The sequence below is a fragment of the Arthrobacter sp. M2012083 genome, from assembly GCF_000281065.1.
Classification (GTDB): Bacteria; Actinomycetota; Actinomycetes; order Actinomycetales; family Micrococcaceae; genus Arthrobacter.
On sequence record NZ_AKKK01000006.1, the window covers coordinates 1 to 57,671 of the forward strand.

The 57,671-nt window shown below is 62.5% G+C and carries 53 protein-coding genes, 1 tRNA gene and 2 riboswitches (1 of these 56 running past the window's edge); of the genes, 30 read left to right on the forward strand and 24 right to left on the reverse strand.

Annotation, left to right across the window (positions count from 1 at the left end; all coding sequences use genetic code 11):
- The 5 genes from A477_RS0103360 to A477_RS0103380 all read left to right on the forward strand — a co-directional run.
- The coding region (locus A477_RS0103360) for an L-serine ammonia-lyase (protein WP_026005325.1) at positions 1 to 831 on the forward strand (831 nt) is incomplete at its 5' end.
- A gap of 80 nt (positions 832 to 911) precedes the next feature.
- On the forward strand, positions 912 to 1,733 hold the full coding sequence (locus tag A477_RS0103365) for a DNA/RNA non-specific endonuclease (RefSeq protein WP_017197613.1): 822 nt from the start codon (positions 912 to 914) through the stop codon (positions 1,731 to 1,733).
- A 107-nt stretch (positions 1,734 to 1,840) separates the two neighbouring features.
- A complete protein-coding gene (locus tag A477_RS0103370; protein WP_017197614.1) occupies positions 1,841 to 2,929 on the forward strand; it encodes a lipid II:glycine glycyltransferase FemX in 1,089 nt (362 codons plus the stop codon).
- A gap of 111 nt (positions 2,930 to 3,040) precedes the next feature.
- The gene (locus A477_RS0103375) at positions 3,041 to 4,357 is read left to right on the forward strand and encodes a peptidoglycan bridge formation glycyltransferase FemA/FemB family protein (protein WP_017197615.1); all 1,317 of its coding nucleotides are present in this window, start codon (positions 3,041 to 3,043) and stop codon (positions 4,355 to 4,357) included.
- A 27-nt stretch (positions 4,358 to 4,384) separates the two neighbouring features.
- Positions 4,385 to 5,872: a threonine/serine exporter family protein gene (locus A477_RS0103380; RefSeq protein WP_017197616.1), complete on the forward strand. Its 1,488-nt coding sequence runs from the start codon at positions 4,385 to 4,387 to the stop codon at positions 5,870 to 5,872.
- 56 nt (positions 5,873 to 5,928) lie between these two features.
- On the opposite strand, the gene A477_RS0103385 is transcribed toward A477_RS0103380, so the two are convergent.
- Both A477_RS0103385 and A477_RS0103390 read right to left on the reverse strand, forming a co-directional pair.
- On the reverse strand, positions 5,929 to 6,768 hold the full coding sequence (locus A477_RS0103385) for a siderophore-interacting protein (protein ID WP_017197617.1): 840 nt from the start codon (positions 6,766 to 6,768) through the stop codon (positions 5,929 to 5,931).
- 74 nt (positions 6,769 to 6,842) lie between these two features.
- On the reverse strand, positions 6,843 to 7,613 hold the full coding sequence (locus tag A477_RS0103390) for a uracil-DNA glycosylase (RefSeq protein ID WP_017197618.1): 771 nt from the start codon (positions 7,611 to 7,613) through the stop codon (positions 6,843 to 6,845).
- 105 nt (positions 7,614 to 7,718) lie between these two features.
- Here A477_RS0103390 and A477_RS0103395 point away from each other — a divergent pair, with 105 nt between their 5' ends.
- From A477_RS0103395 to A477_RS0103415, 5 genes are all read left to right on the forward strand, one after another.
- On the forward strand, positions 7,719 to 8,054 hold the full coding sequence (locus A477_RS0103395) for a DUF3263 domain-containing protein (RefSeq protein ID WP_017197619.1): 336 nt from the start codon (positions 7,719 to 7,721) through the stop codon (positions 8,052 to 8,054).
- Between the two features lie 49 nt (positions 8,055 to 8,103).
- A complete protein-coding gene (locus A477_RS0103400) occupies positions 8,104 to 8,724 on the forward strand; it encodes a LytR C-terminal domain-containing protein (protein ID WP_017197620.1) in 621 nt (206 codons plus the stop codon).
- Between the two features lie 173 nt (positions 8,725 to 8,897).
- On the forward strand, positions 8,898 to 9,101 hold the full coding sequence (locus tag A477_RS0103405) for a cold-shock protein (protein WP_011773737.1): 204 nt from the start codon (positions 8,898 to 8,900) through the stop codon (positions 9,099 to 9,101).
- Positions 9,102 to 9,425: 324 nt separating this feature from the next.
- Positions 9,426 to 11,051 (forward strand): chaperonin GroEL, encoded by a 1,626-nt coding sequence (groL, locus tag A477_RS0103410; protein ID WP_011773738.1) that lies wholly within the window; start codon positions 9,426 to 9,428, stop codon positions 11,049 to 11,051.
- A gap of 238 nt (positions 11,052 to 11,289) precedes the next feature.
- Complete coding sequence (locus tag A477_RS0103415) at positions 11,290 to 12,336, forward strand: ribonuclease HI family protein (RefSeq protein ID WP_017197621.1); 1,047 nt, start codon at positions 11,290 to 11,292, stop codon at positions 12,334 to 12,336.
- A 103-nt stretch (positions 12,337 to 12,439) separates the two neighbouring features.
- On the opposite strand, the gene A477_RS0103420 is transcribed toward A477_RS0103415, so the two are convergent.
- The 4 genes from A477_RS0103420 to A477_RS0103435 form a co-directional block, all read right to left on the reverse strand.
- Entirely contained in the window at positions 12,440 to 12,730 is a 291-nt protein-coding gene (locus A477_RS0103420; RefSeq protein WP_017197622.1) for a WXG100 family type VII secretion target, read from the reverse strand.
- A gap of 139 nt (positions 12,731 to 12,869) precedes the next feature.
- Positions 12,870 to 14,333 carry a sensor histidine kinase gene (locus A477_RS0103425; RefSeq protein ID WP_017197623.1) on the reverse strand — a complete coding sequence of 488 codons (1,464 nt, stop codon included), beginning with the start codon at positions 14,331 to 14,333 and terminating at the stop codon, positions 12,870 to 12,872.
- A gap of 3 nt (positions 14,334 to 14,336) precedes the next feature.
- Positions 14,337 to 15,047 (reverse strand): response regulator transcription factor, encoded by a 711-nt coding sequence (locus A477_RS0103430; protein WP_024819794.1) that lies wholly within the window; start codon positions 15,045 to 15,047, stop codon positions 14,337 to 14,339.
- 89 nt (positions 15,048 to 15,136) lie between these two features.
- Positions 15,137 to 15,769, reverse strand: a complete 633-nt coding sequence (locus tag A477_RS0103435; RefSeq protein WP_017197625.1) for a LysE/ArgO family amino acid transporter — start codon at positions 15,767 to 15,769, stop codon at positions 15,137 to 15,139.
- Positions 15,770 to 15,837: 68 nt separating this feature from the next.
- Between A477_RS0103435 and A477_RS0103440 the strand changes: the two genes are divergently transcribed.
- Positions 15,838 to 16,779 (forward strand): LysR family transcriptional regulator ArgP, encoded by a 942-nt coding sequence (locus A477_RS0103440; protein WP_017197626.1) that lies wholly within the window; start codon positions 15,838 to 15,840, stop codon positions 16,777 to 16,779.
- A gap of 85 nt (positions 16,780 to 16,864) precedes the next feature.
- Complete coding sequence (locus tag A477_RS0103445) at positions 16,865 to 17,080, forward strand: hypothetical protein (RefSeq protein WP_017197627.1); 216 nt, start codon at positions 16,865 to 16,867, stop codon at positions 17,078 to 17,080.
- Positions 17,081 to 17,119: 39 nt separating this feature from the next.
- On the opposite strand, the gene A477_RS0103450 is transcribed toward A477_RS0103445, so the two are convergent.
- The 5 genes from A477_RS0103450 to A477_RS0103470 all read right to left on the reverse strand — a co-directional run bounded on the left by A477_RS0103450 (position 17,120) and on the right by A477_RS0103470 (position 24,415).
- Positions 17,120 to 19,243, reverse strand: coding sequence for a multicopper oxidase family protein (locus A477_RS0103450; RefSeq protein ID WP_017197628.1), 2,124 nt, complete (start codon positions 19,241 to 19,243; stop codon positions 17,120 to 17,122).
- 12 nt (positions 19,244 to 19,255) lie between these two features.
- Entirely contained in the window at positions 19,256 to 19,729 is a 474-nt protein-coding gene (locus tag A477_RS0103455; RefSeq protein ID WP_017197629.1) for a hypothetical protein, read from the reverse strand.
- Positions 19,730 to 19,949: 220 nt separating this feature from the next.
- Positions 19,950 to 21,608, reverse strand: a complete 1,659-nt coding sequence (locus A477_RS0103460; protein WP_017197630.1) for a DNA repair helicase XPB — start codon at positions 21,606 to 21,608, stop codon at positions 19,950 to 19,952.
- A 72-nt stretch (positions 21,609 to 21,680) separates the two neighbouring features.
- Entirely contained in the window at positions 21,681 to 24,146 is a 2,466-nt protein-coding gene (locus tag A477_RS0103465; protein ID WP_017197631.1) for a helicase-associated domain-containing protein, read from the reverse strand.
- Positions 24,147 to 24,199: 53 nt separating this feature from the next.
- A complete protein-coding gene (locus A477_RS0103470; RefSeq protein WP_026005327.1) occupies positions 24,200 to 24,415 on the reverse strand; it encodes a hypothetical protein in 216 nt (71 codons plus the stop codon).
- A 227-nt stretch (positions 24,416 to 24,642) separates the two neighbouring features.
- Between A477_RS0103470 and A477_RS0103475 the strand changes: the two genes are divergently transcribed.
- The 3 genes from A477_RS0103475 to A477_RS0103485 are packed head-to-tail and all read left to right on the forward strand — an operon-like array spanning position 24,643 to position 26,960.
- The gene (locus tag A477_RS0103475; protein WP_011773749.1) at positions 24,643 to 25,026 is read left to right on the forward strand and encodes a cold-shock protein; all 384 of its coding nucleotides are present in this window, start codon (positions 24,643 to 24,645) and stop codon (positions 25,024 to 25,026) included.
- A gap of 4 nt (positions 25,027 to 25,030) precedes the next feature.
- Positions 25,031 to 25,609 (forward strand): DUF3027 domain-containing protein, encoded by a 579-nt coding sequence (locus A477_RS0103480; RefSeq protein WP_017197633.1) that lies wholly within the window; start codon positions 25,031 to 25,033, stop codon positions 25,607 to 25,609.
- A 43-nt stretch (positions 25,610 to 25,652) separates the two neighbouring features.
- Positions 25,653 to 26,960: an MFS transporter gene (locus A477_RS0103485; RefSeq protein ID WP_017197634.1), complete on the forward strand. Its 1,308-nt coding sequence runs from the start codon at positions 25,653 to 25,655 to the stop codon at positions 26,958 to 26,960.
- A 65-nt stretch (positions 26,961 to 27,025) separates the two neighbouring features.
- On the opposite strand, the gene serC is transcribed toward A477_RS0103485, so the two are convergent.
- On the reverse strand, positions 27,026 to 28,156 hold the full coding sequence (gene serC / locus A477_RS0103490) for a phosphoserine transaminase (protein WP_017197635.1): 1,131 nt from the start codon (positions 28,154 to 28,156) through the stop codon (positions 27,026 to 27,028).
- Between the two features lie 293 nt (positions 28,157 to 28,449).
- Here serC and A477_RS0103495 point away from each other — a divergent pair, with 293 nt between their 5' ends.
- From A477_RS0103495 to A477_RS0103540, 10 genes are all read left to right on the forward strand, one after another.
- The gene (locus tag A477_RS0103495) at positions 28,450 to 29,145 is read left to right on the forward strand and encodes an iron-dependent transcriptional repressor DtxR (RefSeq protein WP_017197636.1); all 696 of its coding nucleotides are present in this window, start codon (positions 28,450 to 28,452) and stop codon (positions 29,143 to 29,145) included.
- Between the two features lie 213 nt (positions 29,146 to 29,358).
- Positions 29,359 to 29,570: riboswitch (cyclic di-AMP (ydaO/yuaA leader) on the forward strand.
- A 4-nt stretch (positions 29,571 to 29,574) separates the two neighbouring features.
- Positions 29,575 to 30,411 (forward strand): M23 family metallopeptidase, encoded by an 837-nt coding sequence (locus A477_RS0103500; protein WP_017197637.1) that lies wholly within the window; start codon positions 29,575 to 29,577, stop codon positions 30,409 to 30,411.
- A 144-nt stretch (positions 30,412 to 30,555) separates the two neighbouring features.
- Positions 30,556 to 30,718: riboswitch (cyclic di-AMP (ydaO/yuaA leader) on the forward strand.
- A 4-nt stretch (positions 30,719 to 30,722) separates the two neighbouring features.
- Positions 30,723 to 31,466 (forward strand): C40 family peptidase, encoded by a 744-nt coding sequence (locus A477_RS0103505; protein ID WP_237715708.1) that lies wholly within the window; start codon positions 30,723 to 30,725, stop codon positions 31,464 to 31,466.
- Between the two features lie 94 nt (positions 31,467 to 31,560).
- Complete coding sequence (locus A477_RS0103510; protein ID WP_017197639.1) at positions 31,561 to 32,358, forward strand: NlpC/P60 family protein; 798 nt, start codon at positions 31,561 to 31,563, stop codon at positions 32,356 to 32,358.
- A gap of 388 nt (positions 32,359 to 32,746) precedes the next feature.
- Complete coding sequence (locus A477_RS0103515) at positions 32,747 to 33,247, forward strand: HNH endonuclease (protein WP_011773756.1); 501 nt, start codon at positions 32,747 to 32,749, stop codon at positions 33,245 to 33,247.
- Positions 33,248 to 33,290: 43 nt separating this feature from the next.
- A complete protein-coding gene (locus tag A477_RS0103520; RefSeq protein WP_026005328.1) occupies positions 33,291 to 34,199 on the forward strand; it encodes an NTP transferase domain-containing protein in 909 nt (302 codons plus the stop codon).
- Complete coding sequence (locus A477_RS0103525; RefSeq protein ID WP_017197641.1) at positions 34,196 to 35,554, forward strand: molybdopterin molybdotransferase MoeA; 1,359 nt, start codon at positions 34,196 to 34,198, stop codon at positions 35,552 to 35,554. Before A477_RS0103520 ends, A477_RS0103525 begins: the two co-directional genes overlap by 4 nt.
- A 51-nt stretch (positions 35,555 to 35,605) precedes the next feature.
- Entirely contained in the window at positions 35,606 to 37,912 is a 2,307-nt protein-coding gene (locus tag A477_RS0103530; RefSeq protein ID WP_017197642.1) for an FdhF/YdeP family oxidoreductase, read from the forward strand.
- 1 nt (position 37,913) lies between these two features.
- Positions 37,914 to 38,825: a formate dehydrogenase accessory sulfurtransferase FdhD gene (gene fdhD, locus A477_RS0103535; protein WP_017197643.1), complete on the forward strand. Its 912-nt coding sequence runs from the start codon at positions 37,914 to 37,916 to the stop codon at positions 38,823 to 38,825.
- Positions 38,826 to 38,953: 128 nt separating this feature from the next.
- On the forward strand, positions 38,954 to 41,983 hold the full coding sequence (locus A477_RS0103540; protein WP_017197644.1) for an alpha-mannosidase: 3,030 nt from the start codon (positions 38,954 to 38,956) through the stop codon (positions 41,981 to 41,983).
- A gap of 32 nt (positions 41,984 to 42,015) precedes the next feature.
- Here the strand turns inward: A477_RS0103540 and A477_RS0103545 are convergent, their stop codons facing one another.
- The 7 genes from A477_RS0103545 to A477_RS0103575 all read right to left on the reverse strand — a co-directional run bounded on the left by A477_RS0103545 (position 42,016) and on the right by A477_RS0103575 (position 47,878).
- Entirely contained in the window at positions 42,016 to 43,023 is a 1,008-nt protein-coding gene (locus tag A477_RS0103545; RefSeq protein WP_017197645.1) for a hypothetical protein, read from the reverse strand.
- A gap of 2 nt (positions 43,024 to 43,025) precedes the next feature.
- Positions 43,026 to 43,922: a hypothetical protein gene (locus A477_RS0103550; protein ID WP_237715709.1), complete on the reverse strand. Its 897-nt coding sequence runs from the start codon at positions 43,920 to 43,922 to the stop codon at positions 43,026 to 43,028.
- 29 nt (positions 43,923 to 43,951) lie between these two features.
- Positions 43,952 to 44,758, reverse strand: a complete 807-nt coding sequence (locus A477_RS0103555; RefSeq protein WP_017197647.1) for an amino acid ABC transporter ATP-binding protein — start codon at positions 44,756 to 44,758, stop codon at positions 43,952 to 43,954.
- A complete protein-coding gene (locus A477_RS0103560) occupies positions 44,745 to 45,404 on the reverse strand; it encodes an amino acid ABC transporter permease (RefSeq protein WP_017197648.1) in 660 nt (219 codons plus the stop codon). The genes A477_RS0103555 and A477_RS0103560 overlap by 14 nt, the downstream gene beginning before the upstream one ends.
- On the reverse strand, positions 45,405 to 46,220 hold the full coding sequence (locus tag A477_RS0103565; protein ID WP_017197649.1) for an amino acid ABC transporter substrate-binding protein: 816 nt from the start codon (positions 46,218 to 46,220) through the stop codon (positions 45,405 to 45,407). It lies immediately after the preceding gene.
- A gap of 231 nt (positions 46,221 to 46,451) precedes the next feature.
- Complete coding sequence (locus A477_RS0103570; RefSeq protein ID WP_017197650.1) at positions 46,452 to 47,159, reverse strand: hypothetical protein; 708 nt, start codon at positions 47,157 to 47,159, stop codon at positions 46,452 to 46,454.
- Positions 47,156 to 47,878, reverse strand: a complete 723-nt coding sequence (locus A477_RS0103575) for a hypothetical protein (protein ID WP_017197651.1) — start codon at positions 47,876 to 47,878, stop codon at positions 47,156 to 47,158. Before A477_RS0103575 ends, A477_RS0103570 begins: the two co-directional genes overlap by 4 nt.
- A 208-nt stretch (positions 47,879 to 48,086) precedes the next feature.
- On the opposite strand from A477_RS0103575, the gene A477_RS0103580 reads away from it, so the two are divergent.
- Positions 48,087 to 49,748, forward strand: a complete 1,662-nt coding sequence (locus A477_RS0103580; protein ID WP_017197652.1) for an ABC-F family ATP-binding cassette domain-containing protein — start codon at positions 48,087 to 48,089, stop codon at positions 49,746 to 49,748.
- A 3-nt stretch (positions 49,749 to 49,751) separates the two neighbouring features.
- Positions 49,752 to 51,665, forward strand: coding sequence for an ABC transporter ATP-binding protein (locus A477_RS0103585; RefSeq protein ID WP_017197653.1), 1,914 nt, complete (start codon positions 49,752 to 49,754; stop codon positions 51,663 to 51,665).
- On the opposite strand, the gene A477_RS0103590 is transcribed toward A477_RS0103585, so the two are convergent.
- The 3 genes from A477_RS0103590 to A477_RS0103600 all read right to left on the reverse strand — a co-directional run bounded on the left by A477_RS0103590 (position 51,660) and on the right by A477_RS0103600 (position 52,605).
- Complete coding sequence (locus A477_RS0103590; protein WP_017197654.1) at positions 51,660 to 52,076, reverse strand: NUDIX hydrolase; 417 nt, start codon at positions 52,074 to 52,076, stop codon at positions 51,660 to 51,662. The two genes, A477_RS0103585 and A477_RS0103590, sit on opposite strands and share 6 nt — an antisense overlap.
- Positions 52,073 to 52,531, reverse strand: a complete 459-nt coding sequence (locus A477_RS0103595) for a DUF6314 family protein (protein WP_017197655.1) — start codon at positions 52,529 to 52,531, stop codon at positions 52,073 to 52,075. Before A477_RS0103595 ends, A477_RS0103590 begins: the two co-directional genes overlap by 4 nt.
- Before the next feature lies 1 nt (position 52,532).
- A tRNA-Arg gene (locus A477_RS0103600) sits at positions 52,533 to 52,605 on the reverse strand.
- Between the two features lie 108 nt (positions 52,606 to 52,713).
- Between A477_RS0103600 and A477_RS0103605 the strand changes: the two genes are divergently transcribed.
- A complete protein-coding gene (locus A477_RS0103605; protein ID WP_026005329.1) occupies positions 52,714 to 53,499 on the forward strand; it encodes a DUF998 domain-containing protein in 786 nt (261 codons plus the stop codon).
- On the opposite strand, the gene A477_RS0103610 is transcribed toward A477_RS0103605, so the two are convergent.
- Together A477_RS0103610 and A477_RS0103615 are read right to left on the reverse strand one after the other, a co-directional pair.
- Complete coding sequence (locus tag A477_RS0103610) at positions 53,486 to 53,866, reverse strand: hypothetical protein (RefSeq protein WP_237715710.1); 381 nt, start codon at positions 53,864 to 53,866, stop codon at positions 53,486 to 53,488. The two genes, A477_RS0103605 and A477_RS0103610, sit on opposite strands and share 14 nt — an antisense overlap.
- A gap of 41 nt (positions 53,867 to 53,907) precedes the next feature.
- Positions 53,908 to 54,531: a hypothetical protein gene (locus tag A477_RS0103615; RefSeq protein ID WP_026005330.1), complete on the reverse strand. Its 624-nt coding sequence runs from the start codon at positions 54,529 to 54,531 to the stop codon at positions 53,908 to 53,910.
- Between the two features lie 33 nt (positions 54,532 to 54,564).
- Here A477_RS0103615 and A477_RS0103620 point away from each other — a divergent pair, with 33 nt between their 5' ends.
- Positions 54,565 to 55,410 carry an inositol monophosphatase family protein gene (locus tag A477_RS0103620; protein ID WP_017197658.1) on the forward strand — a complete coding sequence of 282 codons (846 nt, stop codon included), beginning with the start codon at positions 54,565 to 54,567 and terminating at the stop codon, positions 55,408 to 55,410.
- A 65-nt stretch (positions 55,411 to 55,475) separates the two neighbouring features.
- On the forward strand, positions 55,476 to 57,671 hold the 5' portion of the coding sequence (gene pcrA, locus A477_RS0103625) for a DNA helicase PcrA (RefSeq protein WP_017197659.1). The gene runs 351 nt beyond the window's last position; only the first 2,196 of its 2,547 coding nucleotides appear in the window; the start codon lies at positions 55,476 to 55,478; its stop codon lies off the right edge, out of view.

Genomic DNA, 57,671 nt, shown 5'->3' on the forward strand with positions numbered 1-57,671 from the left:
TTGGGTATCAGCGACATCATGTTCATTAATGAGCGTGCGTCCCGGAGTGAGGAGGAGATCCGGGAGGGGTTGTTGCATATCTGGTCGGTGATGGAGGCCTGTGTTGAAACGAGTTTGAAGCGTGAGGGTGTGTTGCCTGGGGGGTTGAAGGTTCGTCGTCGTTCTCCTGATTGGTTGGAGCGGTTGCTGAAGGAGGACAAGGACCGGAACGATCCGAAGTATTGGCAGGAGTGGGTGAACTTGATCGCGTTGGCGGTCAATGAGGAGAACGCTTCTGGCGGCAGGGTGGTGACGGCGCCGACGAATGGTGCTGCGGGGATCATTCCGGCGGTGTTGTATTACGCGTTGAATTATGCGCCTGGGATGGACAAGGCCACGCAGGCCGATAAGGACGATGTGGTGGTGAAGTTCCTGCTCGCTGCCGGTGCGGTGGGTGTGTTGTATAAGGAGCAGGCGTCCATTTCGGGGGCTGAGGTTGGTTGTCAGGGTGAGGTGGGGTCGGCGTCGTCGATGGCTGCTGCGGGGTTGGCTGAGGTGATGGGTGGTACGCCGGGTCAGGTGGAGAACGCGGCGGAGATTGCGATGGAGCACAATCTGGGGTTGACGTGTGATCCGATCGGGGGGTTGGTGCAGATTCCGTGTATTGAGCGGAACGCGATTGCTGCGGCGAAGGCGATCAACGCGGCGAAGATGGCGTTGTGGGGTGATGGGACGCACCGGGTGTCGTTGGATGAGGTGATCGTGACCATGCGCGAGACGGGCAAGGACATGTCCTCCAAGTACAAGGAAACCGCGATGGGCGGCCTCGCCGTCAACGTCGTCGAATGCTGACGGACATTGTGTTGGCACTCCTTGAGCGGCGAAAGGCCCGACGCCTTAATTCTGTCAGTCCCTGATGCCATGCTGTATCCATGAGCGGGGGATACAGCAGGGACTTTTTGCGGACACGGCTTGAACTGCCCAGTCCGTCGGCTACTACGACACTTTTGGACTACATCCACTTTTCTGTTCGCTTCCGGGCTGCCCGGAAGCTCGCAGCGATTGTGGGTGTGAACATCAACGGCAAGGAACTGATACCCCTGGCCCGCGAGGGTTCGTGGCATTTCGATGACAGGATCCCCCGGGAGCAGCAGGCCGGCCAGGATCTGTACAAGAGCAACGCCTTTGATCGCGGGCACTTGGTCCGGCGCCTGGATCCCGTGTGGGGCGACGCCGCAACAGCCAAAAAGGCCAACCAGGACACCTTTAGCTACACCAACGCGGCACCACAGATTGATGACTTCAACCAAGGCAAAGAGCTCTGGGTGGGGCTCGAAGACCACGTTTTGGGCCACGCCGACGCGTATGAGGCAAAGCTGAGCGTGTTCACGGGGCCGGTGTTCCTCGATGACGATCCTGTGTATAGGGGAGTTCAGATCCCTCGAAAGTTCTGGAAGATCGCGGCATGGACCAACGATGCCAAGCTGGCCGCTGTCGGCTTTGTCCTGGATCAGTCGCCGATGCTGGGGAAAGTGGAGCTAAAGAAGGCCATCAGCCAACGGCTCCTTGAAGGTGAGCCACCGCCGCTTGGACCATTCCGGACGTTCCAAGTACCCATCGGTCAGATCGCGGACCTCACCGGGCTCAGCCTCGGCAGACTCATCAATGCTGACCGCCTTGTCAGGGGTCAACGGGAATCCGGCATTGAACCGCGGGCGATCAGGCTGGAGAAGGCAGAACAGATCAGGCTCTGAGCCCTTGGTAACCAGCAGAATCGGGGGATATCCACATACCCCGATAGACTTGGGGCTGCATGTCCGCATGCGCACTACGCTTTTGAACACTGCACCAAACCCTGAGATTGGACACGGCCACCTTGCGAGAATTTACCGCCCGCTTTGCCACCGCCGAGGAAATCGATAACTGGGACAAGCACGTCACGGCGAATCCGAATGGCGGCAACATGCTGCAGTCGGACGCTTACGCGGCAGTCAAGGACGGCAACGGCTGGCTGGTCCGCCGGCTCGTCATCGAGACCCAGGGGTACAGCAGCTACAACCTGCTCCTGGAGAAGAAGTTCCCTGTGATGGGGCGGCTCTGGTACCTCATCAAGGGACCGGACGTCGTAGATGTCAGCGACGTCCAGCCCGCCCTGAAAGCAGTAGCCGCCTTGGCCCGTGAGAAGAAGATGAACGTCTTCACCATCAAGATCGAGCCTGACATTGTGGACTCGGCTGAGGCCGTGGCAGAACTTCAAGCCGCCGGCTTGGTGAAGGCTCCCAACATTCAGTCCAATGACTCAACGGCCTTGCTGGACATTTCAGCGCCCGCAAATGAAGTCTTGCGCAGCATTTCCTCACGTGCCCGCAACGCAGTTCGCAGGGCTGAACGCGAGGGCTGCGAGGTGATTCAGGCTGAGCCGGGCGAAGACAGCTACCGCAAGCTCTACGCCCTCATGCAAAACACCGTAAACGCCAAGGGCGCCATGCCGCTGCGCAGCTACGAGTACTACTCCAAGTTCTGGGAAGAGTTCTGCAGCCGAGGCCAGGGACACTTCTTCTTCATCCATGAGGACGGTGCACCGAGTGTGGGGGCTTTCGTCATCAACTACGGATCCAAAGCTACGTACAAGGACGGCGGCTCCACCCAGAACCGCAAACAGTACGGTGACTCCCATCTGGCCCAGTGGGCGGCGATCCGACGCATGCAGGAACTCGGATGCGTGGAGTACGACTTCTGTGGCACGCCCCCCGCTGCGAGGATCAAGGACAAGACCCACCCCCTGTACGGCATGGGATTGTTCAAGACGAGCTTCACCAAGACCGTCACGGATTTTGTGGGTTGTTATGACCTTGTCCTGGGACCTGTCCGCCACAAGCTGTGGCTCAAGGGCGCTGAACGCATCTTCCGTAGGCTCGAAACCATGCGTACCGGGGGCCAGTTCTACTGACGGCCACCCGCAGCCAGCAAACCAACTTCAGGCCCGCCCCGGCCACCAACGGGTGCAATCTACTTTTTAGGTGAGGTAATTTCTTTGACTCCGATCGAGGCTGGAACCGACATGGAATTCGTGATTCTCAGTGACGCTGATTTCGAGACATTCGCCAAGGGACACCCTCAGGGCAGCTTCATCCAGTCCATGGAACTCACGCGCTTCCAGCGTGCCCGTGGCCAGGAGGTTGAGCTTTTTGGTGTGACGCGCGGCGACAGCCTCATTGCTGCGGGGAAGCTCGTCTACTCGTCCAACCGCTTGGGCTACAAAACCGCGGACTGCGCCAAGGGGCCGCTGATGGACTACAGCGACCCCGCAGTGGTGCGCTTCGTCGTCGAACAATTGAAAAAGCATGCGGCCTCGAAGAAGGCCGCCGAGCTGCGTATCTCGCCCAACATCCGTTACATTGCGCGGGACGAAGAAGGCGCCGAACACCCCGAAGTTGAGGACAACCGTCCGCTGCTGAAGGAGTTCGAAGGCCTGGGCTTCAAGCACCAGGGCTTCGACATGAATTTCGCCAACATCAACTGGATGTTCATCAAGCAGCTGGACGGGATCGCTGATTCCGAGGAGCTCATCATGGGCATGAACTACCGCACCCGCAAGGCCATCCGTAAAGCCGAGAAGAACGGCGTCTACCTGGAACAGGCCACACTGGAAACGCTGGATGAGTTCTACAACGCCCTCAGCACTGCGGGCGATGAGAAAGGCTTCACGTACCGCGAACGCGAGTATTACGAGCAGCTCCTCCGGAATACCTCCGATGAGTTCACCAAGCTCATGATGGCCAAGATCAACATTCCCGAATACCGGGCCTCCATCACGGAGCGGCTGGATGCCGAATCCAAGACCTTGGCAGACCTCAAGCGTGAGGTCGAGGAGACCGGCAGCAAGAAGAAGGCCAACCGCGTCAAGGTGGTCCAGGACCTTGTGGACAGCTACGAGCGAAGCCTCAAGGACATCGAACGTTTCCCCGATTCCGTCGGTGTCGCTACGGTGGCTGCCATCCATTTTGCATGCTCCGGTGATGAACTGGTGTGCGTCATTGGCGGCACGGTTCAGGACTACATCTACTTCAACGGCGCCACGTCCTTGTACTGGGGCATGATGCTGCACGCCCTGAACAATGGCTACTCGCGCTACAACTTTTACGGCACGTTCGGCATCCAAGGCCAGGATGAAACCGGGCACGGCGGGTACGAATTCAAGAAGGGCTTCGGAGGCGAGGTGGTCCAATTGGTGGGCGATTTCGTAGCGCCCGTGAACCCGCTTGTCTTCCACGGCTACCGTGCGGTCAGGAAGCTTGCAGGCGCCGCCCAGACAGCACTGGGACGATTGCCACTGGAGAAATTGCCTGTTGTTGGAAAGTTTCGGAGGAACCGCTAATCACACAAGCCAAGGGAGGATCACCGCGTGACTGAACGCCCCGACGGGTCCGCCAACAGGCCCCAAACTGATGGGTTGCCCAAGACCCAGCCGTTGCGGCCGTCCCAGGTACGGCAGAATGTCAACGCCAAGCGCATGCTGATGCGCTTGGTGCAAGGCGATAGCCCGCCAACAGCGCCCATGAACATCGTGGACCGGTTGGCCGGAAGTCCTTACGCCAACCCCACCATTCAAGTTGTAGGTGTGGACGCTTCGGCCCGCAAGACCATCGACTTCGCCCTTCATCTTGCTGAAGTCATGTTCCGCTACGGTGCGGGTGCCCTTGAGGTGGAGACCAGCATGATTGCGGTCACTGCCGCCCTTGGCCTGAAGAACGTTGAAGTGGACATCACCAACCAATCGGTGGCCATCAACTACGCGCCTAAGGACCAGACACCCATCACGCTGCTCCGTGTAGTGCGCTCGTGGACCAACAATTACGCCGGCCTTGCCCAGGTTCACCAGTTGGTCACGGACATCGTGGCTGGAGGAGTGGGCCGCGACGAAGCCGTGCGCAGGTTGAATGAAATCATCCGCAGTGCCAAACCTTTCCCACGGTGGATGGTCACCATGGCCTTCGGCATCTTCGCCGCCGTATTCGTGGGTGTCCTCGGTGGTGGCATCGGTGCGTCAGCGGTCGCTTTTGGTTCCAACATCCTGATCAGCCTGCTCTCCCGGCAACTTGCCAGATGGCGGACGGCTGACTTCTTCAACACCATGGCATGCGCGTTCCTGGTCACCTTCATCGCGCTCATGCTGCGTTGGGCAGGTGTGGAAATCGCGCCATCCATTGTAGTGGCAGGCGGAATCCTGCTGCTGCTCCCAACGGGCCGTCTCGTCTCATCGGTACAAGACGCCATCAACGGTTTTCCGGTAACGGCCGCGGGTCGTTTCCTCTCCACGTTGCTCACATTCGGCGCAATCGTTGCGGGAATTGGCGTCGCAGTTGTGGTTGGAACGCTGATGGGCAGCGCGGTCCTGGACGTAACCCAGACATTCCCCGACGCGTATCCCTTGTGGATTCAAGCAGTCCTTATTGCTATTGCGGTGGTTGCCATCGGCGTCACCGAGCAGACGCAAATGCGGCTGTTATTCCCGACGGCGGCAGTCGGCATAGTGGGTTTCTTCGTCTTGTGGGGTGTCGGCGAAGCCGGCCTCGGTGACCGTTTGTCGCCGGCCGTCGCTGCGGTGGTCATCGGCTTGCTGGGCCGTGTTGTGGCGCTCAAGCTGGGTGCTCCGCAACTTGTAGTGGCTGTCCCGGCCGCGTTGATCCTGCTGCCCGGTCTGACGATCTTCCGTTCCATGTACGCCCTGACTGTTGAAGGCGGCAATATCCTTCTCGGTGCGGGTGGGATGCTCAACGCCGGCGCCATTGTGTTGGGCGTTGCGGCGGGCATCGTGCTCGGTGACAACCTGGCCAGGCCTCTGACGAAGGGCCTGTCCAGCAACGAACGGCGCAGGGTACGCAGGCGCTGATGACAAAACGAACGGCGCCGCCAGGAGGCGGCGCCGTTCGGCTTTAAGCACTGAGGCTAGATCTGTCCCACTGGGAGCTTCTTCTCTGCTTGGAAGACTTCCTCCACACGCCCCTGCGCCCAATAGCCGGACAGCGACACCTGCGAACGCTCCAAGCCGCGCTGCACGAAGAAGATCTCGCGGAGTCCCTTCATATAGCCCCGCTCGCCGTGGGCGAAGACATCCACGCGTCCGGGCAACCATTCGGTAGTGCGGAGGGCGTCAAGCAGCAGCTCGCTGGACCCCGCTTGGACGCCCTTGCGGAGGAGCCAGTGCAACTCCATTCCGGCAGGGGCGGAAATCGGAAGAATGTCGGCCTCGCTATCCACCTCAAGGAACACGGTTCCGCGGGCGTCAGGAGCAAGGGCCTCGACGCATGCCGCGATGGCCGGTATCGCGGCGTCATCGCCGGCGAACAGATACCAGTCGGCCTCGGGAGCTGGGTTATACCCGCCGCCTGGACCGGTAAAGATCAGCGAATCGCCGGGCTTGGCAGCGGCAGCCCAAGGACCGGCCAGTCCTTCATCACCGTGCACCACAAAGTCGATGGCCAGTTCCTGTGCTTCAACGTCCACCCGGCGGATGGTGTACGTGCGGGTGTGCGGCCACTGCTCACGGGGCATGGTGTCGCGGATGGCCCACAAGTCCAGCGGGACTTCGTACTCGACGCCCGGCTGCGGAAACACGATTTTGATATAGCGGTCCACATAACCGTTGTTCGCGTAGTCGCTGAAACCAGGTCCGCCCGCCACAATCCGCACCATATGGGGCGAGAGGCGTTCATTTCGCAGGACAGTCAGGTTGACCTGCGGACGGGTTTTGCGTGAGGCGGACGAAGTGACGGGGAGAGCAGTCATGAAGGTAAGCCTAAGCTAATTTCCTGCGCATAGGTTGAGTATGAGTCGTAGGTTACGGACCCGGCGGAGAAGCCTCACAGAACAGGCAATTCCCAATCGATGGGCTCAGCCCCCAGGCCTATCAGCAGCTCATTGGTCCGGCTGAAGGGCTTGGAGCCGAAGAATCCTCGTGATGCAGAGAGTGGACTCGGATGGACCGAGACGATGGAAGGCGCCCCGCCAAGCAGGGGGACCACGGCCTCGGCATCTTTGCCCCACAGTATCGCCACCAGCGGGCTTTGCCGCCCCGCGCCGTCGGTGCGGTGGGCGACGGCGGTGACCGCCGCCGTCGTGACTGCTTCCCAACCTTTGCCGCGGTGGGAGCCTGCGTTTCCCGCTTCGACACTGAGGACGCGGTTCAGGAGCAGGACCCCTTGCTCCGTCCAGGCGCTGAGGTCCCCGTGGACGCGGGGCGGGAGGCCGAGGTCCTCGTGGAGCTCGCGGTAGATGTTGGCGAGGCTTCGAGGGATGGGTCTGGTAGGGCGGGATACAGCGAAGGACAGCCCGACGGCGTGGCCCGGGGTTGGGTACGGATCCTGGCCGAGAATCAGGACTTTGACGTCGGCCAGCGGCTGTTTGAAGGCGCGCAACACGTTTTTTGCCGCAGGGAGAACGTGGGCTCCATTGGCCGATTGTCCCGCTACGTAGTCCAAGGCTTCACGGAGCTGGCCTTCAACTGGGCGCAATGCATCGGCCCAATCGGGAGCCATCAGCTCTTCCAGCGGCTGTTTGAGCAGGGCAGCGAAACCCGGGTCAGCAGTATCAGCAGGTTCAAGATCAAAGAGTGCATCCTCGCGAGTCACCACGCCATTGTCTCCCGCGCGGCGCACGGCCTGCGAATGACACCGTTGTTATTCGCCCGTAACATGGGGGTAGGACATTTTCCCCAACAAGCGTCGAAGGAGTGTGCCGTGGCAGAACCAGCACCGGAACCGATGGCGTCGCAGGCAACAGGCTTTGCCCTTGAGGACCTCGCAGCCGAGACCCGCAGTGACTCGCCGTTGAGCGAGCGGGACCAGCAGATGCTGGCGCTGGAGCGGCAATGGTGGAAGTACGCCGGAGCGAAGGAACAGGCTATCCGCGAGCTGTTCGATCTCTCGGCCACACACTACTACCAGATCCTGAACGCGCTCATAGATACCGAGGACGCATTGGCCCACGATCCCTTGCTCGTCAAGAGACTGCGTAGACTACGTACGTCCCGCCAGCGTGCGAGGACTGCACGTCGCTTGGGGTCCGACGCGTAAATCGCCAGGCTGATCTGTCAGCAGCAACCAGCAAGGACACCGCTTCACCATGACCAAATATGCCAAGGACGAATTCGACCAGGTTCCGCAGAACACGTCCCGCCAAGGCGTTCACCGCGACGCCCAAGAGACTGCACGCCCCACCCTGTGGCCGGTCCTCACCGTTGGGGCAGTGGCCCTGGTGCTCGGGCTGGTGGCCTTCCTGATCCTTCCCAACCTTGGGCTGGTAGCACCCAGCGCTTCGTCCAACACCACGACGCCGGCACCCCTGCAGACTTCCGCGGCACCGTCCGCTGCCCCCACTGAATCCAGCAGCGCGCCCCCCGCTTCCAGCGAGCCCAGCAGCGAACCGACGCCGTCGGGATCTCCTTCCGCCACTCCCTCCTCGGCTCCCGTGGATAAGTCCACTCCGGTGGCTGTCTACAACGGCGCCGGGACGGCAGGGTTGGCCGGTCGGGTGGCGGGCCTCGTCCAGGGCGACGGTTGGGCGCTGAGCACCGTAGGGAACTGGGGCGGACTGCCGCAGCAGACATCCGTGATCTTCTACAACGCTCCGGAGCAGAAGGCCAACGCGGAGGCGCTGGGTACTTTGCTGGGCATCCAGACCATCGTGGAAACGCCCGAGGTTCAACAGCCGCTGGTGGTTGTGGCCGGGCCCGGTTACCAGTAGGCATCGGGCCCCGTTCCTGAGCTGGAAAGCCCCAACTCGGTTAAGCCTCAATAACAAAAGTGGCGCCCTGCCCCTCCACGGCAGCGCGGCGCTAGTGACAGTGGTTACAGTGGATTAATTCCGGTACGGAGATCCCGGCTACCGGTCTTGGCTACTGCGAAAGTGTGGGCATCATGGCTTTGGGAACCGTCAAATGGTTCAACGCCGAAAAAGGCTACGGATTTATCACTGTGGATGAATCCGGCGACGACGTCTTTGTACACTGGTCCGCCATCCAGATGGATGGCTTCCGCGCCCTCGAAGAAGGCCAGAGGGTTGAGTTTGAACTAGGGGAGGGCCAGAAGGGTCCGCAAGCCGAAGGCGTCCGCGTCGCGTAGGTCGATCGCGGCGTCCAAGCCACTTCCCGTCAGCCCACGGCTGAAAGCCCTTTGTTTATAGAGCAAAGTGGCATCCCTGCTTGCACTCTCACCGGTCGAGTGCTAATTATTGATTTAGCACTCCTATGGTTCGACTGCTAAGTCCGGCCCGGTTCACCCCGGCGGCGGACAGGCATCGGACCGGCGGAGGATCAAGAAACACCTTGGTGGGGTGAGGTCCGGAGCGCGGGGCATACAGAGGCCGCAAGCGAAAGACCGTCCGTCGCGGGCACCCCATCTGACAGGTACCTTCTTAACGACTGTCCCGAAAGGACTACCGCCGTTATGGCCAAGATCATTGCATTTGATGAAGAGGCACGCCGCGGCCTCGAGCGGGGCCTGAACATCCTCGCAGACGCCGTCAAGGTCACCCTCGGCCCGCGTGGACGCAACGTCGTCCTCGAAAAGAAGTGGGGCGCCCCCACGATCACCAACGATGGTGTTTCCATCGCCAAGGAGATCGAGCTGGACGATCCTTACGAGAAGATCGGTGCAGAACTGGTCAAGGAAGTTGCCAAGAAGACGGATGACGTCGCTGGCGACGGTACCACCACTGCAACCGTTCTCGCCCAGGCACTGGTGAAGGAAGGCCTGCGCAACGTTGCCGCCGGCGCCGACCCGCTGTCCCTTAAGCGCGGTATCGAGAAGGCTGTTGAGGCAGTCATCAGCGAACTGCTGGCCTCCGCCAAGGAAATCGAGACCAAGGAAGAGATCGCAGCCACGGCTTCCATCTCCGCCGGTGACCCGGAAATCGGCAGCCTCATCGCCGAAGCCCTGGACAAGGTGGGCAAGGAAGGCGTCATCACGGTCGAGGAATCCAACACCTTCGGCCTTGAGCTCGAACTCACCGAAGGCATGCGCTTCGACAAGGGTTACATCTCCGCTTACTTCGTCACCGACGCAGAGCGCCAGGAAACGGTCCTCGAAGACCCGTACATCCTGATCGTCAACTCCAAGATCTCCAACGTGAAGGAACTCGTCACGGTTCTGGAGAAGGTCATGCAGTCCAACAAGCCGCTGCTGATCATCGCCGAAGACATCGAGGGCGAGGCCTTGGCCACCCTGATCGTCAACAAGATCCGTGGCACCTTCAAGTCCGTTGCCGTCAAGGCTCCGGGCTTTGGTGACCGTCGCAAGGCTCAGCTGGCCGACATCGCCATCCTCACCGGTGGCCAGGTCATCTCCGAAGAAGTTGGCCTCAAGCTCGAAAACGCTGGCCTGGAACTCCTCGGCACCGCCCGCAAGGTTGTTGTCACCAAGGACGAGACCACCATCGTTGAAGGTGCCGGCGACGCCGAGCAGATCGCGGGCCGCGTGGCCCAGATCCGTGCCGAAATCGAGAACTCCGACTCCGACTACGACCGCGAGAAGCTGCAGGAACGCCTGGCCAAGCTGGCCGGCGGCGTTGCAGTCATCAAGGCCGGTGCCGCAACCGAAGTCGAGCTCAAGGAACGCAAGCACCGCATTGAGGACGCAGTCCGCAACGCAAAGGCTGCTGTTGAAGAAGGCATCGTTGCCGGTGGTGGCGTTGCCCTCATCCAGGCCGGCGCCAAGGCATTCGCCAACCTCACCCTGCAGGGCGACGAGGCAACCGGTGCCAACATCGTCAAGGTTGCCATCGATGCACCCCTGAAGCAGATCGCCTTCAACGCCGGCCTCGAGCCGGGCGTTGTGGTGGACAAGGTTCGCGGCCTGCCTTCCGGCCACGGCCTGAACGCTGCCACGGGTGTCTACGAAGACCTTCTGGCTGCCGGCGTCAACGACCCCGTAAAGGTCACCCGCTCGGCTCTCCAGAACGCTGCTTCCATCGCTGGTCTCTTCCTGACCACCGAGGCCGTAGTTGCCGACAAGCCCGAGAAGAACGCTCCGGCTCCCGGCGGCGACGACATGGGCGGCATGGGCGGCTTCTAAGCTCCCCTGCTGTAGCGATACAGCACCCAGCATTACGCTGAACAGCATCACGACGGCGGTCCTCACCTTTTGGTGGGGGCCGCCGTTTTGTCGCCTGTCCAAGCTGGAACGGCAGGGCTGCGTACCCAAGCAGACAGCGGATCAGGCCCTTTTGAGCCCGGTCATAACGAGCTGTACTGCGACCTCCTTGGGTGCTACCACGGTTTCAGTGTCGGTGGGGTCTGGCAGGATTAACGTTATGACGATTATTGCTGCCGCCGATGGGTCCGCCCTCGGTAATCCTGGGCCGGCCGGTTGGGCTTGGTATGTTGACGACTCCTGTTGGCGAGCAGGAGGTTGGCCGCACGGAACCAACAACCAGGGTGAATTGATGGCCGTCCTTGACCTGTTTCGGTCGACGGCCCACGTGCCTCACGAAGAATTGCTGATCCTTTGCGACAGCCAGTACGTTATCAACTGCATCACCAAGTGGATGCCGGGCTGGAAGCGGAAGGGCTGGCGGAAGGCCGACGGCAAGCCCGTGCTGAATGTGGACCTTCTCAAGGACATCGACCAAGCGATCATCGGCCGCAAATATACCTTCGAATGGGTTAAAGGCCACGCCGGTCACGACCTCAACGAGGCTGCAGATGAGCGCGCACGCGCCGTTGCCACGGCCTTCCAGCAGGGCGTAGCGCATCGGGCGGGCCCTGGTTTCCCTGGCACTCAGGAACAGGTTGAGTCTCATTCCCCAACGGAAGCCCGCGCAGTGCAAACCCGTTCTTCCGAGCCGGTCCCTGCAAGTGCTGCCGCCGGGGTCTCCTCGGCAAGCGTTGGTTCTCCGCCCGCAAAGACTGATCGCACCCAGCGGCCGCACTTTGAGCCGACCCTCTTTGGCGAGTCCGGCATCTTTGGCCAAGCCGATCTCTTCAGCGAACTGGAAGACGACGCTTCGGCGCAGCAACTGTCAGCTGAGGACACAGTCCTGGCGTTGGAACGGGAATTGCTGAGGCCCGACGTGAGGGCCGACATTGGCAGGATCGGTGTGCTGCTCCACCCTGACTTCGCGGAGATCGGCAGCTCGGGCAGGTTTTGGACACGGGACGCCATGATGATGGCGCTGGAAGAGGATCCCGGTGAACCGACTGAACTTGAACTGCTGAGCGCAGACAGGCTCAGCGACACCACCATCCTGCTGAACTACCGCAGCTTCGCGCACACAGGCTCGGCGCTCCGCAGTTCCGTCTGGATGCTCGACCGCGGTCAATGGCGGCTGCGGTTCCATCAAGGGACTGTCGAGAACTAGCCTTGAGACAAATTCCTCCTGACCTGCGAGGCGGCTGCACAAGGGGGGAAGACAGCCAGCCCCGCAGGAGTTCATGGATGGGGGAGGACCAGGTGCAGGGCAGCTAGTACGTGAAGCGCCGGGTGTTTCCCTGCTCCACTTCCAAGTAGCTCGTGGCTGCTGAGGACAAGGCGATGTTGATGGATGCCAAGGAGGCCTCAACCTTGCTCTGAGTCAGTGCCCACTCCAGGACGAGCGCCTGAAAATTCGTGGCAGCTGTTCCCCGCCAGGTCGCCTCAAGTTCCTCCAGGCCGCGCCGCATGGTCTGCACATCGGAGCTGATGCGATCAACAGTTCCTTTGACGTTGGCCGATTTGAGCTGGAGCAATTCGGTATCGACGGAGATGACGCTCATGGGTGGTACCTTTCGACGAAGATGTTCCGCGGATTGCGGCGGGATGCGTGGCTACAACATCGAGCCTAGGCAGCCGCCCGCAACCGCAGAACAGGACTTCGTCGCTATGTGGACAGTAGCGCTATGTGGATAAGACGCGTCAGGTGGACAGGAGTTCTGCCGATTCCTCGTGGAACGGAAGGCTGACAACCAAAGTGGCGCCGCCGCCGTCGGTCTCGGCCACTTGGACCGAACCGCCATGGGAACCGACGATTGCGGCAACAATCGCAAGGCCGAGGCCACTGCCGCCCGTTTCGCGGGTCCGCGAGGTATCCGCACGGTAGAAGCGCTCGAAGATCTTGTTGGTTTCAGACTCCGGAATGCCTGGCCCGTGATCGCGGATTTCGATGACGGAAACTGAACCGCTGGGGGTTTTACGAACACCCACGGCCAATTCCATGGGGCTTCCCTCGGGTGTGTACCGCAGCGCATTTCCCACGAGGTTCCCGATGACCTGCCGAAGTTTGGCTTCGTCACCTTGGACGGGCGCGGCAGTGGGGGCGGCGCCGTCGAGCCCGGTGAGCGTGATACTCCGGTCCCCGCATGAGGCCTTGGTGTCCACCACTGCATCGTGTGCAAGGAGCTGCAGGTCCACAGGCTTGAGCTGAAGCGGGCGCTGTTCATCAAGGCGGGCCAGCATCAACAGGTCTTCCACCATGGAGCCCATGCGCTTGGCTTCGCTTTCGATCCGGCCCATCGCCATCGCGACATCCTCTTGGGTGGCCAAGGCGCCGTGACGGTATAGCTCAGAGAAGCCCCGGATGGTTACCAAGGGGGTGCGCAGCTCATGGGAGGCGTCCGCTGCGAAGCGGCGCATGCGTCCTTCGGAAGCGGCGCGGGCAGCAAAGGAAGCCTCAATATGGGCAAGCATGGCATTCAGGGAGCCACCCAGCCGGCCAACCTCGGTGTGGGGATTGTCCACTTCCACACGGCGGGACAGGTCACCGGCCGCGATGGCCGCAGCTGTCTTTTCCACCTTGGCGAGGGGGCGGAAGGACCGTGCCACAGTCCAGGTGGCGATGAAGAACGCCAACACGAGCGTCAATAAGCCAACACCTACAACCACCAGGACAGCGTGCTCCATCACTTTGTCTACCGGCGTGAGCGGCAGCCCGATGATTACTACGCCGTTTTGGCCGTTGGCGGTGACTCCGATGGCTACCACGCGCCAGTTGGTACCGGCAGTGCCCTTGACCTGGAAGGGGGAGTTGCCGCGGAGTTTGGCCTCAGCTGCGGTGATGTTGGCGATCGCGGGACGATCACTTTGGCTGCCGCCGAAAGGGTACGGCTCGAGGCCCGGTACGTACAGTGTCAAAGAGTAATCCGTGGGCACGGCGGAGTCGGTGGGTGTCGCCGGGTTTGGCTGGGCCAGCCTGTCAAAGGACTGCTGATCCTGCGCCAAAGCAACGGCGGCCTTGAGTTTGTCGTCCACCTGGCCCTGCAGGTAACTCTTGACGAGCGTTAGCGTTCCCGCGCCCGTAGCCGCCAGGGCAAGCAGGAGCAGGCCCATGATGATGGCGACGAGCTGCGACCTCAGGGACGCCGATTTCCAGCGAAGCAGCAAGGGTCAGCGCTTCTCTGCCGTTCGCAGCACGTAGCCCACGCCGCGCTTGGTCTGGATGAGGGCCGCGGCATCGGGATCGATGTCCACCTTGCGTCGAAGGTAGGAGATGTAGGACTCTACGATCGAGGCGTCGCCGTTGAAGTCGTATTCCCACACGTGGTCAAGGATCTGGGCCTTGGATAGCACTCGGTTTGGATTCAGCATGAGGTAGCGCAGGAGCTTGAACTCGGTGGGGGACAGCTCGATCACGGTTCCGCCCCGGCGGACCTCGTGGGCGTCGTCGTCGAGTTCAAGATCATCGACGCGGATCACGGCGTCGTCGTCTTCGAGAGGCTGCGTTCGGCGAAGGACGGCACGTATGCGGGCCACCACTTCGTCCAAGCTGAAGGGCTTGGTGACGTAGTCGTCGCCGCCCACAGTGAGGCCCGTGACCTTGTCCTCGGTATCGTCCTTCGCGGTGAGGAACAGTACAGGGAAGTGCTTGCCGGCAGCGCGGAGGCGTCGGGTCACAGTGAAGCCATCCATGTCCGGCAACATGACGTCCAGGACTGCCAGGTCCGGAGAGTGGAGATCGGCCGCGGCGAGGGCTTCGCGACCATTGGCGGCCGCGACGACCTCGAAGCCTGCAAAACGCAGCGACGTGGACAGCAGCTCGCGGATGTTGGGCTCGTCGTCGACAACGAGAAGCTTGGCTTCGGGACCGTTCTTTTTCATGACACCCATGATGCTCCCAGAATCTGGGAGTTCACTGGATGCTGCATGTGAGCGGACTTAGTGGCTGCGGCCGGTTGACGCGCCCGGGTTCAGGCCCCCAGCACCAACCCGGTTCCCAGCGCCACCATGGTCACTGAGATGCCGCCATCCAGGAACCGCCAGGATAGTGGCCGGGCGAAGAAGCCGCGGAGGAAGCGTGCCCCGAATCCAAGGGTGGCAAACCACACGATGCTGCCCAGCATGGCTCCGGCGCCGAACCACCACTGCAGTTGAGCTCCTTGGGCGCTGGCTATCGAGCCAAGGAGGGCTATGTCCAAGTAGACGTGCGGGTTCAGCCATGTCAGTGCCAGGACGGTGGTGACGGCGGCGGCGAGCCCACGCTTCGCGCCGGCGTCGTTGACTGGCCCTTCACTTGTCAACGACTGCGGGCGCAACGCCCTGCGGGCGGCCATGATGCCATAAGTCACCAGGAAGGCCGCCCCCACGTAGCGAAGAACGACGACGGCGGCGGGAGCTGCCGTAATGAGGGCGCCGGTGCCAAGGACTCCGGCAGCGATAAGGACGGCGTCGCTCAACGCGCACACCGCCACGACAGGGACGATGTGCTCGCCGCGGATCCCTTGGCGGAGTACGAAAGCATTCTGGGCGCCGATGGCGACGATGAGGGCGAGTCCGGTGGCCATGCCCAGGCCTGCGGAATGGAAGAAATCAGTATGGTTCACCCTTCGAAATTACGGTTCCCGGCATATTTAGACCAGCTAAAGATTCTCATGCAACATAAGATGATCTTATGCCTCACTTCCCCTCCGAGCAGCTGCTGACCTTCGCGACCGTCCTCTCCGAGGGCACCCTGGACGCTGCTGCCCGCGTGCTTCACATCACGCCGTCGGCCGTCTCTCAACGGTTGAAAGCGCTCGAGCAGTCCTCAGGCAGAGTGCTGTTGCAACGCAGCAACCCTGCCAAAGCCACCGATGCAGGCGAGGTGGTGCTGCGTCTGGCGCGGCAGGTGGCCCAACTGGAAGCTGATGCCGGGCGGGAACTGGGCTTGGGCGCCGACGGGGCGCAGTTGGCGGTGCCGATCGTGGTCAACGCGGATTCGCTGGCGGTGTGGTTCCTCCAAGCGTTGGCCAAGGTTCCCGCGGACCTCAACGTCACCTTCGACCTTCACCGGGACGATGAACAACACTCCACTTCATTGCTGCGCTCAGGCACGGTCATGGCGGCCGTCACCGCCACGCCCGAGCCTGTGCAGGGGTGCCGCGTGGAGAGCCTCGGGGTGATGCGGTACCGTGCCGTTGCGGCACCGCGTTTCGTGGACCGTTGGTTCCCGGGATTGTGGAAGGGCCCGGTCTCGGGTGGGGGCTTGACCGGGACCGCGCTCAATGCCGCGACCACCGTGGACTTCGACCGCAAGGACACCTACCAGTGGGCCTTTGTGCAGTCGGCATTCAAGGCTGAGGGTGAGCCGCTTCCGGAACGGAAAGGACCGCGCCATTACGTCCCGGCTTCCCAGGACTTCGGCGATGCCATCCGTTTGGGGCTCGGCTGGGGGCTAATTCCGGAAGTTCAATGCGGACCGGAAATAGCAGACGGCAGGCTGATCGAGCTCGCCCCCGACCACCCCTTCGACGTACCGCTTTACTGGCAACGCTGGCGGACCGCGTCCCGTGTGCTTGATGTGCTCAGCGAAACCATCCGCGAGGTTTCAGCGCTGTATCTGCGGAAACCCTGAGGCTGCGAAAGTACTGCATGCTCGAAATCCGAACACGCCCACGGATGCTTCTAAAAATGTCAGTGCCCCGCTCCACACTTTAACCATGGCAAACACAGCAGCTCCCGCAAGCATCCACCAGCACCGTGACGTGGAGTTCCACGTGACCTACCTGGACACCGATTCCGGCCGCATCCGGCGTGAAGATTTTGAGGACCTGGCAGCGGCTGAGCGGTTCGCCAGTGCCCAACTCCGCGATGAGGACGGCTGGGCCGTGGTGGACCACGTCAAGATCCAGGTCACCAGCCGGATGGTCGCCTGAGGCGCAAGCCTCCCTGCCGGCTCACTCCGGCCTGCCGGCTCACTCCGGCCGGTTGTTCGAGTGTCCGCCGTGCATGAACGGCGATGACACACCCTGGTACTTCAGCAGCATCATCATCCCCTCGGCGGCGTGGTCCAGGTTGTGGCAGTGGTCCATCCAGATGCCGGGGTTATCGGCGTGAAGCATCAACTCCCACACTTCGCCCGGCAACACATCCACGGTGTCCAGAATGAGCGGTGACCCGCTTGGAGCTACGCCATTCCTGCTCAGTACTTGCACGTGATGTCCGTGGGGATGCATGGGATGCGGCTCGGAGGTGCGGTTCACTACCGTCACCTTGACGGTATCGCCCTTGGCAACCTCAATGGACGGAACCAGCGGATATGCTGCCCCGTTCACGGTGAACGCGTACCGGAGAATCCCGTCGACAAAACGGAACTGCCGGTCAAGCACCATTACCTCTTCGCGGGTGATCGGCCGGACGAGCTCTGCCTCCTGCCCGAAACCATCCAGTTCCACGGCCCCTTCCAGTTCCCCGACCACGGGCTCGCCATACTCCAAAAGGTCCAGCACGGGCATGGTGGCGAAAACGCCTGCTGGCACCTTGTCCGGAACCATCTCCTCAGGTTTGGCGGCTTGATCTGAGGCAGTTGAACCAGATGGAGCGATGACGACGACGGCGTTGGCCGCAGCGTCCGAACGAACGGTGACTGGGGAGTCAGGCATGGTGAAGGCGATATCCACCCGGCCGCCGGCACCAAGCCGCACCAGTTTGTTGGTCACTTCCTGCGGATGGTTCACCTCAGTTCCATCAACCGCAACGGCTTTGAAGGCCGTGCCCTGGATCAGGTATCGCTGCTGCACGGAATCGGTGTTAAGGAGCCGGACCCGCACGCTTGAGCCAGGGGTAGCGGTATGCCCGGTGGCACGGTCTGAGGAGCCCAGCAACCCCAGACCGCTGAGGTCGTGCCCGGCCACCACAACGTCCGTGTCAGCACGGGGCGAAGTGGGGTGGTGCACGACGAATGTGCCGTAAAGGCCCTTGCGGACCCCCTCGGCTGAATCTTGATGCGTGTGGTACCAGTAGGTACCTGCCTGGGCGGCCAGGAAGCGATAGGTCATGGATTCTCCGGGCATGACGGCGTCCTGTGTCGCCCCGGCCACGCCATCCATGGCATTGGGGACGTCGTAACCGTGCCAATGAAGTGTCACGCCGGCAGCCACATCGCGGTTATTCAGCACCACCTCCATGACTTCGCCCAGGTGGGCCTCCAAGGCTGGACCTGGAAGGCTGCCGTAGGTCCACGCCTCCGTGGCTTGCCCGGATGGCAGCACCACCTGTTCCACGCGGGCAGTCAGTTCGTAGTGCCGGACCACAGCGTTGGCGGGAGTTTCGCCCACCAAGCTGTTGACCGGCGTCGGATCCGTCATCACGACGTCGGTACCGCCGTGATGGGCGACGGCGGCAGCAATGGTTGCGCCGTCGGCGGACCGGCTCCCAAGCCAAGCAAAGACTCCGGAGCCCAACGCGGTACAGATCATGAGTCCGGCAACCGCCGTCGCCGCCGTCGGACGCCTGCCGGCGGGTGAAGCGCCGCCTCGACGAGCTGCCCGAACGGCCTTGCTTGACTGCGTACTGCGTCGCGACGAAGGTCGTGGCGAAAACAGTGCGAGCTTGGCGATCAGCACTGTCGCGGCCACCATGAACAGCAGCACCACCAGGCTCCAAGGAGCAGGGAACGGCCCGAGAAGCAACGTCAGGGCGAGAGATCCCACGGCAGAGGCGGCAGCTGCCACCACGGCCAGCACCGCCCACTCGCGGTACGGTCGCGGATCTTCAGTAACAGGTTGGGGGCCGGTGTTCCGCCTCCTCAGCAAGAACGGAACACCGGCCGCCGCGGCCCAAGCCGCGGGGATGGCGGTCAGAGGCACGTTGATGGTTATGCGTTCGCTGGCAAACCACCAACTGCCCGCCACCAGAGCAGGAAGCAATGCGTACCGCCCCACTGTCACTGCGACGGCTATACCCACTAACAGCAGTGCCAGGTCAGTCCGGCGCGACCTGTCTCTCAAAGACGCGGTCAGCCAAGCAGCGGCAATCCACGCGCCGGCCGCGAACACGGACAGCAGCAGGTCCACCGCCAGCAGCTGCGAGGTGTTCACAGCTGCAAGTGCTCACGCTGGGCTGGGCGACGTGGAAGCATCCGGGGAGGCGGCCTTGGGAGGCAACGGTTGAGGGTTGAGGGCTGCGGCGCGGGCACGCTTGAACAACCAGTAGGACATGAAGATCATCAACACGCCAACAATCGGGTGGATGGAAACCACCCAGGAGCCTGCCGGAGTGATGAATTCCGGTGAGGAACCCGTCAACATGCCGCCGATGATGAAGATGAAGAGTTGAAGCCATGTCAGCAGGAAGATGCCTGCGGCCAACCAGATGGTGCGGGACCCCACCTTGGCAATGGCCGCTACGATCGCAGCCAGCAATGCTGAGTACCGCAGCACGTATTGGCCATTGACGGCATGGTAGACGCCAGCTTCACGCTGGGCTTCGATGGTGTTTTGGAAGTGGAAGTATCCGGCGAAGAACAGCTGCGCGAGTGCTGACAGCAGGACGATCGCGGAGAGGACCAGGAGGGCTTTGCGCATGGGGAATCCTCTGGTAATCAATTCACAGATTCTTCAAGGCCTTCAAACCGTCGGCTCCCTGGCTGCGGGCTTCCCCCACTGCCGACGGCTGGCCGCCGGGTTGCCTGGACCAAGGGCAACCAATAAGGGCGGAGAGCTTCACTTGGAATCGTAAAGTTGCTGGAGGTGAATAGCAAGAGGCCTGAGGTTTATTATTCCGGCTGAATTCAGCAGGGCCTGCCTACTGCTCCTGTCCAACGTCCTTGCCCACGTCCTTGGCATCCATGATCCTGTACGCGTAACCCTGCTCGGCCAGGAACCTTTGGCGTTTCGCCGCGAAATCCTGATCCAGGGTGTCCCGCGCTACCAAGGAATAAAACCTGGCCGCACGGCCGTCCTGCTTGGGACGAAGGAGGCGTCCCAGCCGCTGGGCCTCTTCCTGCCGCGAGCCGAAGGAACCCGAGACCTGGATGGCGACCGATGCTTCAGGGAGGTCAATGGAGAAGTTGGCCACCTTGGACACCACCAAGGTGTGGATCTCACCCTTGCGGAACGCGTCGAAGAGCTTCTGCCGTGCCTTGACGCTGGTTTCGCCTTTGATCAGGGGAGCGTCCAGCCGTTCGGCGATCTCATCGAGTTGGTCGATGTACTGGCCGATCACCAGCAACTGCTCGCCCTTGTGGACTGCCACCAGGTCTTCGACCAGTTTCGTCTTGGTCTCCGAGGTAGCGCAGAGCCGGTATTTATCAGCGTCGTCTGCCATGGCGTAGGCCACCCGTTCGTCGCGGGGGAGGTCCACGCGGACTTCGACACAGTCGGCGGGCGCGATGTAACCCTGTGCCTCGATGTCCTTCCAGGGTGCGTCGTAGCGCTTGGGCCCGATGAGGCTGAACACCTCACCTTCCCGGCCGTCTTCCCGAACCAACGTTGCCGTGAGGCCGAGCCGACGCCGGGCCTGAAGATCCGCCGTCATCCGGAAGATCGGGGCGGGGAGCAGGTGCACCTCGTCATAGATAATGAGGCCCCAGTCGTGCCCGTCGACGAGTTCAAGGTGCGGGTAAAGGCCACCGCGCTTTGTGGTGAGGACCTGATAGGTGGCGATGGTGACCGGCCGGACTTCCTTGACCGCACCGGAGTATTCGCCGATCTCGTCTTCGGTCAGCGACGTCCGCTTGAGCAGTTCATCCTTCCACTGCCGGGCAGAGACGGTGTTGGTTACCAGGATCAGCGTGGTGGTGGAGGACGTGGCCATCGCTGCCGCACCCACAAGTGTTTTTCCCGCACCGCAGGGAAGCACGACGACGCCGCTGCCGCCGGCCCAGAAGTTTTCCGTGGCCAGCTTTTGGTAGGGGCGCAACTGCCATCCGCTCTCGTCCAGCATGATGAGGTGCGGTTGCCCATCCACGTACCCGGCAAGATCCTCTGCGGGCCAGCCCAATTTGAGGAGCAGTTGCTTCAACTGTCCGCGCTGGGAGGAGTGCACCACCACGGTTTCACCGTCGATCCGCGGCCCCAACAGGGGAGCGATTTTCTTGGCACGGATGACTTCCTCCAACACGGGGTAGTCGTCCGTCCGCATCACCAGTCCGTGCTGTGCATCCTTTTCAAGGCGGAGCCGGCCGTAGCGGGACATGGTCTCTTCGATATCGATCAGCAGCGCGTGCGGCACGGGAAAACGGGAGTACTTCAGCAGCGTATCCAGCACCTGCTCCGCATCCAGCCCTGCCGCCCGGGCGTTCCAGAGACCCAGCGGCGTCAGCCTGTAGCTGTGCATATGTTCCGGCGCGCGCTCCAACTCGGCGAAGGCTGCGATTGCGTGCCGGGCCTCCGTAGCCAGCTCATGGTCGACCTCCAGCAGGATGGTCTTGTCACTTTGTACGATCAGCGGACCGTCGGTCACTGTTTCATCCTCACTGGGGTTGAATCCTTACTTGCGCAGCATCACGGCGCGGTTTCCATGAACGGCGCGGTTTTATGAACGGAGTTCCCGTGCGGGTTCCACATCGATGATCCGGTGGATGGACAACACCCGTTCGGTGTCCTTGGCGGGATCGAAAACCCTGACGCGCCCACCGGAGACGGATACAGGAACAACGGTTTCGGTGTTGGCATTCCCCAAGCTGTCCACGACGTTCATGGTGACCGCCTGTTTTAGCCGGATTGCCGTCTGTAGTGTCTCCAAGCCGAGCTGGGTGGCAGCCTCGCCCGTCGCTTCGGCCGGGACCGCGCGGTGTTGCCGCAGGACCGTAAGCTGCGCTTCGACGTCGTCGTCCGGCGGTGCCGTCCGGGGCGCCGTATAGACGGGCCGCGCGCTGCCTGGCACTGCCGTGGTCCGTTTGAAACGCACGACGGCGGGTTCAGCCTCCTGCACGGCAGGCGAGAGGCCCAGCTCGCGCAGGACACGCGCCGTTTCGCGCGGACTGGCAGAGGAAGTCAGGACAGTGGGGGCGATGCGCACCAGGCTCAAGGCTGACGTCCGGGCTTCGCGGAGGAGATCGGTGATGGCCGTTTCGTCGTCGCTCTGGATGAAGCTGGCACTGGTGCCGACACGGAGGCGGCCATGTCGGGAAGCCGTGTCCTGGACAAGGTACTCCAACGGTTGCGGTACGTCCGTGGCGGAATGCTCGCGGAGGAACGCCAGCAGCGATTCCGCATCCTGCCCGGCGTCGAGCGCCCTCCTGACGGTGGTGGCGGAGAATCGGTAGATCGACGCTGGGCCCTGGCCTTCGGCGTCGGCCATCAACAAGAGGGTTTCGCTGAGTTCCGGCGCGAGGTAACCGGGAGCTACAGCCGTGAGATCCGCTTGGAGGAGGATGTGGTTCACGGCAGCCGGCAAATGCTCGCCAAGGATGGTCATGGCCATTTCCGGTTGACCGTCAGCGATGGCCGAGCCTAACTGCGTCAACGCACCCGATCCCATCAGTCCCAGGAGCGTGGCCTCCTCAAGGATGCCGCGCACCAGGGAACTGAAACGGCGGGACATCCGCGGCTGCGCCCATTCGGCACGCTGCAGGACGGCTCGGGCATCCAAAACGGGTGCCTTTCCATCCGGCGCTGCGGCCTCCACAGTGAGCTCGTTCAGGATCTCCAGGACCCGGCGGCGTACCACCGGGGCGTCGGGCCGCTGTGCTTCCGCGGACAAGGCGTTGATGGTGGTCCCGGCCGCGCCCTGATGGGCTGACGACGATGCGGGACCAGTGAGCGGCTGCCCCACCAGTGAAGGTGCCCGCTCACTGGCCAGCCAGGCGTTGACCAGCCACAGCCACTGTTCCTGCCGGGGCAGGTTGAGCCATTCAAGCGACGGCGGCTGTACCCAGGTGGAGCTGTCCACATCCAAGCGGAGCAGTCCGGCCATGGCGCACAGCTCCAAGAGGATGGCTGTTTCATGGACGCCCAAACGGATGGACTCCGCCAAACGCCTCAGCTCCCGCACACCCACACCACCGCTACGGAGGGTGGCCAAGGGTTGCTCCCTGACTGCGAACAGCAGCTCAGCAGTCAGCCGCAGGATTTCGGCGATGGCACCCATGGCCGCATTGCGTCGCAGGGCAGCGCTCGTGTGGCCAAGCTCCGGAACAGGTGGGGCCAGCGTGAAGTCATCCACGATTGCACCACCACGCAAGGCAAGACCCACACTGTGGGGCAGCTCGACGTGGCCGGCATCCAAGGGGACCAGCAAGCCGCGCGCCAATAGCCAATCGATAGGCCCGACGTCGTGGCTTTCGTGGGTGACCGACGCCCGGCGCTGTGCTTGGGGTACTGCGCCCATGGCCCAGCTGCCGAACTTGTCCAACAAGCCCACCGTCCGCTCCGGTGCGGTAGCCAGGATGGCACGCAGATTCTCAGGAGTGGATGTCCAGCGTTGCAATGCCAAGGCTGCGTCCATCGGAGTGCTGGCGGGGTGGATGCCCGCGCCGCTTTGATGTAGCTCGGCTACCAGTTGTACTACCCGCTGGGCGAAGGCCGGTTGGAGCCGTACAAGTTCGGTGTAGCTGCGGCCGAGGCCCGCCGGATAGATGCCGATGACGTCCTTGAGGCTGCCCACGGGAAGGTAGAAGCGCTGACGGGACGACGTTGCCGGCGAGCCAGCGGGTGGGTCTGCCCTGTGTACTAGTGCCAATTCCTGCAATTTGGCGAGGATGGGGTCCAGCGCCGAAAGGGTGGAACCGGCAATGACCTTCTTCAGCCCGGCCGCGGAGATACTGTGGCCGGTATCGGCATTGGTGCAGAGGTGGAGTGTTTCCAGGACCTGCATTTCAGGCTTGTTCAACCGCTCCAAGGCCCTCTGGACACTGACCCGGGCGCTAGCCCTGGCAGCCAAGGCCGGGAAGTCGGGAGCCATGGGGGAGATCAGGTCCGGTCGCGCGGCAAACAAGGCCCGCAGCGAATTGTCGCTGCGCGCTTCGAGTTCCTTGCTGAGCGCGCGTATAAGGGACATCAATCCAACGTTACCGCCCCGGGGCCGCTCGTGCCCGTCACTGGGGCAGGAGGTTACTGTCGGCGGCGCTGGCGAACGGAGTCAACAACCAGTATTACCGCGAGCATGAAGGCCACGGGCAGTCCGTAAAGGGCCGTCCACGTCACCCATACCGGCGGCACGCCACCGTTGAACGCCACAGCCATGACCGTACCGACGGCCGCCAAAGAGATGACGGCAATGATGGCAGCGGTGATCATGATGGGGCGGCGGTAACCCGGGAAAGTCATGCCCACAACGCTAGCAGCAGCACGCCCGGACGATTCATTGCGGCCGCTCTCGTCCCGTTCGTGTACTGCGTGGTCGCGGCAAAGCGGGAATAGGGGGTCCGGCAGGATAACCTTGAAGGAACAGACCAACACGGACCGGGCTGTCACCCTCGATCCCGCAGATCCCTGTGGATGCGGTGAGCGGCCCGACGTGTCTCCCAAAAGCAAGAACGAAGAAGGTTGATTACGTGCCTACCGGCAAGGTCAAGTGGTATGACAAGGAAAAAGGCTTCGGTTTCCTCGCGGCTGAAGACGGCCAGGAAGTTTTCCTGCCCAAAACGTCCCTGCCCGCGGGCGTAACGGAGCTCAAAGCCGGAACCCGCGTGGAGTTCGGTGTGGCCGACGGCCGCCGCGGAGCACAGGCATTGGGACTGCGTGTCTTGGAGAAGACCCCATCCATTGCCAAGGCCAAGCGCATGAACGCCAGGGACCTCGCACCCATGGTGCAGGACCTGGTCACCGTACTGGACAACCTCTCCGGTTCCTTGTCTTCAGGCAAGTATCCCGATGGCAACAAGGCCAAGGCCATCAGCATGGCACTGCGCAAGGTTGCCGACGAGCTGGAAGCCTAGGACCATGACATCGGAATCCGCACAGGACACCAAGGCCGGCCCCGACGCTGCCCAGGCTCCTGGAAACGGGGACGCCCCCGCGCGGAAGCCTGTCGCGGCCAAGCCCCGCGCCGGTTTGCCCGTGTGGCGCACCGGTAAACCGGACGCGTTCCTGGCTGCCGCCGTCGATACTGCGCGTGAGGCAGTTGAAGGCATAGCCAACCCGGGCGAGGTGGGGGCGCACCTTGGCGCCAAATCGGAGGGCGACCGCGTGGTTACCCACCTGTTCGAGTCCCGGCTGGCCGGCTACGGCGGCTGGCAGTGGTATGCCGTAGTGACACGTAACTCGCGCTCCAAGATCGTGACTGTGAGCGAGCTCGGGTTGCTGCCCTCCGAGGACTCCATCCTGGCCCCCGAATGGGTGCCGTGGGCAAAGCGCGTCCGCCCCGAGGATGAGACGCCGCTGGTGGAAGAGACAGTTGAGGAAGTCACGGAAGAGTCCGTGCAGGCGGCCGAAGACGAGGCCACCGAACCGGCTGACGCTGACTCCGGGGAAGAAAACCCGGACGATGAAACCGAGGACGACGAAACCGGGGCTGAATAGGCGTTGCGGAAACCCGGGGTGACCACAGTGAAGGCGGACGCTGATGTCCACCTTTAGGTCACTCGGAATCCTCAATTACCGGATCTGGTTCTTCGGTGCGCTGATTTCCAACATCGGTACGTGGATGCAGCGTACGGCGCAGGACTGGTTGGTATTCGACCACCTGACAGCGCACGACGCCGGCGCCATGGGCGTTACTTTGGCACTCCAACTCGGGCCCCAGCTTTTCCTTGCTCCATGGGCGGGGTTACTGGCCGACCGATATAGCCGACGGAATCTGCTTCTCCTCACCCTGGTGGCCATGGCCCTCCTCAGTACGGGGTTGGGCGTGCTGGTGCTGCTGGGCATCGCCGAACTTTGGCATGTCTACCTCTTTGCCTTGCTCCTGGGAATCGTGACCGCCCTGGACGCTCCCGTCCGACAGACTTTCGTCTCCGAACTCGTCACCGACGATTACCTTCCCAACGCGGTGGCCCTCAACAGTGCCTCATTCAATGTGGCCCGGATGATCGGGCCCGCGGTCTCAGGCGTGCTGACGGTGGTGGTAGGCCCCGGCTGGGTGTTCCTGATCAATACCGTGTCGTTCGTGGCAATGCTCTGGGCGCTCAAACTCATTCCCGCATCGTCGCTCCGCATCCAACCCAGGGCGGCGGCCGGTAAAGGGCGCATCCGGGAAGGACTGCGCTACGTCAGAAACAGGCCGGATATTCAGGTGGTCCTGGTGGCGATCTTTATTGTGGGCACTTTCGGACTCAACTTCCCCCTGTTCATCGCCGCGATGGTGGGGACCCAATTCGGCATGGACGCCGGCGCTTTCGGAGCGCTGAACTCGGTCATGGCCATCGGCTCGGTCACCGGTGCGCTGTTGGCTGCCCGACGCGGAAGGCCGCGTCTTAGGCTGATCTTCGGGGCCGCCGGCGGCTTCGGCGTTGCCAGCACCTTGGCCGCCCTGGCACCCAACGCTGTGTTGTTCGGGCTCGCCCTGGTTCCCTGCGGCTTGTTCGCACTGACCCTGATCACCAGCGCGAACGGCTACGTGCAATCCACCACCGAGGCTGTCATGCGAGGGCGGGTCATGTCCCTCTACATGGCCATTTTCATGGGCGGCACCCCCATTGGCGCACCGTTGGTAGGCTTGGTGGCCAACGTTGGTGGCCCTCGATGGGCGGTCGGCGTTGCAGCGGTTGCCGGCGTCAGCACCGCCGTCGTGGGTTTGCTGTGGATCATCCGCGCGAAACAGCTGCGGCTCCGCTTCGACCGCCGGGCCCGCGGACTCAAGCACTTCCGGGTGGAGTCGATGCTTTCGCGTCCAGACAACGACGACGACGGCGCAGGCCGGCAGGGCGGTTAAGTCGCCTTAAACGGCGGCGGCGCCGTCCGGGAACTACCCGCACGACGCCGGCCAAGGCCATGGTGCTACTTCTTGAGTTCGCCCACGACGTAGTCGATGCTCGCGAGCAGCGCGGAAACATCGTCGGGCTCAATGGCGACGAACGTGGCGATGCGCAGCTGGTTGCGGCCGAGCTTGCGGTACGGCTCGGTGTCCACAACACCGTTGGCGCGCAGGACCTTGGCAATGGCCGCGGCGTCAATCGAGTCATCGAAGTCGATGGTGGCGATGACGTTGGAGCGGTCTTCGGCGTTGGCAACGAAGGGCGTTGCATACTCCGAGGCCTCGGCCCAGGAATAGATACGGTTGGCGGAGTCTGCCGTGCGCTTGCTGGCGAAGTCCAGGCCGCCGTTGCGGTTGAGCCACTGCACCTGGGCGTCCAGGGTTACCAGGGTGGACAGCGAAGGGGTGTTGTAGGTCTGGTTCAGCTTGGAGTTGTCGATGGCGGTCTGCAGATCCAGGAAGTCCGGGATCCAGCGGCCGCTCGCCTTGACCCGTGCCGCACGTTCCAGGGCGGCGGGGGAGAAGAGGCCCAGCCAGAGGCCACCGTCGGAAGCGAAGTTCTTTTGCGGGGCGAAGTAGTAGACGTCCGACTCAGCGACGTCTACGTCCAGCCCGCCGGCCGCTGAGGTGGCGTCCACCAGGACAAGGGAGCCTTCATCGGCACCTTGGACACGCTTGACGGGAGCGGCCACACCGGTTGACGTTTCATTCTGGGGCCAAGCGTAGACGTCCACCCCGGCTTCGGCCGCAGCCACGGGACGGGTGCCGGGTTCAGCCTTGATGATGGAGGAAGCATCCAGGAACGGTGCCTTGTTGGTGGCGGCAGCGAACTTTGAGCCGAACTCGCCGAACGAGAGGTGCTGGGCCTTCTTTTCAACCAGGCCAAACGCAGCCACGTCCCAGAACGCCGTTGAGCCGCCAACACCGAGGACAACCTCATAGCCTTCAGGGGCGCGGAAGAACTGGCTGAGTCCTTCGCGGACCGAACCCACAAGGTTCTTGACCGGAGCCTGACGGTGGGAAGTGCCGAGGATGGTGGTCGATGCGGCAGACAACGCTTCGATCTGTTCCGGGCGAACCTTGGACGGTCCAGCGCCGAAGCGTCCATCCTTGGGCAGCAGGTCGGCGGGAATGGTGATGCTGTTGTCGCTCACGTAGGGCTCCAATGGGTATCGGCTAGAGATGGGTCGTGGCAGGGGGCATCAGCTGCCCCTTCGACACCCCAATTCTGCCTGACCCGGCCCGGGCGCAGGAACCTGCGGCCGTCATAGTCCGCCACGTGGAATGCAAACGAACAAGATGCGACCGGAATTATCCAGAGTAATTCCAAATAAGCTAGGCTGGTGGTTGGCGTTCATGGGGCGGCGGTGCACACCGTCCGCCCTTGCTGGGGACGCGGTACGGTGGAGATTACGCAAGGAACTGCGTTCGAGGAGAGCTGAGCTGGATGACGGATCTGATCGATACCACTGAGATGTATCTTCGGACCATTTTGGAGCTTGAAGAAGAAAACATTGTGGCTCTCCGGGCCCGCATTGCCGAGCGTTTGCGCCACTCCGGACCCACTGTTTCCCAGACCATCGGACGCATGGAGCGCGACGGCCTGGTGATTGTGTCCAACGACCGCCACCTGGAACTCACCGAAGTGGGCCGTAAGCGCGCCACAGAGGTCATGCGCAAGCACCGTCTTGCGGAGCGCCTGCTGGCCGACGTCATCGGCCTGGACTGGGCCTATGTGCACGATGAAGCGTGTCGCTGGGAGCATGTCATGAGTGAGCGGGTGGAGCGTCGGCTATACGAACTCCTGGAGCACCCCACGGAATCTCCCTACGGCAACCCTATTCCGGGACTTGAAGCGCTCGGTGGCCTGGCCAGCCAGCCCTTCCCCCGGCTTGATGTCAACCTGCTGCAGGCCATGGACGGCTACGCTACCGATTCCCGCGTAGTTGTCAGCCGCCTCGCGGAGCCCATCCAGGTGGAGCCAGAGCTCCTTACCCAGTTGGACGAAGGCGGAATCCGACCGGGCGCCAGCGTCTCACTGGAACGCGTCGGCGAGTACATCTCGGTCCGTGTCCCCGGTATCGAAGGCGCCTTGGAGCTACCTCCCGAAGTTGCTGCGCACGTCTTCGTCTCACTCAGCTGACCGGCGCCGGGCCGGCACAGTGTCAAACCTCACTTTTTCGCCTTCAGCGCGCGTGTGACCTGCGGTTTTTTGGAATTGATGATATGGGGCTGCTGCGCTCAGCCCGTTCCTGTTGATAACGAATTTATTACCGACGGGCTTAATCCCCTATAGTTATCTACTAGCGCTGATACCAAAGCGTTACCTGATCCGGAGCCGAGCTCTGCCAGCGGATCAGGTGTGTCACCCACCACTGGCAGAGGCGGGGGAACCACAAGCGGCTGTCTAAAGAAGCAGCCTTGGGGTGAAGTCCGCAGCAGAAGTGCCCACGTATGCAAGTCCCTCTTGGGATACCTGTGTGCCGTGAGCGCCTCGTGCGGACCGGGTCTTTGTACTCTCTGACCCGAATCCGACAGCTAACTTCGCAGGCTTTTGAGAGAGGAACAGAGTTTGACATCGCAGAACGTCAGGGGCCGCCGCCGTGCGTCCGGCCCCGCTGCTGAGCTGCGGCCAGCCACCGTCGTAACGGAGATCCGGCCTCGCGACACCGAGCGTCAGGTGCGCCGCCGTAAGAGCCCGTTGCGCCAGGTTGCCGACTTCGCCGCTGCCAGCGGCGTCGGGCAGAAGGCCGGTGTTGCGCTAGCCGCCACCGGACTCGCACTGACTGTCGGCCTGCCTGCCACGAGTCCCGTCATGGCCACGTCGGAATCAGGCCAGAGTGAGTCTGCCCTTGCCGTTGCCGCACCCGCAGGCAGCCAGCCCGAGGTTTCCGCTGCCGCATCAGCCAAGATCGACTTCAGCCGCGCCGCCGTCGCTACTGCTGCCGACCCGGATGGGAAGCTGAAGCAGTTGCTCAGCGCCCAGTCGGCTGACAGCATCCAGCGGGCCTCGTCCGTTGGCAGCATGGCCAGCCCCCTTGACACGCTTACCACGGCATCCCCCTTTGGCTACCGCATCAGCCCCCTCACGGGTGGCGCCGGTGATTTCCACCGTGGACAGGACTTCGTTGCCCAGTGCGGCACGGCTGTGCATGCCGCAGCCGCCGGCAAGGTCACTTTCGCCGGATGGCATGAGTACGGCGGAGGCAACCGCGTGGTCGTTGACCACGGTAACGGCCTCGAGACCACGTACAACCACCTGTCGTCCTTTACCGTCCAGGTGGGACAGACCGTCAACCGTGGCGACACCGTTGCCCTCAGCGGCACTACGGGTGCTTCCACTGGCTGCCACCTCCACTTTGAGGTCCAGGTCAACGGTGAAGTGGTAGACCCCATGGGCTGGCTCTAACCATTTGATGGTTGCCTCTCGCATCGGCCAGACACCCCGTGACCTGAATGTGACATTCGCGTTCAACTGTTGTAGCGTACAGAGCGCATCGGCTTTTTAGGGGGCCGATGCACTTGAGTGGATTGCCTAGCTCTGCCACCGCTCAAGGTCCGTTCGCATAAATCGTCTGGCAGGGGCGGGGGAACCACTTCTGGTCTTCGAAAGAAGGCCTTGGGGTTAAGTCGCAAAAGCTTCCTTGGAAGCAGCGCGGCCGGATGACTCCCATCCGAATCCGACAGCTCACCTCGCAGGCATTGGGAGAGGCTACCTACGTGTCATCACGCACTACCCCTGCGCGCCATCGCGCCCAAACGGTTCGCACGAACCCGTTGAACACTCTTTCCCAGGCTGTTTCCTCCAACGCGGGGACCGTGGGCCGTCAGGCCGCCGTCCTTGCAGCAGCCTCAGGCCTCGTCCTTACCGTCGGCTTGCCGGCGCAAGCAGCAGACACCGACGTTTCTAAGTCGGAAGCCTCCAGCACCCAGCAGCTGGTTGTTACCGCCGTGGTTACCGCCGAACCCACAGCAACTCTTTCCTTCGAGAGCCCCACCGTGGCCACCCAGGAAGCCCCCAAGGTAGTTCAGCGCGCAGCGCAGGTTACCGAGCGCGCAGAGTCCACCACTGAGGAAACAGCGGAAGCAGTTACGGCAAAGTCCTCCGAGGCCAAGGATCCGGCCTCCAGTGCAGCTGCCTCCGGTCTCGCCGCCATTGCGTACACCGGAATCGGCTCTCCCTACGTTTGGGGCGGAACCACACCCAACGGTTGGGATTGCTCCGGCTTCACCCAGTGGGTCTACGCACAGGCCGGAATCAGCATCCCCCGCGTTAACGCCTGGACGGCCATGACGCCCACCAGCACTCCTGCTCCCGGCGACCTCGTCATGCAGAACGGCGGAGCCCACGTGGGCATCTACGTTGGCAACGGCATGATGATCAGCGCCTTGAACCCCGGCCAGGGAACGCTCCTGCACTCCGTAGCGTCCACCGGCACCTCCTCGTTCTACACCCTCCGCTAAAAATCCAGTTCGGGGTCGGCCGCATGCCCCACATGCTGGCCAACCCACTACCCGCCTGCACCCCAACTGCACGCGGATACGAAAAGAGAAAATCATGACCAGTGCAAACAAGGTTGCACGGCACCGCGCTGAGGCCCCCAAGACCAGCTCGCTTGCCGTCATCGCCAAGGCCGTCAGCAACAACGCCGGTGGCGTTGGCCGCCAGGCAGCAGTTATTGCCGCAGCTTCAGGCCTGGTCCTGACCAGTGGCATCGCCGCCAACGCTGCCGATACCAATGTGGATCGCGAATCGACGTCTACGTCCGCCCTTGACGTGAAGTCGGTAGTTCAGGCCACCATCGCTGCGGACTCCACTGTGGCCATCTCCTACGAGCGCCCCGTGGTTACCACGGTGGAAGCCCCGGCCCCCGTGGTAGTCGAGGAAGCTCCGGCCAAGGTTGAAGCAAAGGTCGAAACCAACGAGGCAAGCGCGGCTACCGCCAACGCCGCTCCGGCAGCCACCGCAACCGTTGCCGTCAGCAACGCGACGCCCGCTCCGGCAGCCCCAGCCGCATCCAGCGGCCTCGGTGCGGCAATCGCTGCCGCGGCTTACGCCCAGCTCGGCGTCACGCAGGACTGCACCATGCTGGTGACCAACTCCTTGGCTGCCGTGGGTATCAACTTCCACGACTGGCCCGCTGGCTACCTCTCCCTGGGCCGCACTGTGAGTGCTGCTGAAGCCCAGCCTGGTGACCTCGCCTACTACGCCAACGGCGGTTTGGCTGGACAGGCCCACATCGCTGTATACGTCGGCAACGGCCAGGCAGTTCACGGTGGATGGAACGGATCCACCACGGCACTGTTCAGCGCAAACGTCGGCTCCGGCCCGGTCTTCATCCGCGTCAACGGCTGATCCACAACGCAAAAGAACACCCCGCAGGCTTCGGCCGGCGGGGTGTTCTGCTTTAACCGTTGCCGATTTTCGGGGTGCCTGCAGTGACGGGCGTACGACCACCACCCAGTTTGGTTTGGAGAGGCGCCGGACACGCGGCAAACCAGGTGTGTCGGACCGGATCTGCCCCTCAATGTAGGTGATGGCAGCACACCCGGCGCCCCGCGCTGCACGTCACGCACCCTTAACCACGCATGAACTCTTGCCGACACCGCGCACAAAACGACAGAAAAATTCGTTGATACGGCATATAAGTGCTTACCCTTATGTTGTCGATCCACAGCCCGTACATGCAGAGGGCAGCCGGCCCTCGTGCCCCTGACGGGTGCGGCCGTGAAGAGGTACGTGCATGCGCACACTCGTTCTGAATGCTGGATATGAACCGCTGGCGGTAATAACATTCCGCCGGGCGCTGGTCCTTGTGTTGACGGGGAAAGCTAGCGTAGTGGCCGAAGGCGACGAGCCTGTCGTCGGGCCACAGGAAGTTCTCGGACGTCCATCCGTGATCCTCCTCAACCGCTACATCCGTCCCCGGTACAACAGGATTACCGCCGTGAGTCGCCGCGGGGTACTGCGCCGCGACGGCCATCGCTGCGCCTACTGCGGGAAAACAGCCCACACCATAGACCACGTCCACCCCAAGTCCAGGGGCGGCGCGGATTCCTGGGAAAACCTGGTTGCGGCGTGCTTGAAGTGCAATAACGCCAAGAGCGACCACACGCTGGCAGAGATGGGTTGGAAACTCCGTTTCAAGCCCGGCGTGCCCCAGGGAACCATGTGGCAAATTAAGGAACTCGAGAAACCTGCGCCGGACTGGGACCCGTTCCTGTTGCCGGAATCCGCTGCCTGATCGATTTCTGCCGGTCTCCAGTCGTCCCGGGTAATCTGGGCGAATGGAGTTCAATGCCGTGATTCTGGCGGGTGGCCGGGCCACCCGCCTCGGTGGGGTGCCCAAGCCATCGTTGACGTACGACGGCGAAACCCTCCTTTCGCATGCCCTGCAGGCGGCCCGGGGTGCTTCAGGCGTGGTTGTGGTGGGGCCGGACGTTCCAGGTGGTTCGGAAAGCACGCACTTACCAGTGGGCGTTCTGCGGGCACGGGAAGAGCCGGTGTTCGCCGGGCCCGCTGCGGCGATCGCGGCCGGCATGGCAGCACTGAAGAAGAGCAGTCCAAGCACACCGTGGACGTTGGTGCTGGCATGCGATATGCCGCACGCTTACCGGGGTGTGGACCTTCTTTGGGCCGCACTCGCATCCAGACCATACGTGGAAGGAGCCATGGCTGTCTCTCCTGATGGACGGAAGCAGCCACTCCTGGGTGCCTATAGTACAGCTGCGTTGGAAAGGGAAGTTGCCCTGGCTTCCGAGGGCTCGGGGTTAACGAACTCTTCAGTGTTCCGCCTGCTTGCTAGGCTGAACGTGCTGGACGTAGACGTCCCCGCGGGGTCCACGGATGACGTGGATACATGGGAGGACGCCGCGGCTTTGGGCATTGACTACGAGTTGGAGGCGGACGTGAAGAGCCAGGAAGAGACGCTCGAGGAATGGTGCCGCACACTGCTGCAGGCTTTCGAGCTTGAGGGCGTGGAAGTGGACGTCAACGAGGTACTCGCGGTCGCTGGGGTGGCAGCACATTCAGTGGTGCGCCCCGCCGCGCCCCTGACGACGTTCATTGCCGGATACGCGGCAGGCATGGCCCGCGGGATCGGTCAGGCCAGCGATGACGCGTCCATGAACGCTGCCTTGGAACTGGCCCGCAAAGTAGCCAAGGAGTACTCGGAGTCCGGGACTGACCCGGAATGACGGCGGCCCCCAACGAGGGCCATCACGCGGCACACACGTGGCAGGAGGCCCGGCAGCGCGCGTTCGATGTTGCTGCCCCCATCCCGCCGGGCCCCGTGCCGCTCAGCTCCGCACTCGGCCGCACTTTGGCGGCCGATGCCCTGGCCCTCCAGGACATGCCCCACTATGCTTCGTCGGCCATGGACGGCTGGGCTGTTAACGGCAGCGGTCCATGGATCCTGAGTGAGCCCGGGCAGCGGTTGGCACCGCACCAAGCGAGTCCCATTGTCACCGGCGGGCTGGTACCGCCCGGCGCCAAGGCTGTGCTGCGCAGCGAGAGTGGTGTTATCACCACGGACGACGACGGCCTGCCGGTTCTTGCGCTGGGCGGCACCGCCAAACCGGGCGAGCCCCGCAACGGCCAACACATCCGCAGAGCTGCTGAGGAGGCCGCTGAGGGTGAGGTCCTGGTGAAAGCCGGCACGGTATTGAATCCCGCGCATATTGCCTTGGCAGCGCTGGCGGGTTTGGACCACTTGGAAGTTCTTGGAAAACCGTTGGTCCGGTTCCTCCTGACGGGTTCGGAAGTCGTGGCCCGGGGTGTTCCTATGCCCGGGCAGGTCAGGGACACCTTCGGCCCGCAACTGGGTGCGGTCGTCGAGCTTTTGGGCGGTATCGCAGGGGAGCAGCTCAAGGTGGGCGACAGCTACGAGGAGTGGATTACCGCACTTCGGGACACAGAGCCCTCATCAGATGAGCTGACTCCGGACGAACCGTACGTTGAAGCTGAGGCCCCTGCCGACGTCGTCATAACTACAGGCGGGACGGGACGCTCGGGGACGGACCACCTCCGCAAAGCCGTGGTTGAGTTGGGTGGCAGATTGCTGATCGATGGCATCGCGATGCGCCCGGGTCATCCTGCCGTGTTGGCAGAGCTGCCCGATGGCCGCTTCGTGTTGGGACTGCCAGGGAATCCGCTGGCCGCGATGATGGCCTTGTTCACCGTGGGCGGACCCCTGCTGGCTGCTTTGGGCCATGGTCGCTTGGAAGACGTGGGCGAGGTTCCCTGTGGCACTACTATCGACGCGGACCCAGGCCGCACCCGCCTGATGCCGTTCAAGCTGGTGTACGGGCTGGCATCGCCGGCGCAACATGCAGGCCCGGGCATGATGCGTGGCCTGGCGGGCGCGGACGGTGTGATGGTGGTGCCGCCCCACGGAGTTCAGTTGGGCGAGATGGTGCCCGCGTTCGCGTTGCCTTGGGGCAAACCATTGCCCGTGCCGAAGACGCCGGAGGATAAGACCCGAAAAGTCGCGCCCCGGCAACAGAGGAAGGCTCCCTCGGGTCCGGTTGACTGGAGCGCGCTGGACGCATGATGGGTGCCTCGCGCGGCTCGGCCCTTGGTGACAAAGTGCAATGATTGACTCATGAACAGGCATGCTCCAGAACAGGACATCAACGAAGATGACCTGCAAATCCACCCGCCCAAACAAGCCGCGGCAGGCCTTAAAGCCGTCACGGTTGCCCTTGAACGAGGTTACGCCCAAGCCGGAGTGACCCGTACGGTCCGTTCAATGCTCAGGGTCAACCAGCACGATGGTTTCGACTGCCCGGGGTGTGCATGGCCGGAATCGATCACCGGGAGGCGCAGCCCCGCAGAGTTTTGCGAGAATGGCGCCAAGGCCATCGCCGAGGAGAGCACCACGCGGACAGTCGGTGCCGAATTCTGGGCGAAGCATTCTCTTGCGGACCTCGGGGACAAGACGGAGTACTGGCTGGGAAGCCAGGGAAGACTTTCCGAGCCGGTGGTCATCAAACCGGGCGACACCCACTATTCGCCGATCAGTTGGACTGACGCCTTCGCTTTGATCGGCGAACACATCAACGCCACCACGCCTGACAAGTGTGTGTTCTACACCTCCGGCCGGACGGCCAACGAGACCGCCTTCATGTACCAGCTGTTTGCGCGGAGCCTTGGCACCAACAACCTTCCCGACTGCTCCAACATGTGCCATGAGTCCTCCGGCAGCGCCCTCAACCCGACCATCGGAATCGGCAAGGGCACTGTTTCCCTGGAGGACATCCACCACGCGGAGCTGGTCCTGGTTGTGGGCCAAAACCCGGGAACCAATCACCCACGCATGCTGTCCGCCCTCCGTGACTGCAAGAACAACGGCGGAAAAATCATCGCCGTAAACCCGCTTCCCGAAGCCGGCCTCCTGAACTTCAAGGACCCCCAGTCGCTCAACGGTGTTATCGGAGGCGGCACCACCATCGCTGATGAGTTCCTGCAGATCAAAGTGGGTGGCGACCTCGCGCTGTTCCAGGCACTGGGCCACCTGCTCCTGGAGGAAGAGAAGCGCAACCCAGGGACCGTCGTCGACCATTCCTTCATCGAGAAGCAGACCGAAGGCTTCGAAGCCTATAAGGAAGCCCGTTCGGTGCTGGACTGGGACGAGACGGAGCGGGCAACAGGGCTGAGCCGGGAAGAGATCACCAAAGCCGCCGTGATGATGGCGTCGTCGAAGGCAACCATCATCTGCTGGGCGCTCGGGCTGACCCAGCAACCGCACTCCGTGGATACGCTCCGCGAGATCATCAACCTCCTGCTGCTCCAGGGCAACTTCGGCAAGCGGGGAGCCGGTGCCTGTCCCGTCCGGGGCCACTCAAACGTGCAGGGCGACCGGACCATGGGCATCTGGGAGAAACCCAAGGAGTCTTTCCTGGCCGCGCTGGAGAAGGAGTTCGGCTTCCACATGCCGCGGGATCACGGCTATGACTCAGTGGAAACCCAGCACGCCTTGGAAAAGGGCGAAGTGGATGTTTTCGTCTCCATGGGCGGAAACTTCGCAGCGGCGGGATCAGACACGGCAGCCTTGGAAGATGGCTTGAAGAAGGCAGGACTCACCGTTCACATCTCCACCAAACCCAATCGGGCGCACATTGTCCACGGCAAGACGTCCCTGATCCTGCCCACGCTGGGTCGGACGGACACTGACGACAAACACCCCAAAGGCAAGCAATTCCTCTCGGTGGAGGACTCCATGTCCGTCATCCACAAAACGCAGGGGCGGCTGGAGCCGGTTTCAGAACACCTGCTGAGCGAGCCGGTGATCGTGGCACGAATGGCCCAAGCGACGCTGGGCGACAACCACAGCGTGGACTGGCGTGCAATGGCCGAGGACTATGACGTGATACGAGACCACATCTCACGCGTCATTCCCGGCTTCGAGGATTTCAACACCCGGGTCCGTACCAAGAATGGCTTCGTACTCCCCAACCCTCCCCGGGACACCCGTACCTTCGCCACAGACATCGGCAAGGGACGTTTCTCCGTTCGGCCGCTTGAGTACCTGGAGGCACCGGAGGGCCATCTGATCCTCCAGACTGTCCGCAGCCACGACCAATACAACACCACGTTCTACGGCCTGGATGACCGGTACCGCGGTGTCTCGGACGGCCGCCGGGTGATCCTGGTCAATCCTGGTGACCTGGAGGAATTGGGGTTCGGGGACCGCGACCTGGTGGATGTCATTTCTACTTTCGCCGGGACGGAGCGCCGTGCCAACAAGTTCCGCCTCATCGGGTACCCCACGGCCAAGGGATGCGCCGCAGCGTACTTCCCGGAGGCCAACGCCCTGGTGCACCGTGAACTGGTGGCTCGGGAATCCAACACCCCCGGATACAAAGCCATGACCGTACGCTTCGTAAATCATGAGGAGGGCGGGTCCTGATATGGGACGGGTAACCCAGCGCCGCAAGGTGCACAAGTTTGTCCTGGATGGCTCACCGCAGGCCTTGGAGCATCCCATCCGCTTCAAGGAAGACGTCCTGGCTGTGGAGGAGCCGCTGGAGATCCGTTTGGGTGACATGTCCTTCTCCGTGACCATGCGTACCCCCGGAGACGACTTCGACCTCGTTGCGGGATTCCTGGTCTCGGAAGGGATCGTGTGGGAGCCAGGTCAGCTGGTCTCGGAGCGTTTTTGCGCTGGTGAGGACGAGAACGGAGTGCAGACCTTCAACGTGGTGGATGCACAGCTTCGTCCCGACGTTGAACGACCCGACACCGGCCGAAACGTCTATACCTCCAGCTCCTGCGGAATTTGCGGCACCGACTCCATTGATGCCGTTCGCAAATCCTCGCACCACAGCCCGCGCGAGGACAACGTCACCGTCCCGGTCCGGGCCTTGGCGGCCCTGCCGGACCGCCTCCGTGAGGCGCAGGCGGTCTTTGACAAGACCGGTGGCGTGCACGCTGCCGGCCTTTTCAGGATCCACGACGACGGCTCTACGGAGTTGCTCTGCCTCCGGGAGGATGTGGGCAGGCACAACGCCGTGGACAAGGTAGTGGGCTGGGCGTTGCGGGCGGGCATGTTGCCGCTCGAGGGGACTGTTCTTCAGGTTTCGGGGCGGGCTTCGTTCGAACTCGTCCAGAAGGCTGCAATGGCTGGAATACCTGTGTTGGCGGCCGTGAGCGCCCCCTCCAGCCTTGCGGCGGAGCTGGCGGAGGAAACGGGGATTACGCTGGCCGGTTTCAGCCGCGGGCTCAGCCTCAATGTGTATGCCGGGCGGGAGAGAATCGTTGCAGAAGGGGCTAAATCGGACCCGCAAGCCGTGGGGGATAGCCGGCAATCACTTGGCTATTGAGCTGGAACAACGTAGATTTTATCCATCGATTGGAAGCACGGCGACCCAGAATTCGCCGCCCGCGCCCAGCAGTTTCGGACCGCGGTAGACAAGCCCTGTCACCCAGCGAACGCCCAAAGGGGAATTAATTGCACGACGACCGCCGGATCACTGAACAGCGTCTCGATAGATTTGTTCGGGAACGCATTCTTCCGGCCATTTACGGCAGGGCGATTCCGCTTCACCTCAGCAGCTGGGACGCTCCGGGCGAACCTGTGCCAGCCTCGGAAGCGCTGCGCCAGGTCTTCACTCCGCAGGAGCCCGGAGCCGCGTGGGGCAAGGCCTGGAGCACCAAGTGGCTGCGCCTCCAGGGTGAGGTGCCGCAGGACTGGGGAATGACGGACTTCACCACTGTGGAGATCATCGTCGATCTTGGCTTCAACAGCGATGTCCCCGGTTTTCAGTGTGAAGGCACCGCATGGCGCTCCGATGGCAGCATCATCAAGGCGATCTCGCCCAGGAACTTCCACGTTCCGCTCAAGCTTCTGGGCGGAGGACATTCCGTGGACTTCTATGTGGAGGCCGCAGCCAATCCCGACGTAGCCCAGGGATGGTCCTTCGCCCCCACCCCTCTGGGGGATAAGGCAACCTCGGGCGATGAACCCCAATACCGCCTGGGCCGCATAGCAATCGCTGAACTGAACGAAACCGTGTGGGAACTCAACCAGGACATCTGGACCCTCAGCGGCTTGATGCACGAACTTCCCATGGACATGCCCCGGCGCCACGAGATCCTGCGCGCCCTCGAACGCATGCTGGACATCATGGATCCGGACGACGTTGCCGGAACCGCTGCCGCAGGCCGTGCCGAGCTGGCGCAGGTCCTCAGCCGTCCCGCTTACGCGTCCGCTCATGAACTCCTGGCTACCGGCCACGCACACATCGACTCCGCCTGGCTGTGGCCTGTTCGTGAAACCATGCGCAAATGTGCCCGCACTTTCTCCAACGTGGTGGCCTTGATGGATGAAGACCCGGACTTCGTCTTCTCCTGTTCCTCGGCCCAGCAGATGGCATGGATGAAGGAGTTCTACCCTGAGCTCTTTGTCCGGATCAGGGAAAAAGTGAAGGCTGGCCAGTTCGTTCCTGTGGGCGGCATGTGGGTGGAATCGGACACCAATATGCCAGGCGGCGAGGCCATGGCCCGCCAGTTCGTGGAAGGCAAGAGTTTCTTCCTGAACGAGTTCGATATCGAGTGCCAGGAAGCCTGGCTGCCGGATTCATTTGGCTATTCAGGTGCCATCCCGCAGATCGTCAAGGAAGCCGGTTCGCGCTGGTTCCTCACGCAGAAGATCTCCTGGAACAAGGTCAACCGGATGCCTCACCACACTTTTGCGTGGGAGGGCATCGACGGCACCCGGCTGTTTACCCACTTCCCGCCCGTGGACACTTACAATGCTGAGCTGCACGGACGTGAATTGGCCCATGCGCAGCGTAATTACCGCGATCATGGCCACGGGACAATGTCCTTGGTGCCGTTCGGCTACGGCGACGGCGGTGGCGGACCTACGCGCGAAATGGTTGCCGCTGCGCATCGTACGGCGGATTTGGAAGGCTCCCCGAAGGTCCGCATGGGCACTGCCAAGGACTTCTTCACGAAAGCTGAGGCCGAGTACAGCAAGCTGCCCGTCTGGGTCGGTGAGATGTATCTGGAAATGCACCGTGGAACGTACACCAGCCAGGCCAAGACCAAGGGTGGCAACCGTCGGAGCGAACACCTCCTGCGCGAGGCCGAGCTGTGGTGTGCCACTGCCGCTGTCCGGCTCGGTGCAAGCTACGCGTATCCGGCGGACGAACTCAAGCGACTCTGGCGGCTGGTCCTCCTCCAGCAGTTCCACGACATCCTTCCGGGCAGCTCGATTGCCTGGGTCCACCAGGACGCAGAGCGCAACTACGAGGCCATAGCCCGGGACCTCACGGGCATCATCAACCATGCTGCTCAGGCTTTGGTGGGCGAGGGGGATCAGCAGTTCCTCTTGAACGCCGCACCGCATCAGCGCAAAGGGGTGCCTGCACTGGGTGCGGCCCAGGCAACGACGCCGGATTCCAGTGTTCAGGTGGACGAGCTGGAGGACGGCTACGTTTTGGACAATGGCATCATCCGCGCGGTCCTGAACCAGGACGGCCTGCTTACCTCCCTGGTTGACCACGCCAGCGGCCGCGACGCTATCGCTCCAGGACAGGCCGGAAACTTGCTCGAGCTTTTCAGGGATACTCCAAACGAGTGGGACGCATGGGACATCGAAGAGTTCTATCGCCGAAATGTCACACCCTTGACCCAAGCGGATGGCGTCGATGTTGAGCGTTTGCCGGCCGGCGTCGTCGTGGTGGTCAAACGCAAGGTGGGTGCCTCCACCATCACGCAACGCCTGACTCTCGACGCCGGTTCGGCGTCGCTTGGGATCGCCACCACGGTGGACTGGCAGGAACGCGAAAAGATGCTCAAGATCGCCTTCCCGCTGGACGTCAGGGCGGATCGTTCAGCGTCCGAAACCCAGTTCGGCCACGTCTTCCGGCCGACGCACACCAACACATCCTGGGAAGCGGCCAAGTTCGAGATCTGCGCCCATCGCTGGATCCACGTAGCCGAGCCTGGCTATGGCGTTGCAGTGAGCAATTCCTCCAGTTACGGGCACGACGTCACGCGGGCGGTCCGTGCCGATGGCGGAACCACGACGACGGTCCGCACTTCGCTGCTGCGCTCTGCCCGGTTCCCGGACCCGGAAGCCGACCGGGGTGAGCACACACTTGAGGTATCCATCAGGCCTGGCGCCGCGATCGCTGACGCTGTGGAGGAGGGATACCGCACCAACCTGAAGCCAAGGTTCATCTCCGGCGGCCGGCCGGTGGAACCGCTGCTTTCCTTGTCCAATCCCGCAATCGTGGTGGAGGCCGTCAAGCTGGCCGAAGACGGCTCGGGTGATGTCGTTGTTCGGCTCTACGAATCGTTGGGGGAGCGCTCAACAGGCCTCCTAACGGCCAACTTTGAGTGCTCTGATGCATTAGCCACCGATCTGCTGGAGCGCCCTACGGAAACCCCCGGTGTGGCGGTGGAGGAGGGGTCCGCGGTCAAGCTGGTGCTTCGGCCTTTCCAGCTGGTAACCCTGCGGTTTGTTCGCTGAGGTTTGCCACCGGCGTTTCTTTGCCCGCCGGGTTACTCCGCCAGTTCCGCGTCGATAGCATCCTTCAACACTTGAACCCGAAGGGGAATCACAGTGTCATGGTGTTTGATTTGGGCTGAGACGTTCTTCGTGAAGACATCTTCAACCAGAGTCGGCATGTCCTTCACGCCATTAAGGTAGCGCTTGGCGGCAAAGTCGAACTCTGACCTGTTGTTCTTTATCCGGGTGTTGAGAGCCTTGAGTTCGTCGGCAATGGTGAGATATTCCGCTTCCGGGGCATTCCGGGCGGTGGCGTCATCAATCTTTTTGACGTACTCGTCCTTGAGCCGCACAAACTCGTTGTAGTTCTCCTCGGACTTTGCGGTTGTTTCTGCGTGCGATTCGAGCTGTGCAATCTCATTGTCCAAGGTGCGGGCAAACTCAACGTAGGAGATGTTCCTGGACTGCTTGAGTTGGTTGACGGCTTCCCGGCAAGGAACTGCTGCTTGCGTCAACAGCGTTTGGCGTTCCCGGAGGTTGGCTGCTTTGGAGCCGACAAAGAGTCCGCTGCACCCGGCATCTTCCCTGAACAGGCCTTCGAACCGGGGGTAGGACTCCACGAGGCCCTCCATTGAGTCGAGGTAGGCCTGGTAGGAATCGACCAGCTGCGCTACAGCCACACCGATCCCATCCGCTTCTTTACCGTCGCCGTAGCCCTTCTGCACATCGCTCAAGGCAGTCCGTGCGGAATTGACGGCCTGTTGGAACTCGTCCCGCTCTTTGACGGAGTTCTTCTCAGCATCCTCTCGTGTTGCGGGGACGTTGCGGGCCTTCTTATACGCGGCCAGGTAGGTGTTGACGGCGGGCTGGATCTTGTCCCTTGCCTCAGTGAGTGCCGTCAGGCGCTCATCTTTCAGGAGGGCCAGGCTATCCCTGCGCTGCTGACCGGCGAAGTTGGTTAGGGCTATTACCACTACCGAGGCAACCACCGCCACCACAACGGCAATGGCAAGAGCGATAAGGACGGGACGGCGCTTACTGCGAACGGGCTCAATGGTCATCGCTATTTCCCCTCACCGGATGCTGCATCGAACTGTTCCAGGCTCTTCTTGAGTACGCCTTCGAATTCGGAATTTGAGCTGTTGGCGCTTTCGATGATCTTTGAGTATTTGTCCTTGGTGGCAGTTTCATATGTTGTTTGCGCCTTGGCGAACGCATCATTGATTTCCAACAGTGCAAGGCCGGCAATGGTGCTCTTGCTGAGGCGCTCAAAAGTGTCCTTGCTGTCGAGCACTTCCTGTTGCTTGTCCCGCTGCCCGCGGATGACAGCCTCTACCGCCGTGAGCAGGGTGGTGGTCTCGGCGTCGGCACCGTCCTTGGCGGTGCCCAGCGCGGCCAGGCACTCATCGGCACTCTTGACGTAGTCCTGGGCGTAGGACTCACCTGCAACGTTGAGGGATGAATGCAGGGCCGCACACGGCCCGCCCACAGAGCGGTAGATGTTGGTGGTGTTGACCACCAGCTGATCGTTGTAGGCGATCACCGCACCGTACTGATCCTTGAAGCGCTTGAAGGATTCGGCAACTTCCTGATCCTGCAGTGCCGGCGATTCCGCCATCTGCTGCAGGCGGTCACGATTCACCTGTGACTCACGCACGATGCGCTCACGGTCCTGGTTGAGGACTTTCTCCTCCTCCGGCTGTCCCGCTTTTTCGGAAATGGCATTCGAGTACCGTCCGGAAAACTGCTGGACCAGGGGATCGTAGAGATTCATCGAGTTGTCCACGATAACGCGGTGCTTGTCCAAGCGGACAACGTCGGCACGGCCAGGTTCCGCCGGCCGGGAGAGGGCGAACCAGGTGCCAAGCCCCACGGCTGCCAAGGCCACCACTACGGCAACCACAATGATCGCGGTACGCCTGGAACTGCTGCGGCCGGGTGTGCTGATTGTCTCTTCCAAATTCTTATCCCCCATATTGGTGAACCACTTCAGACGTCGTGCTGGAGCCTCTTGACGAAGAGCTTCGTCCGTTCCTGGCGCGGTGCCCGCAAAACCTCGGCCGCCGGCCCGCGTTCCACTACCACCCCGCCGTCCATGAAAATTACCTCGTCCGCCACATGCTGGGCAAAGGCGAGCTCATGGGTCACGATCACCATGGTCCAGCCCTCTTCGGCGAGTTCCTTGATGACTCCCAGGACGTCCCCCACAAGTTCGGGATCCAGTGCGGACGTGGGCTCGTCAAACAGGAGCAGTTGAGGCTTGAGTGCCAACGCCCGGACGATACCCACGCGCTGCTGCTGTCCGCCTGAGAGCTCAAAAGGGTAGGCGTCGCGCTTGTCGGCAAGACCAACACGTTCCAGCAGGCGCTCAGCTTCGGCAATTGCCTCGGCACGAGGCCGTTTTTGGACCTGGACGGGGCCTTCGATGATGTTCTTCAGAACGGTCATGTGAGGGAAAAGGTTGTAGTGCTGGAAGACCATGGCGCTGCGGTCGCGGAGCGCAGCCACTTCCCTTTTCCCCACTTTGGCGCCGAAGTCGATGGCGAGCTCAGCCGAGGAATCGCCGCTTCCAAAGGTGACCGTGCCGGCGTCGGGAATTTCCAAGCCGTTGAGGGAACGCAGGACCGTGGTCTTGCCGGAGCCTGAAGGCCCGATCAAGGCCACCACCTGGCCTCGCCGGATGTCAATGTCGATGTCGCGCAGGACTACGTTGCTTCCGAAGGCTTTGGCAAGGCCCCTTGCCTTCAGGACGGACGTGACGCGCGGTTGCCGGGCGGGTTCGTTAGTGAGCGACATAGCGGTCCAATCTCTTTTCCACGGCGGATTGCGCGGTGGAAAGAACCAGGCAAATAACCCAATAAACCAGGGCTGCCTGCAGGTAAAGGGCCATGAACTCCTGGCTGAATGCGGCGATCTGCTGTGCGTTGCGGAACAGTTCAGTAACCAGGATGAGCGAGGCGAGGGACGTGTCTTTCACCAGGGAAATGAAGGTGTTGGACAAGGGAGGAACGGATACCCGTGCTGCCTGCGGAAGGATGATGCGCACCAGTGCCTGCGGACGGGACATTCCGATGGTGTGGCCGGCTTCCCATTGGCCTTTCGGCACGGAGAGGATGGCAGCACGGATGATCTCGGCTGCGTACCCGCCCACGTTCAAGGAGAAGGCGATGATGGCGCTTGGCCAAGGATCAAGCCGGATGCCGATGCTGGGCAGGCCGAAGAAGATGACAAAGAGCTGCACCAGCAGGGGAGTGCCGCGGATCACGGAGACGTAGAACCGGCCGAGGCCCGAGAGCAGCCAGTTTGGGCTCAGGCGCATCAGGGCAACCACCAGCGCGAGCACCAAGCCGAAGGCGAAGGACGCGAGCGTCAGCGGAATGGTCCCGGTGACGGCGCCGGTGATGAGTGGACCGAAGGAACTCCAGACGAGGTCCCAGTTCATCTATTTGGTGACGTCCGCGCCGAAGTACTTCTCCGAAATCCTGGCCAAGGTGCCGTCGGCTTGGAGCTCAGCCAGGGCCTTGTCCACTGCGGCCGTGAGTTCCGTAGAACCCTTGCGGAAGACCATGGCGCTCTCGGTCTTCTCCGGTGCTTCGGCGGCGACCTTCAGGCCGGAGTCGGGAGTGTTCTTGGCGTAGTCCAAGTACGTGAGTTTGTCGTTCACCGTGGCATCCACGCGTCCTTGCTGCACCAGCGTGGCGGACTGTGCCCACCCCTCGACTGCCTGGACGTTGGCGCCGGCTTCAACGGCCATCTTGTAGAAGTTACTGGTCAGTGATTGGGCGGTGGTCTTGCCCTTGAGGTCGGCAAAGCTGTTGATGCTGCTGTTGTCCGCCTTGGTGACTACTACGCCGGTGGAGATGGTGTAAGGCGTGGAGAAATCGTACTTGGCCTTGCGCTCGTCATTGATGGAGATCTGGTTGGCGATGGTGTCGAACCTCTTGGATTCCAGCCCGGCAAAGATGCCGTCGAACTGCGTTTCCTGGAAGGTAGCCTTCACGCCAAGTTTCCCTGCCACGGCCTGGGCAATTTCGACGTCGAACCCAGTGAGCTCCCCGGCTCCATCAGCATGAAAACTAAAGGGACGGTACGTACCTTCTGTGGCGATGACGAGTTCGCCCTTGGATTTCACGTCTGAAAGTGATGTGTCCCCACTGGATTGGGCGGGTGCCGATCCTCCACCACACGCAGCAAGTGCAAGGGCGGCCGAGGCCAGGGTGGCTGCGAGGACAGAGCGGCGGGTGCGAAGGCTGTTCATGGAGCCATCTTAGCCACCGCCCGGGCCACGCTTGGCGGGGGGCTTGCGAAAAGGCCCCTTAAAAAGGCTGAGTGGGGGCGGTCCCCAACAGCCCGCCACCACTCATCCCCCCAATTGTGATCACGTGGGCGCCACATCCACCGGAAACCCGTTCTCTGATTCCGGTGTCAGGCTGCAAGCCGCGTTCACACATTCATGATTGTGCCACGATCTAATGGTTTTGTGAAAGTCTTACGTCGAGAGACGTTGCTTTCGCCGCGCAAATGACTTGGAGAACCAGATCCCAGCCAGTCCGAGGCACGTGAACAGGGCGGCCGAATAGTTGATGAGTACCCGCAACCAGGCCTCCGAAAATGGAATGAGGGGAAAGAGCTGGGACGACAGGAGTAAGGAAAGTCCCAAGAGCAGGAACCCCGAGGCCACCCGCAGCAATATGGGGGCCGTGCTCACCACGGTTCGCCAGATGGCAGGTACCAGGCAGGCTGCCACGAACCCCGGATACAAGCGACCCATCGCCGCATATCCATCCAGCGAGGGCCCCCATTTCAGTCCGCTCATCCCCGCCGAGGACCCTTGCGTGTCCGTGATGACGAAGAAGTAGATAGTCAGCGCACCAATAATTGCCCCTGCGGTGATCCCGGCGGGTCCACGGATGGCGCGCACGGCTGAGGCTGAACCGAACGCGGTGGCGATCTTGATGCCCATGAAGAAGAACGTGCCGTACAGCAGGAAACGCAGGATCAGGTTGCCGATGTTCATCCCGCCGAGCCACCCGTCAATGACCAGATAGGGGGCCTCAATACTGATGAGGATGCTCAACGAGATCAGCGAGAAAATGTAGAAAACCTCACGGTTTTCCCCGCGCAACGCGCTCGGAACCCGGGCGAGGGTAATAGCCAGGCAAACCGCCAGCGTGACCCAGGGCAGGACAGCCGTCATCCGAGGTTCTCCCAAATTCGTTCAGTTCGTTCGTGGTCTTGTTCCTGGCGGCGCAGTGTCTTGCCGAGCGCCAAAAGCCGTTCTCCGGCCAGCGCCACCAGCCGGCCCTGCGACAAGTTGTCCAGCGCCTCCTGGCGGGCATTGGGTGGCCACCCTGCTTCGGCCTCTGTGATCAGGCCTCCCGCCACCAGTCCTCCGGCCGGTCCAACCCCGGCGGCACGCGAGGTGGCGATGGCCAGCTCGGGCGGAAGCCGATTGGCAGTCAAATGGGCCGAGAAATTCTGTGGCGCAATCCCGGTGGCTCCGCTGACCCGGTGCCGCAACTCGCCGTCGTCGATCGCGTCCACCCAGTTACGCACTGAGGTGGGGTGCGGTGGTTCGGAAAGACGCGGGGCGGGGGTGGTGCCGGGCTCGCTGCGGTCCACCACTGCACGCAGCAAATCGATAGTAGCCACTTGGCTGACGAGTTCACAGGGGGTGGGCGGGACGGGGTCGCCCCGAAGGTCGGCGTAAAGATCGAAGGTGGACAGGGCTTGCACAGGACTGATGTTGAAGCCGCGGCTGATGCTCACCAAAGTGGACTCGGCAACCTTGCCGCGAACCAGCTGCTGGGCCAGTGTTGTTCGCTTGATGCCGGCAATCCTGCAGACGTCAGCAGTGCTGGCATCGGGCGCAACGCCATGAAGCCAGCGCTGGAACGCCTTGGACGGTAAGGGCATGTGGGACTTTCCTGGACGGGCCGCGAGGGCAGGGCTGCGTAAGCCGTAAGTGGGAGTACGAAACGATTTTACGCCGAAGCCACATTGAATTATGCTTGTTGATTGAACCCGCTGGTCCGTACACCCCCCAAGTCCGGACCAGCGGGTTTTTCCATGCCCGCGGGAATCGCGGCCTGAATTTCTGCGTTCCCTTGCTGGAGGATAGACAATGACTGCAACTTTGGTGGCCAAGGATCTTGCCGGTGGTCATGGCCATCGCACACTTTTCTCGGACCTCTCCCTGACCATCGCGCCAGGCGATGTAGTGGGGGTGGTGGGCGCGAACGGTGCCGGTAAGTCCACGCTGCTGCGCATTCTTGCCGGCGTGGACCAGCCCCAGGCGGGGAGCGTCAACCTGGCGCCGTCGGACGCCTTCGTAGGTTGGTTGCCGCAGGAACACGAGCGCGCCGCTGACGAAACAATCGCGGCGTATATTGCCCGACGCACTGGCTGCGCCCAAGCAACAAGCGAGATGGAGTCCACCGCCGAAGCTCTCGGCTCTGGAGCTCCCGGAGCCGATGACGCCTACTCTTTGGCCTTTGACCGCTGGATGGCCTCCGGCGCCGCGGACCTGGAGGACCGGGTTCCCGCTGTCCTCGCCGACCTCGGCTTGGAGCTTGGCGCCGACGCCCTCATGACGGGTCTTTCCGGCGGTCAGGCTGCGCGCGTGGCTTTGGCCGCCCTGCTGCTCAGCCGCTTTGACGTGGTCCTCCTGGACGAACCCACCAACGACCTCGACCTTGACGGACTTGCCCGGCTTGAGGCCTTCGTCCAAGGCCTCCGGGGCGGCGTGGTCCTGGTGTCGCACGACCGCGAATTTCTGGCCCGTTGCGTCACTACCGTGGTGGAACTGGACCTCGCCCAGAACTCCGTGGCCGTCTACGACGGTGGCTACGAAGCGTTCCTCGAAGAGCGCGCCGTGGCCAAACGCCACGCCCGGGAACGATACGAAGAGTTTGCCAACACCAAGGCCGACCTCGTCTCCCGCGCACGCACCCAGCGTGAATGGAGCTCCCAAGGCGTAAGGAACGCCATGAAGAAAAATCCGGACAATGACAAGATCCGTCGCGCCGCGAGCAGTGAATCGTCGGAGAAACAGGCCCAGAAAGTCCGCCAGATGGAGTCCCGTATCGCAAGGCTCACTGAGGTAGAGGAACCGCGCAAGGAATGGCAGCTGCAGTTCAGTATCGGCCAAGCGCCCCGCTCAAGTGCCGTCGTCGCTACCTTGCGCAACGTCGTCGCCCGCCAAGGTGATTTCACGCTCGGCCCGGTGAACCTCCAGCTCAACGGCGGCGAGCGCATAGGCATCACCGGACCGAACGGTGCCGGGAAGTCGACGCTTTTGCGCCTGTTGTTGGGGACGCAGGAGCCGGACGACGGCGACGCCTCCATGGGTGCGTCTGTGGCCATTGGCGAAATTGACCAAGCGCGCGGACTTCTCGACGGCGGGCGGCAGCTTGGCGACGCTGTGGAGGCTGTGCTGGTGGACTGGAACAGTGCGGACGTGCGTACGCTCTTGGCAAAGTTCGGCCTCAAGGCGGATCACACCTCCCGGACAGTGGATTCGTTGTCCCCGGGGGAGCGGACCCGCGCTGCGCTGGCGTTGCTGCAGGCCCGTGGCGTGAATCTGCTGGTGCTGGACGAACCGACCAACCATTTGGACCTTCCGGCCATCGAGCAGCTGGAGGAGGCGCTGGAAAGTTATGAAGGCGCGCTCCTGCTGGTTACCCACGACCGAAGGTTGCTGGAGAACGTCAGGCTCGATTCGCGCTGGCACCTGGAAAACGGACAGGTGCAAGAGCTTCATCACACCCCAAGCCAGGAGAAGTAACCCATGAGCATGGACCGCGTGGCCTGGAGCTCGCTGTACAACATCACTACCGCCAAGAGCGGCTCGAAACCGTTCTCCAAGGAGACCCTGAAGCGGGTGATGGCTTTCGCCGCACCGCATAAGGGTAAGCTCATTGCCTTTGTGATCGCCTCCATCGCGGGTGCTTTCCTGGCCGTCGCTACTCCGGTGTTGGCCGGTCAGGTGGTGGATGCCATCATTGCCAACGCCGGCGTGGGCACGGTGATCTGGTTGGCTGTCCTGATCGCCATGGTCGCCGTCGGCGAGGCGGGTGTGGGCTTGTTGACCCGCTGGTTGTCTTCCATCATTGGCGAGGGTGTCATTGTGGACCTCCGCACACGGGTTTTCGATCATGTGCAACGCATGCCCATCGCCTTTTTCACCCGAACTCGAACCGGTGCCCTGGTCAGCCGCCTGAACAACGACGTCATCGGAGCCCAGTCGGCCTTCGCCGGCACACTGTCCGGCGTGGTCAGCAACGTGGTGGCTTTGGCACTCACTCTTGTGGTCATGCTTAACACCTCTTGGCTGGTGACTGTGCTGGCCATGGTGTTGCTGCCGATTTTCCTGATTCCGGCCCGGCGGATGGGCTCCAAACTGGCGGACCTCCGCCGCGAAGCTGCCGCGCACAACGCTGCCATGGGCACTCAGATGACGGAGAGGTTCTCCGCGCCGGGCGCCACGCTGGTGAAATTGTTCGGTCGCCCGGATGAGGAATCCCGTGAGTTCGCTGAGCGTGCCGGCCGGGTCCGGGATATCGGGATCCGGACTGCCATGTTGCAGTTCACGTTTGTCACGGCCTTGACCCTGGTGTCGGCGCTGGCCTTGGCCTTGGTTTACGGACTAGGCGGTTGGTTGGCAATTGGAGGGCAGCTGGCACCCGGTGACGTGGTGGTTCTCGCCCTTCTCCTCACCCGCCTCTACGCCCCGCTGACGGCTCTGTCCAATGCCCGTGTGGAAATCATGAGTGCTTTGGTCAGCTTTGAGCGGGTCTTTGAAATTCTGGACCTTAAGCCGCTGATCACCGAGAAGCCGGATGCCGTGACTGTTCCGGCGGGCCCTGTGGCTGTGGAGTTCGACGACGTCCGCTTCTCCTACCCTTCCGCCGAGAAGGTGTCACTGGCTTCCCTTGAGGACGTCGCCACCCTGGATACCCGTGGAGGGGAGGAAGTCCTGCACGGCCTCAGCTTCCGGGTGGAACCGGGGCAAACCGTTGCCCTGGTGGGTTCCTCCGGTGCTGGCAAGTCCACGGTGGCCCAGCTGCTGTCCCGCTTGTATGACGTCGACTCCGGCGCAGTGCGCCTGGGCGGGCAAAAGCCAGGAACAGGCGTGGACGTCCGGGACCTCAGCTTTGATTCGTTGCGGGACACCATGGGCATGGTGACCCAGGACGGACATCTCTTCCACGAAACCATCGCGTCAAACCTGCGCCTCGCCCGGCCGGACGCTACGGAAGCTGACATGTGGGATGTGCTCCGGCGGGCTCGACTGGAGTCTATGATCCGGTCCTTGCCCGATGGCTTGGAAACCGTGGTGGGGGAGCGCGGCTACCGGCTCTCCGGTGGTGAACGCCAAAGGCTCACCATCGCCCGCCTGCTGATCAAGCAACCTCGCGTCGTGATCCTCGACGAAGCCACCGCGGCGTTGGACTCCACCAATGAAGCCGCCGTCCAGGCGGCCTTGGGTGAGGCGCTCGAGGGGCGCACCGCCGTCGTGATTGCCCACCGGCTGTCCACCATCCGTGCGGCCGATGCCATTTTGGTGGTTGAGGATGGCAGGATCGTGGAGCGTGGCACGCACACCGAGCTGCTGGCCGCGGATGGACGATACGCCGAGCTGTATCAAACCCAGTTCGCCGAGGCCACGGCGGTGGCCCAGGAAGCGGTCCCGGAGCTATAACCTGCGCGGGGTGAGCGCTGGAAGTACGTGATCCGTCAGCAGTGGCGCCAAGTCCGTGGGAAGAGGCGCATCGAGGTCCAGCCAGCGGATCTCGGCGATCTCCGCCGAGGGGTGCGCTTCCCATGTTCCGGGCGCAGTAAAAACGGTGGCTTCGATGGTCGTTGCTGCCTCGTTTGCCGCCACGGCCAGCCACACGCCGAGCGGCTCGAGGCGGTTCGGTGCCACGTCAATGCCGACTTCTTCCAAGAGTTCACGGGAAGCGGCCTCAGCGGCGGTTTCACCGGACTCTGGTTTGCCACCGGGGTGCATGAACTTCTCAGTGCCACGCTTGCGAACGGTCAGGAGTTGGCCGTGGTCGTTGTAGACGCAAACGGCGCTCACGATGATCAGGTCCGTGCCGGTTCCGTTCATGGTTGCCTCCCGGCATCGATTCGGACCAAGTGCGATTCAAGCAGCAGGTTCTTGGCGGGCCCCTGGACATCCCACGTGAAGCTGAATGAGTCAGGACCTTCCCACCTGTACCTGACCCGGTAATCGTCGGGGTCGCACCAGTGCTTGTCCTGGTTGCCTTGGTCGGAGAAGCTCATCACGTGGAAGGGCCTGCCGTCGGGGAAAAACACGTCCATCGACTCCGGCCCGGAACCCGGTTTCAGCAGGTACTCGCGGAATGCCGGACCCGAATGGGTAGGCCAGTGCATGGTTCCGTCTTCGCGGTAGTCCAGGCCGCCGTCGGGGTTCCGGGTATAGCGCACGACGCCGGTAAAGGTTCCGTTGGTGCCGGACGATCGGTCCAGGAGGGCGCGCTCCACAGTCCAGCTGCCGGCCAAGTAGGCCTGCAAGTCCTGGGTGGGTTGCTGGTGGTTCAAGTGCCCTCGATTGGAATCGAACCAACGACACCGGCTTTAGGAGAGCCGTGCTCTATCCACTGAGCTACGAGGGCCTGTGCGTCCATGGCTCTTAATCCCACTGCTGGAGCTCGAGGGCCCGGACACGACTACAAGCATACAAGCTGCGGGGGCGCTGCCCGAACACCGCTAGGCTGGCGTTCATGAAAGGGCACGCGACTGCACCGGCGCCAGCTGGATCGTTCCTTCCGGATACCCGTGGCATCAGGGCGAACATCGGCGGGTGGGCGCAGCTGAGCGTGGTTCAATACTTCGTGGCCGAGGCCGCCGTGATCGAGGCCTGGGCAGGTCCAGAGCCCTACAGCAGGGCCACCGGATTCATCAGTGACCTCGGAGCAATCTCTTGCGGGATCTATGAGGACAGAGCCGTCTGCTCGCCTCTGCACTGGCTGATGAATGCCTCGTTCGTGGTTCAAGGCCTGGCGCTGGTCCTCGGTGCGTTGTTTTTGACGGCAGGGTTGCTGAGTGTGGCCGCGCGGCCCGGAGTAACGGCACGACGATTTCGAGCTGTTGCGGACGACTCTCCTCAGACGCGGGTCCTGACCGTGCCCTGGATCCTGGCTGTCGCCATCCGGATCCTCACCGGTGTCGCCGGGGTGGGAACGGTCCTGGTGGGGCTGGTTCCCGAAGACCTTGGCTCGCCCTGGCACTTTGCGGGCGCACTGATGTTCTTCATCGGGGGAGGGTTTGCACTGCTCCTGTTGGGCATCCTGTGGTTCCGGCAAACCCCGATCAGTTGGTTCCTCGCTGCCTGCGGGCTGGTTTGCATTGGCGCCTTGGTCATAGGCGGGGTTACCGGGATGGAGGTGCCCCAGCCGGGTTTGCTGGAGCGGTTCATGGGCTACCCGGTGACCATCGGCTTGGCAGCGGCCGGTTTGGTGATTGCCCAGCGTGTCCACACGGAACGGAAAGCACTCAGGGCCGGCTGAGGAAGTACTCGCGGAAGCTGTTGAGGGAGGAACCGCCCGAGTAGCCCAGATCTCCCGCGCTGGCGGACACGGCATCGTCCGGTGAAAAGATACTGACCCCGAACGTACCGGACTGAAGCTCCTCCGTCTCTTCGAGCATGGGGGGAAGCGCGTTCCCGAGCACGTCAGCGAGGACGTCCGCGTCGTGGCTGCTTCCGACCAACTTGATGGTGATGAAATTTCCGGACGTGTTCATATTGACGTTGAGCTTTGCGGACTCAACTCCGGGTACCGACAATGCGGCTGCCTCCAGTTCTTTGCCCAGGCGCTCCGCTTTGGACGGGCCTCCGAGGCCGCAGGCGGACGCGCTCAAGATGAACAGGCCCATGGCTAAAGCTGAAACGGCGGGTTTGAAGAACCGTCGGAAGCTCACTGCTTGGGGCTCTTCTTGCCCAGGAACACTGCCAGCACGCCGCACAGGAGACTGATCAGGAACAGCACCCACGACGCGACGGTGACGGCTGAGGCCAACGCCACCGAACCGGCGTCGGGCGTTTCCGCGGCCAGCACGGAATCAATGGCGACATTGGACCACAGGTGGGCAACGGCGAACAGCAGGGGAGCGGCCCACATAGCCCAACGCCACGATTTTTGCGCCACATTGGTGCCGATCAGCAGGAGCCAACTGAAGCCGAAGATCAGCGGAAACAGCGTACCGGCAGTCTTGTGGACGTAATTGAGCTGGCCGCGCGCCGACTCATCCATGGCCTCCCGAAGCTGGACGATGTAGTCCTGTGAGAAGCCGCCAATCAGCGAATCCGGCATCGCCAGGCCGCCGGAGAGCTGTGTCATCTGGTTCAGGGTGAGCAGGTGCAGGTACCAGAACAGGAACAGGCTGGCCACGACACCCGCGATCACAATGAGTTTGGAGTTGCTCTGCGCCTTTTGTGGAGTGCGCTGCGTGGTGTTGTTGATCACAGGAGGCAGCGAGTGGTCGGGAACCACTGCCTTTGCTCCGTGCTTCTTGACGCGCTGGGCTGGTGTCTTGGCCATGTCATCCATTATTCCGCCACATAAGCTGGATCCATGACCACCGGCAGGCACACAGCAACTGAACTCGATCCTTCACTCGATGACTACCAACTGGCCAGCGCCTTGGTCCGCGAGGCGGGCCAGCTGGCGCTGCTCATGCGGATGGGCGGACTGCAGGGCGAACGCAAGACGTCAGTGTCCGACGTCGTCACAGCAGCCGATCACGCGGCCGAGGCTTACGTCCTGGAACAGTTGCGGCGCTGCCGTCCGGAAGACGGCATCCTCGGCGAGGAGGGTGCCTCCGTTGCGGGGACGAGCGGCCGGACCTGGGTGATCGACCCCGTCGACGGCACGTACAACTTCCTGCACGGGTCCACGTACTGGTGCTCGGCCATCGCCCTCAAGCGCGACGATTCCGATCACGGCGGCAACCCGGTTGCCGACCCGGACGTGTTGCTCGGGGCCATCTACCAGCCCGAACTGGATAAGCTCTGGCTGGGAGGGGAAGAGCGCCCGGCCACCTTGAACGGCGAGGCGATCACCGGTTCGGGCGACCTCCCCGTTGGCCAAATCTCCGCGGCGACGTACATCCACCCCACTTGGCTAGCAGACCCCCGGGCCGCCATGCCCTGGCATGCGGCCGCAGTCTCCGCGGCGTCCCTGCGCATGTTCGGTTCAGGCTCCTGCGACCTCGGCCGCGTGGCTGACGGGGAGCTCGGCTGCTGGTTCCAGCACAGTTGCCCGGAATGGGACTGGCTGCCCGGGAAGGCGATCGTCCGCGCTGCCGGCGGGGACACCGCCGTCGTGCAGGTCAACGGATTGAATTGGTTCGTGGCGGGAGGCCCGACGGCGGTGCACGAGTTGAGCGCCGCCCTCACCTCTGTTCCCCAATTTGCCTAGCATCCGCTGCTGCTGACCACGGCGACCTTATAGTGTCAGGGGCACCGCCTAGACTGGTAGGCACCATGGATATGTTGTTTGACCCCTATGCAGACGGACCCTTCAAAGCTGGCACCAAAGCCGCAGTCAAGGCTGCCCCGGAGCTTTCCCATTCCGGCGGAGGTGCCTCCGGGCCCCGCCTCCAAGAGGGAACCGGTGGGCCGGGGAACGCTCCCCAAGCGCCCGCCCCAGGAGGATGGGGCAATCAGGGTGCCCACGGGTTGCCGACCGCTGAGGCGCTTCTCCAGGGACTGAATCCGCAGCAGGAAGAGGCTGTGAAGCACGCCGGAAGCCCCCTACTGATCGTTGCGGGGGCAGGCTCGGGGAAGACCCGTGTACTGAGTAACCGGATCGCCTACCTCATTGCCACCAAGCGGGCGCACCACGGCGAAATCCTGGCCATCACCTTCACCAACAAGGCGGCGGCGGAAATGCGGGAACGTATCGAAGCCTTGGTCGGTGCCCGTGCGAAGGGCATGTGGATCTCAACGTTCCACTCGTCCTGCGTACGCATCCTGCGCCGGGAAGCTGCCAACGTCGGGCTGAATTCGAACTTCTCCATCTATGACTCCGCTGATTCACTGCGGTTGATCACACTCGTGGCAAAGAACCTGGACCTGGATCCCAAGAAGTTCGCACCGAAGGCCATCCAGCACAAGATTTCGGCGCTCAAGAACGAGCTTATTGATGCCGACTCCTATGTCTCCTCGGCAAACCACAACGACCCCTTCGAACAGGCTGTGGCCGAGGTGTTCAAGGGCTACACACAGCGTCTCCGGCAAGCCAATGCGATGGACTTCGATGACCTCATCGCCGAAACCGTGTACATGTTCCGGGCCTTCCCGGCGCTCGCGGAATCCTACCGGCGCCGCTTCCGCCACGTGTTGGTGGACGAGTACCAGGACACCAACCACGCGCAGTACGCACTGGTCAGGGAAATCGTGGGCTTGGGAACGGACACGGACGTAGCCCCCAGCGAACTGACTGTGGTGGGCGATTCCGATCAGTCCATTTACGCTTTCCGTGGCGCGGACATCCGCAACATTGTGGAGTTTGAGCACGACTACCCGAACGCCCGCACCATCAAACTGGAGCAGAACTACCGCTCCACGCAGAACATCCTCAGCGCAGCCAATTCGGTGATCTCCCGCAATCCCAACCGCCAGGAAAAGCGGTTGTGGACCGCGGAAGGTGACGGCGAGAAAATTATTGGCTACGTGGGTGAGAACGAACACGACGAAGCCCAGTTCATCGCCAAGGAAATCGACCGGCTGCAGGATGAGGAAGGCTTGCGTCCGGGAGACGTCGCCATCTTCTACCGCACCAATGCACAGTCGCGTTCCATTGAGGACGTTCTGGTCCGGGTGGGACTGCCGTACAAGGTTGTTGGTGGGACGCGCTTCTATGAGCGCAAGGAAATCAAGGATGCCCTGGCCTACCTGCGTGTCCTGGTGAACCCGGACGACGACGTCAACCTCCGCAGGGTACTGAACGAACCCAAACGCGGGATCGGTGATCGTGCTGAGGGCGCTGTGGCCGCCTTGGCCGAACGGGAACGCACCTCGTTCATGGCCGCTGCGCGCCGTGCTGACCAAGCGCCCGGCATGGCCACGCGCTCCGTCAATGCCGTCCTGGGATTCGTTAAGCTGCTCGATGACCTTGCCGAGGTAGCCTCCGGCTCCGGTGCTGCCGCTGCGTTGGAAGCCGTCCTTGAACAGACCGGCTACTTGGCGGGGCTGCGCGCCAGCAACGATCCCCAAGATGAATCCCGGGTGGAGAACCTAGCCGAACTGGTGGCCGTGGTCCGGGAATACGAGCGCGACAATCCGGACGGTTCGCTCGGCGAATTCCTGGAGCAGGTCTCACTGGTGGCCGACGCCGACCAGATCCCGGATGCCCCGGGTGCGGACATCGATGCTGCCGTCGCGGAAGCCAAGCGGATGGGCGTTGTCACGCTCATGACGCTGCACACCGCCAAGGGCTTGGAGTTCCCGGTGGTGTTCCTCACCGGCATGGAGCACGGCATCTTCCCGCACCAACGCTCCGCCACGGATCCCAAGGAACTCGCGGAAGAACGGCGCCTGGCCTACGTGGGCCTTACCAGGGCGCGCAAACGTCTTTACGTCACCCGGTCAGAGGTCCGCAGCATGTGGGGCCAGAGCCAGTACAACCCCGCCAGCCAGTTCCTGGAGGAGATTCCTTCCGAGCTGGTGGAATGGAAG

Coding starts and splice junctions, on each gene's coding strand:
- A477_RS0103365 (WP_017197613.1), top strand. CDS start 912: ATGAGCGGGGGATACAGCAGGGACTTTTTGCGGACACGGCTTGAACTG.
- A477_RS0103375 (WP_017197615.1), top strand. CDS start 3,041: ATGGAATTCGTGATTCTCAGTGACGCTGATTTCGAGACATTCGCCAAG.
- A477_RS0103385 (WP_017197617.1), bottom strand. CDS start 6,768: ATGACTGCTCTCCCCGTCACTTCGTCCGCCTCACGCAAAACCCGTCCG.
- A477_RS0103400 (WP_017197620.1), top strand. CDS start 8,104: ATGACCAAATATGCCAAGGACGAATTCGACCAGGTTCCGCAGAACACG.
- A477_RS0103405 (WP_011773737.1), top strand. CDS start 8,898: ATGGCTTTGGGAACCGTCAAATGGTTCAACGCCGAAAAAGGCTACGGA.
- groL (WP_011773738.1), top strand. CDS start 9,426: ATGGCCAAGATCATTGCATTTGATGAAGAGGCACGCCGCGGCCTCGAG.
- A477_RS0103415 (WP_017197621.1), top strand. CDS start 11,290: ATGACGATTATTGCTGCCGCCGATGGGTCCGCCCTCGGTAATCCTGGG.
- A477_RS0103420 (WP_017197622.1), bottom strand. CDS start 12,730: ATGAGCGTCATCTCCGTCGATACCGAATTGCTCCAGCTCAAATCGGCC.
- A477_RS0103430 (WP_024819794.1), bottom strand. CDS start 15,047: ATGAAAAAGAACGGTCCCGAAGCCAAGCTTCTCGTTGTCGACGACGAG.
- A477_RS0103440 (WP_017197626.1), top strand. CDS start 15,838: ATGCCTCACTTCCCCTCCGAGCAGCTGCTGACCTTCGCGACCGTCCTC.
- A477_RS0103445 (WP_017197627.1), top strand. CDS start 16,865: ATGGCAAACACAGCAGCTCCCGCAAGCATCCACCAGCACCGTGACGTG.
- A477_RS0103455 (WP_017197629.1), bottom strand. CDS start 19,729: ATGCGCAAAGCCCTCCTGGTCCTCTCCGCGATCGTCCTGCTGTCAGCA.
- A477_RS0103465 (WP_017197631.1), bottom strand. CDS start 24,146: ATGTCCCTTATACGCGCGCTCAGCAAGGAACTCGAAGCGCGCAGCGAC.
- A477_RS0103470 (WP_026005327.1), bottom strand. CDS start 24,415: ATGACTTTCCCGGGTTACCGCCGCCCCATCATGATCACCGCTGCCATC.
- A477_RS0103480 (WP_017197633.1), top strand. CDS start 25,031: ATGACATCGGAATCCGCACAGGACACCAAGGCCGGCCCCGACGCTGCC.
- A477_RS0103485 (WP_017197634.1), top strand. CDS start 25,653: ATGTCCACCTTTAGGTCACTCGGAATCCTCAATTACCGGATCTGGTTC.
- A477_RS0103495 (WP_017197636.1), top strand. CDS start 28,450: ATGACGGATCTGATCGATACCACTGAGATGTATCTTCGGACCATTTTG.
- A477_RS0103510 (WP_017197639.1), top strand. CDS start 31,561: ATGACCAGTGCAAACAAGGTTGCACGGCACCGCGCTGAGGCCCCCAAG.
- A477_RS0103515 (WP_011773756.1), top strand. CDS start 32,747: ATGCGCACACTCGTTCTGAATGCTGGATATGAACCGCTGGCGGTAATA.
- A477_RS0103520 (WP_026005328.1), top strand. CDS start 33,291: ATGGAGTTCAATGCCGTGATTCTGGCGGGTGGCCGGGCCACCCGCCTC.
- A477_RS0103525 (WP_017197641.1), top strand. CDS start 34,196: ATGACGGCGGCCCCCAACGAGGGCCATCACGCGGCACACACGTGGCAG.
- A477_RS0103530 (WP_017197642.1), top strand. CDS start 35,606: ATGAACAGGCATGCTCCAGAACAGGACATCAACGAAGATGACCTGCAA.
- fdhD (WP_017197643.1), top strand. CDS start 37,914: ATGGGACGGGTAACCCAGCGCCGCAAGGTGCACAAGTTTGTCCTGGAT.
- A477_RS0103545 (WP_017197645.1), bottom strand. CDS start 43,023: ATGACCATTGAGCCCGTTCGCAGTAAGCGCCGTCCCGTCCTTATCGCT.
- A477_RS0103555 (WP_017197647.1), bottom strand. CDS start 44,758: ATGTCGCTCACTAACGAACCCGCCCGGCAACCGCGCGTCACGTCCGTC.
- A477_RS0103560 (WP_017197648.1), bottom strand. CDS start 45,404: ATGAACTGGGACCTCGTCTGGAGTTCCTTCGGTCCACTCATCACCGGC.
- A477_RS0103565 (WP_017197649.1), bottom strand. CDS start 46,220: ATGAACAGCCTTCGCACCCGCCGCTCTGTCCTCGCAGCCACCCTGGCC.
- A477_RS0103570 (WP_017197650.1), bottom strand. CDS start 47,159: ATGACGGCTGTCCTGCCCTGGGTCACGCTGGCGGTTTGCCTGGCTATT.
- A477_RS0103575 (WP_017197651.1), bottom strand. CDS start 47,878: ATGCCCTTACCGTCCAAGGCGTTCCAGCGCTGGCTTCATGGCGTTGCG.
- A477_RS0103580 (WP_017197652.1), top strand. CDS start 48,087: ATGACTGCAACTTTGGTGGCCAAGGATCTTGCCGGTGGTCATGGCCAT.
- A477_RS0103585 (WP_017197653.1), top strand. CDS start 49,752: ATGAGCATGGACCGCGTGGCCTGGAGCTCGCTGTACAACATCACTACC.
- A477_RS0103590 (WP_017197654.1), bottom strand. CDS start 52,076: ATGAACGGAACCGGCACGGACCTGATCATCGTGAGCGCCGTTTGCGTC.
- A477_RS0103605 (WP_026005329.1), top strand. CDS start 52,714: ATGAAAGGGCACGCGACTGCACCGGCGCCAGCTGGATCGTTCCTTCCG.
- A477_RS0103610 (WP_237715710.1), bottom strand. CDS start 53,866: ATGGGCCTGTTCATCTTGAGCGCGTCCGCCTGCGGCCTCGGAGGCCCG.
- A477_RS0103615 (WP_026005330.1), bottom strand. CDS start 54,531: ATGGCCAAGACACCAGCCCAGCGCGTCAAGAAGCACGGAGCAAAGGCA.
- A477_RS0103620 (WP_017197658.1), top strand. CDS start 54,565: ATGACCACCGGCAGGCACACAGCAACTGAACTCGATCCTTCACTCGAT.